The sequence below is a fragment of the Sinosporangium siamense genome (genome assembly GCF_016863435.1).
GTDB lineage: Bacteria > Actinomycetota > Actinomycetes > Streptosporangiales > Streptosporangiaceae > Sinosporangium > Sinosporangium siamense.
This window is the reverse complement of sequence record NZ_BOOW01000035.1, coordinates 115344-173014: the sequence shown is the minus strand read 5'-3', so window position 1 is coordinate 173014 and position 57671 is coordinate 115344. Positions and strand designations below refer to the sequence as shown.

21 protein-coding genes (1 of these 21 only partly in view) are annotated in these 57671 nt (G+C 72.4%); 14 read left to right on the top strand and 7 right to left on the bottom strand.

Features of this window, described 5'->3' with window-relative positions; translation table 11 throughout:
* The 7 genes from Ssi02_RS38915 to Ssi02_RS27380 all read left to right on the top strand — a co-directional run.
* Positions 1-7144: part of a type I polyketide synthase coding region (locus Ssi02_RS38915; protein WP_275410747.1), annotated on the top strand (this coding region is incomplete at its 5' end). 4916 nt of the annotated region lie to the left of the window's left edge; the window shows 7144 of its 12060 annotated nt.
* 11 nt (positions 7145-7155) lie between these two features.
* On the top strand, positions 7156-17493 hold the full coding sequence (locus Ssi02_RS27410; protein ID WP_204030452.1) for a type I polyketide synthase: 10338 nt from the start codon (positions 7156-7158) through the stop codon (positions 17491-17493).
* Between the two features lie 6 nt (positions 17494-17499).
* Positions 17500-33018, top strand: a complete 15519-nt coding sequence (locus Ssi02_RS27405; RefSeq protein ID WP_204030451.1) for a type I polyketide synthase — start codon at positions 17500-17502, stop codon at positions 33016-33018.
* The gene (locus Ssi02_RS27400) at positions 33015-36230 is read left to right on the top strand and encodes a type I polyketide synthase (RefSeq protein ID WP_204030450.1); all 3216 of its coding nucleotides are present in this window, start codon (positions 33015-33017) and stop codon (positions 36228-36230) included. Before Ssi02_RS27405 ends, Ssi02_RS27400 begins: the two co-directional genes overlap by 4 nt.
* A complete protein-coding gene (locus Ssi02_RS27395; protein ID WP_204030449.1) occupies positions 36227-37696 on the top strand; it encodes an FAD-dependent oxidoreductase in 1470 nt (489 codons plus the stop codon). Before Ssi02_RS27400 ends, Ssi02_RS27395 begins: the two co-directional genes overlap by 4 nt.
* Before the next feature lie 3 nt (positions 37697-37699).
* Complete coding sequence (locus Ssi02_RS38910; protein WP_239129813.1) at positions 37700-40225, top strand: cytochrome P450; 2526 nt, start codon at positions 37700-37702, stop codon at positions 40223-40225.
* Positions 40226-40287: 62 nt separating this feature from the next.
* Entirely contained in the window at positions 40288-41028 is a 741-nt protein-coding gene (locus tag Ssi02_RS27380) for a thioesterase II family protein (protein WP_204030448.1), read from the top strand.
* Here Ssi02_RS27380 and Ssi02_RS27375 read toward each other — a convergent pair.
* The 3 genes from Ssi02_RS27375 to Ssi02_RS27365 all read right to left on the bottom strand — a co-directional run bounded on the left by Ssi02_RS27375 (position 41015) and on the right by Ssi02_RS27365 (position 46034).
* Positions 41015-41905 carry a DUF4429 domain-containing protein gene (locus tag Ssi02_RS27375; RefSeq protein ID WP_239129804.1) on the bottom strand — a complete coding sequence of 297 codons (891 nt, stop codon included), beginning with the start codon at positions 41903-41905 and terminating at the stop codon, positions 41015-41017. The genes Ssi02_RS27380 and Ssi02_RS27375 overlap by 14 nt on opposite strands.
* A 51-nt stretch (positions 41906-41956) precedes the next feature.
* Entirely contained in the window at positions 41957-45013 is a 3057-nt protein-coding gene (locus Ssi02_RS27370; protein WP_204030447.1) for an AfsR/SARP family transcriptional regulator, read from the bottom strand.
* A 208-nt stretch (positions 45014-45221) separates the two neighbouring features.
* Positions 45222-46034, bottom strand: coding sequence for an SAM-dependent methyltransferase (locus tag Ssi02_RS27365; RefSeq protein ID WP_204030446.1), 813 nt, complete (start codon positions 46032-46034; stop codon positions 45222-45224).
* 422 nt (positions 46035-46456) lie between these two features.
* Between Ssi02_RS27365 and Ssi02_RS27360 the strand changes: the two genes are divergently transcribed.
* The 4 genes from Ssi02_RS27360 (at position 46457) to Ssi02_RS27345 (ending at position 51182) form a co-directional block, all read left to right on the top strand.
* On the top strand, positions 46457-47362 hold the full coding sequence (locus Ssi02_RS27360; RefSeq protein WP_204030445.1) for a Sco1979 family transcriptional regulator: 906 nt from the start codon (positions 46457-46459) through the stop codon (positions 47360-47362).
* A gap of 295 nt (positions 47363-47657) precedes the next feature.
* Entirely contained in the window at positions 47658-48299 is a 642-nt protein-coding gene (locus Ssi02_RS27355; RefSeq protein ID WP_204030444.1) for a glycoside hydrolase family 25 protein, read from the top strand.
* A 314-nt stretch (positions 48300-48613) separates the two neighbouring features.
* Positions 48614-50578 carry a threonine--tRNA ligase gene (thrS, locus tag Ssi02_RS27350; RefSeq protein WP_204030443.1) on the top strand — a complete coding sequence of 655 codons (1965 nt, stop codon included), beginning with the start codon at positions 48614-48616 and terminating at the stop codon, positions 50576-50578.
* Positions 50579-50678: 100 nt separating this feature from the next.
* Positions 50679-51182: a DUF3841 domain-containing protein gene (locus tag Ssi02_RS27345; protein ID WP_204030442.1), complete on the top strand. Its 504-nt coding sequence runs from the start codon at positions 50679-50681 to the stop codon at positions 51180-51182.
* Positions 51183-51187: 5 nt separating this feature from the next.
* Here Ssi02_RS27345 and Ssi02_RS27340 read toward each other — a convergent pair whose 3' ends face one another.
* From Ssi02_RS27340 to Ssi02_RS27325, 4 genes are all read right to left on the bottom strand, one after another.
* Complete coding sequence (locus Ssi02_RS27340; protein ID WP_239129800.1) at positions 51188-51739, bottom strand: HIT family protein; 552 nt, start codon at positions 51737-51739, stop codon at positions 51188-51190.
* 139 nt (positions 51740-51878) lie between these two features.
* Positions 51879-53135, bottom strand: a complete 1257-nt coding sequence (locus tag Ssi02_RS27335; RefSeq protein ID WP_204030440.1) for a dihydrolipoamide acetyltransferase family protein — start codon at positions 53133-53135, stop codon at positions 51879-51881.
* A gap of 15 nt (positions 53136-53150) precedes the next feature.
* Positions 53151-54122 carry an alpha-ketoacid dehydrogenase subunit beta gene (locus tag Ssi02_RS27330; RefSeq protein ID WP_204030439.1) on the bottom strand — a complete coding sequence of 324 codons (972 nt, stop codon included), beginning with the start codon at positions 54120-54122 and terminating at the stop codon, positions 53151-53153.
* Positions 54119-55234 (bottom strand): thiamine pyrophosphate-dependent dehydrogenase E1 component subunit alpha, encoded by a 1116-nt coding sequence (locus Ssi02_RS27325; protein WP_204030438.1) that lies wholly within the window; start codon positions 55232-55234, stop codon positions 54119-54121. Before Ssi02_RS27325 ends, Ssi02_RS27330 begins: the two co-directional genes overlap by 4 nt.
* Positions 55235-55373: 139 nt before the next feature.
* Between Ssi02_RS27325 and Ssi02_RS27320 the strand changes: the two genes are divergently transcribed.
* From Ssi02_RS27320 to Ssi02_RS27310, 3 genes are all read left to right on the top strand, one after another.
* Positions 55374-55874, top strand: coding sequence for an Lrp/AsnC family transcriptional regulator (locus tag Ssi02_RS27320; RefSeq protein ID WP_204030468.1), 501 nt, complete (start codon positions 55374-55376; stop codon positions 55872-55874).
* A 141-nt stretch (positions 55875-56015) separates the two neighbouring features.
* The gene (locus Ssi02_RS27315) at positions 56016-56567 is read left to right on the top strand and encodes a hypothetical protein (RefSeq protein WP_204030437.1); all 552 of its coding nucleotides are present in this window, start codon (positions 56016-56018) and stop codon (positions 56565-56567) included.
* 458 nt (positions 56568-57025) lie between these two features.
* Entirely contained in the window at positions 57026-57604 is a 579-nt protein-coding gene (locus Ssi02_RS27310) for a sigma-70 family RNA polymerase sigma factor (protein WP_204030436.1), read from the top strand.
* The last annotated feature ends 67 nt before the right edge of the window (positions 57605-57671 follow it).

Below are 57671 nucleotides of genomic sequence, written 5' to 3'. Positions count from 1 at the left end.
GCTTGAAGCCGCCGGAGTCGAGGGCGTGGCCGTGGGGTCGCTCCGCCGTGACGAGGGTGGCCTGGACAGGTTCCTGCTGTCCCTCGGCGAGGCCCACGTGCACGGGGTTGACGTCGACTGGACACCGGCCTTCGGCCGGGCTGTGCCGTACCTCGACTTGCCGACCTATCCCTTCGAACGGGAACGTTACTGGCTGGACGCCCCGCCCTCGGCCGCGAACGCCTCAGGCCTCGGGCTGCTGCCCGCTGAGCACCCCCTGCTGGGGGCGGTGCTCGACGGCGCCGACGACGAGACCCTGGTGTGGACGGGCAGGGTTTCCCAGGAGACCCACCCGTGGCTGGCCGGCCATGCTGTACGCGACACCGTGCTCCTGCCGGGTGCCGCCTTCGCCGAGCTCGTGCTGCACGCCTGCGCGCACGTCGGCTACCGGCAGGTGGAGGAGCTCACCCTGGAGGCCCCGCTTGTGCTCCCGGAGCAGGGCGGCGTGCGTGTGCAGGTCGTCGTCGGCGCAGGTGACGCCTCGGGCGCGCGGCAGGTGGATGTCTACTCGCGTCAGGACGGCGCGGACACCTGGACCCGCCACGCGAGCGGCACCATCGGGCCGGACGCCGGCGGGCCCGCGGCCGATCTGAGCCACTGGCCCCCGGCGGGGGCCGAGCCGATGGACGTGCGGGACCGATACGACCGGCTCGCCGAGTGGGGATACGTGTACGGCTCCGCCTTCCAGGGGTTGCGCGCCGCGTGGCGGCGTGGTGACGAGATCTACGCCGAGGTCGTGTTGCCGCCCGGCCATGAGGATGCCGGGTTCGGCGTCCACCCGGCGCTGCTCGACGCGGCGCTGCACGCCCGCGAGATGCGCGCCGGGGACGGGCGGGTGCTGCTGCCGTTCGCCTGGCGCGGCGTCAGGCTGCACGCGCGGGGTGCGACCGCGCTTCGAGTACGGCTGACGCCCGCCGGGCCGGACGCCTTCCGGGTGGAGGCGGCGGACGAGCTGGGGCGGCCCGTCGTGGAGGCCGGCTCCCTCAGCGTGCGATCCGTGGCGGAGCGGCAGCTCACCGGGCGTCCTTCGGCGTCGTTGTTCACCGTCGAGTGGACCCCCGTGCGAGATACCCGGCCGGTCTCCCTCGTCGCCGATCTTCCCGGGTCGGACGAGAGCGTGCCCGGCACCGTGGCCGTGGCGGCACCCGACGGCGTCGGGCCCGGTGAGGCCGCCGCCTGGGCGCTGACGCTTGTGCGGCGATGGCTCGCCGGCGACCGGTTCGCCGACTCCCGCCTGGTGGTGGTCACCCGGAACGCCGTCGGCACCGGAACACCCGGTGAGACCGTGGACCCGGCCCACGCGCCCGTCTGGGGACTGCTTCGTTCCGCCCAGTCCGAACACCCCGGCCGCTTTGCTCTCGTGGACCTCGGCGGGGAAGCCGGCGAGCCTCTCCTCGCACCGGATGAACCCCAGGTGGCCGTGCGCGACGGACACGCATACGCGCCCCGCCTCACCAAGACGACCGGCGCCGGATCCCGCGCTCTCCAAGGCGAGGCGGCCTCGCCGGGCGCTCTCCCACCTGAGGCGACGTCACCCGCCGGCGACCTCTTGCCGGTCGCCGGCCCTCGCAACGAACCCGCCGGCACGTCACCTCTCGGCGGCACCGTGCTGATCACCGGTGGCACCGGGACTCTCGGCGGCCAGATCGCCCGGCACCTCGCCCGCACCCATGGCACCCGCACGCTGCTCCTGCTCAGCAGGCTCGGCCCCGATGCCCCGGGGGCCGCCGGCCTCGTCGCCGATCTGCGTGGGCTGGGGGCCGAGGCGACAGTCGTCGCCTGTGACGCGGCGGATCGGGCGGCTCTCGCCGAGGTGATCGCCGGCGTGCCCGGTCTGACCGCCGTCGTCCACGCCGCGGCGGCCCTGGACGACGGCGTCGTCGAGACGCTGGACGCCGGCCGTCTCGACACGGTTATGCGGCCCAAGGCGTACGCGGCGTGGAATCTCCACGAACTCACCCTCGACCGCGACCTGAGCGCTTTTGTGCTCTTCTCCTCGCTCTCCGGCATCCTGGGTGCGCCCGGCCAGGCGGGTTACGCCGCCGCCAACACCTTCGTCGACGCGCTCGCCCAGCATCGGCGGGCGCTCGGGCTGCCCGCGACCGCTCTGGCGTGGGGCGCGTGGGAGCAGCGCAGCGCCCTGACCGGCGGGCTCCACGACACCGAGGTGACCTGGTGGGCCGAGAACGGCGTCGGCCGCATGCCGACCGACGAGGGTCTCGAACTCTTCGACGCCGCGCTCGCCGCCGACGCGCCGCTGCTTGTGCCCGCTCTGCTGAACCCGGCGCGCGGTCCCGTCGGCGCTTCCCTGCCGGCGCCGCTGCGCGGCCTCGTCCGCACCCCGGCGCGGCGCGCGGCGGCTCCGGCGGGCATCGCCGATCTCACCGAGTCCGAGGTGCTCGACCTGGTGCGTGCCCAGGTGGCCGAGGTGCTCGGCCACGCCGATGGCACGCGGGTCGAGACGAGCGCCGCGTTCAAGGATCTGGGCTTCGACTCCCTGCTCGCGGTACGGCTGCGCAACCGGCTGAACCAGGTCACCGGGCTTCGCCTGCCCGCCACCGTCGTGTTCGACCACCCCACCCCGGAGGCTCTCGCCGTACACCTCAAGGCCGGCAGGCCCGCTCCCCGCGTCACCACCCGCCCCGCGGCGACAGGTGAGCCGATCGCGATCGTGGGCATGGCCTGCCGCTTCCCGGGTGGGGTGCGGTCGCCGGAGGATCTGTGGCGGCTGGTTGCCGAGGGCGGGGACGCGATCGGCGGCTTCCCCACCGACCGCGGCTGGGGCGCGGTCTACCACCCCGACCCCGATCACCGGGGCACCAGCTACGCCAGGTCCGGGGGTTTCCTCTACGACGCAGGTGACTTCGACGCCGGATTTTTCGGGATCTCGCCGCGTGAGGCGCTGGCGATGGACCCGCAGCAGCGGCTGCTGCTGGAGACCTCGTGGGAGGCGTTCGAACGCGCCGGGATCGCCCCGGCCACTCTGCGCGGCAGCGACACCGGGGTGTTCGCCGGGGTGATGTACCACGACTACGCCGGCGACCCGCGTGTCCTCCCCGAGGAACTCGAAGGCCACCTGCTGTCCGGCAACGTCGGCAGCATCGCCACCGGCCGCGTCGCCTACACCTTCGGCTTCGAAGGCCCGGCGATCACCGTGGACACCGCCTGTTCCACCTCGCTCGTCGCGCTGCACCTCGCCGCCGCGGCCCTGCGCCAGGGTGAGTGTTCGCTCGCGCTGGCCGGGGGCGTCACCGTCATGCCCACCCCGACGCCGTTCATCGAGTTCAGCCGCCAGCGCGGCCTGGCCCCCGACGGCAGGTGCAAGCCCTTCTCCGCCGCCGCCGACGGCACCGGCTGGTCCGAGGGCGCCGGGGTGCTGGTCCTCGAACGCCTCTCTGACGCCCTGCGCAACGGGCACCGCGTGCTGGCGGTGGTGCGCGGCAGCGCCGTCAACCAGGACGGCGCCTCCAACGGACTCACCGCGCCCAACGGCCTGGCTCAGGAGCGGGTGGTACGGCAGGCCCTCGCCAACGCCGGGCTCACGGCATCGGACGTCGACGCCGTGGAGGCCCACGGGACCGGGACCACTCTCGGCGATCCGATCGAGGCGCAGGCGCTCATGGCGAGCTATGGGCGGGAGCGGGATCGGCCGCTGTGGCTGGGGTCGGTGAAGTCGAACATCGGTCATACGCAGGCCGCCGCGGGTGTGGCGGGTGTGATCAAGATGGTGATGGCCATGCGGGAGGGTGTCCTGCCGCGGACCCTGCACGCGGACGAGCCGACGCCGCACGTGGACTGGTCGGCGGGCGCCCTGTCCCTGCTCACCGAGGCTCGCGACTGGCCCGCCGCCGACCGGCCTCGCCGCGCCGGCGTCTCCTCGTTCGGAGCCAGTGGGACTAACGCTCACGTCATCGTGGAGCAGGGGCCTGAGGTGCCGGCTCCGGCCTGTTCGGATGGGCCGGTGCCGTTGGTGGTGTCCGGCAGGTCCGTGGCCGCGGTGCGTGAGCAGGTGGAGTGGTTGCGGGGGCGGGATCTGCCCGCGGGGGCCGGTCTGGTGCTGGCGTCGGGGCGGGCTCGTTTCGAGCACCGTGCTGTGGTCGTGGGGGACGAGTCGGTGGAGGGCCGGGTGCTGCCGGGTACGGCGGGGCCGGTGTTTGTGTTCCCCGGTCAGGGGGCGCAGTGGGCGGGGATGGGGTCCGGTCTGCTGGACTCCTCGCCGGTGTTCGCCCGGCGCTTCGCCGAGTGTGCTCAAGCGCTGGGGCCGTTCGTGGACTTCTCGGTGGAGGAGGCCGTTCGCACCGGTGAGGGGCTGGAGCAGGTCGAGGTGGTGCAGCCGGCTTTGTGGGCGGTGATGGTGTCCCTGGCCGAGCTGTGGCGTTCATACGGGGTCGAGCCCTCAGCCGTGGTCGGCCACTCCCAGGGGGAGATCGCGGCGGCCTGTGTCGCGGGGGCGTTGTCGCTGGAGGACGGCGCACGCGTGGTGGCGCTGCGCAGCCGGGCGCTGAGGCGACTGGCCGGCCAGGGCGGCATGGCCTCGGTGGCGCTGGGGGCCGAGCAGGTTGAAGAGCACCTGGCACGGTGGGACGGCGCCTTGTCGGTGGCGGCGGTCAACGGCCCCGGCATGACCGTGGTCGCGGGCGAGGCCGAGGCCCTCGACGCACTCCTGGCGGGTTACGAGGCAGACGGGGTGCGGGTGCGGCGGGTGCCGGTGGACTACGCGTCTCACTCGGTGCACGTGGAGCGGGTGCGGGAGGAGTTGGCCGAGCTTCTGGCGCCGGTGACGGCGAACTCGCCACGGATCCCGCTGTTCTCCACGGTGAGCGGCGGTCGGCTGGACGAGCCGATGGACGCAGGTTATTGGTACGCCAACCTGCGTGGCCGGGTGCGGTTCGCCGACGCGGTGCAAGGGCTGGCCGAGGCCGGTCACCGGGTGTTCGTGGAGATGAGCCCGCACCCGGTGCTGACCGTCGGCGTGGAGCAGACACTCGAAGCCGCCGGAGTCGAGGGCGTGGCCGTGGGGTCGCTCCGCCGTGACGAGGGCGGCCTGGACAGGTTCCTGCTGTCCCTCGGCGAGGCCCACGTGCACGGAGTAGACGTCGACTGGACACCGGCCTTCGGCCGGGCTTTGCCGTACCTCGACCTGCCGACCTACCCCTTCCAGCGGGAACGCTACTGGCTGCGGCCCGTCGAGCCCGCCGCTGCCCAGGACAGCTGGGGATACGACATCGCCTGGCAGCCGGCCGCCACCCCCGCCTTCGGCGGCCTGTCCGGCGCCTGGCTCATCGTCACGTCCGCCGCGCAAACGGACCTCGGTCTCGCCCAGGAAGCGGCCAAGGCGCTGGAACGCCACGGCGCGTCGCCGGTGTTCCTGACGGTTCCCCCGCAGGCGGACCGCGCCGCTCTGGCCGCCTGGCTGGCCTCCGGGCCGCGGCCCACCGGCGTCCTGTCCTTCCTGGCCCTCGACGAGAGCCCCGACGCCGGGCACCCCGCGGTGCCCGCCGGGGTCGCCGGCCTGCTGACCCTAGTCCAGGCTCTCGTCGACACCGGCTGGGACACGCCCCTCTGGTCGGTCACCTCGGGTGCCGTGCAGCCGGCTCAGGACGACCCGCCGAGGAGGCCGGTCCAGGCCGAGACCTGGGGTCTCGGCAGGGTGATCGCCCTGGAGCACCCCCCGATCTGGGGCGGCCTCGCCGACCTCCCGGAGACACCCCGCGACACCGATTGGGACCTGCTGTGCGGGGTGCTCGCCGGGCTCGGCGACGAGGACCAGGTCGCGATCAGGGATCCCGGAGTGCTGGTTCGCCGCCTGGTCAGGGCGCCGCTCACCGGGGCCACGCCGTACCGGACGTCGGGCGCCGCGCTCGTCACAGGCGGCAGCGGCGCCCTCGCGCCGCACATCGTGCGGTGGCTCTCCGGCGCCGGCGCGGAGCATGTCGTGCTCGTCTCCCGGAACGCGACCTCCGCCGCAGCGGTGGCGGCTCCCCCCGGTGTCACGGTCACGGCGCTCGACTGCGACATCGCCGACCGGGACGCGGTCGCGGCGCTGCTGGAGCGGCTTCGCGAGCAGGGTTTGAGCCCCCGCACGGTGGTGCACGCCGCCAGCGCGGCCCGGCTGGCCTCGCTCGCGGACAGCACGGTGGCGGAGTTCGCCGACGCCCTCGCCGCCAAGGTGCACGGCGCGGTGCACCTGGACGAGCTTCTCGATCACGAGCGTCTCGACGCCTTCGTCTTCTTCTCCTCGATCGCCGGAGTGTGGGGCAGCGGCGACCACGGCGCCTACGCCGCCGCGAATGCCTTCCTCGACGCCTACGCCGCGTACGGCAGAAGCCTTCCAGGCCGCCGCCCGACCTCGGTGGCGTGGGGCGTCTGGCACAGCGAACGCCTGTCCGAACAGGTCGACGTGGACCGGCTCCGCCGCCAGGGCCTGCCGTTCCTCGACCCGGACACCGCCCTGTCCCGGCTCGACCGGGTCCTCACCCGCGGCACCCCGTTCGCCGCGGTCGCCGACGTGGACTGGGCGGCGTTCGCCGCGACCTTCGCCTCCGCCCGGCCCCGCCCCCTGCTCGCGGGCCTCGCGCCCGCCTCGGAGGAGGCCGAGTCCGAGGCCGGCGATTATGCCCACCGGCTGGCCGCCCTGCCGCCCTCCGAGCGGGAACGGGAGTTGCTGCGGCTGGTCACCGGTCACGTCGCAGAAGCCCTCGGCCACACCTCGCCCGAGGCGGTCGGCGCGCAACGGGCCTTCAGGGACCTCGGCTTCGAGTCCCTCACCGCCGTTGACCTGCGCAACCGCCTCAACAAGGCGACCGGCCTGCGCCTCCCCGTGACGGTGGTGTTCGAGCACGCGAACCCGGCGGCGCTGGCCGCCCACATGCGGTCGCTGCTGACCGGCGGCGAGCCGTCCCCGCTCGCCGAACTCGACCGGCTGGAAGCCGCCGTCATGGGCCTCGGCGACACCGAACGGGTGACGGTCGCCGAACGCCTGACCGCCCTGCTGGCGAAGCTCGGCGCGGACACAGGCACCCCCGCCGGCGGTGACGACGACGACCTGCTGTCGGCCACCGACGACGAGATCTTCGACCTCATCGACCGTGAACTCGGCGCGTAGAAAGGACCGCGGTGGCGGACGACGACAAGCTGCGTGACTACCTCAAGCGCGTCACAGGCGAACTGCGCAAGGCCAACCGGCGGCTGAAGGAGACCGAGGACAGGCACCGCGAACCGATCGCGATCGTCGCGATGGCATGCCGCTACCCCGGCGGCGTGAGGTCTCCTGAGGACCTGTGGGACTTCGTGCTCTCCGGCGGCGACGCCGCCGGCGGCTTCCCCACGGGCCGCGGCTGGGACCTCGCCTCGCTCTACCACCCGGATCCAGGAAACTCCGGCACCACCTACACCCGCTCAGGCGGCTTCCTCGACGACGCCGACCGCTTCGACGCGGGCTTCTTCGGGATCTCGCCGCGTGAGGCGCTGGCCATGGACCCGCAGCAGCGGCTCCTGCTGGAAACCGCGTGGGAGGTGATCGAACGCGCCGGGCTCGACCCCTCCTCCCTGCACGGAAGCCAGACCGGTGTCTTCGTCGGCATCAACCACCACCAGTACGGCCCGCAGTTCGAACACGCCCCGGCCAATTTGGAAGGCCACTTCGCGACCGGCGTCGTGCCGAGCGTCGCCTCCGGCCGCATCGCCTACACCCTGGGCCTCGCCGGCCCGGCCGTCACCGTCGACACCGCCTGCTCGACCTCGCTCGTCACCCTGCACCTCGCCTGCCAGGCCCTCCGCCAGTCCGACTGCACCCTCGCGCTCAGCGGCGGGGCCACCGTACTCTCCACCCCCGGGGCCTTCGTCGAACTCGGCCGCCAGCGGGTCCTGTCACCCGACGGCCGCTGCAAACCCTTCTCGGCGGCTGCCGACGGCATGGGCATGGCCGAAGGCGCCGGGGTGCTTCTCCTCGAACGGCTGTCCGACGCCCGGCGCAACGGCCACCCCGTGCTCGCCGTCATCCGCGGCTCCGCGCTCAACCAGGACGGCGCCTCCAACGGCCTGACCGCCCCCAACGGCACCGCCCAGCACCACGTCGTACGGCTGGCGCTCGCCAACGCCGGCCTTTCGCCGGCCGACGTCGACATGGTCGAGACCCACGGCACCGGCACCGCCCTCGGCGACCCCGTGGAGGCCCGCGCCCTCATGGCCGCCTACGGCGGCGAACGGCCCCCGGGCCGCCCGCTCCTGCTCGGCGCGCTGAAGTCGAACATCGGGCACACGCTCGCGGCCTCGGGGGTGGGCGGGGTCATCAAGACCGTCATGTCGCTCCGGCACGGCCTGCTTCCCCGGGTGCTGCACGCCGATTCGCCCACCCCGCACGTCGACTGGGCCGGCAGCGGGCTCGCCGTGGTGACCGAGACGACGCCCTGGCCCGAGACCGGCGCACCTCGCCGGGCCGGGGTCTCCTCGTTCGGGTTCAGCGGGACGAACGCGCACGTCATCGTGGAGGAGGCGCCCGCCGAGCAGTCCGGTCCCGAAGGCGGTGCCGGTGGGGGCGGCTTGGTGGTGTGGCCGCTGTCGGCACGCACCGGGACCGCTCTGCGTGCCCAGGCCGAGCGGCTGGGGGAGTGGCTGGCGGCCAATCCTGGGGCGGCGGCCGAGGATGTGGCCTACTCGCTCGCGTGGGGCCGTGCCGTACTCGACCATCGGGCCGCGGTGGTAGGGCGTGACCGGCTTGAGCTGGTCGAACGGCTGGCCGAGGTCGAGGCGGGGGCGGCGGCGGGTGGCGGGACGGCGTTCCTGTTCACCGGGCAGGGGGCGCAGCGGGCCGGGATGGGGCGTGGGCTGCATGCGGCGTTCCCGGTGTTCGCGGCGGCCTTTGACGAGGTGGCGGCCTGCTTCGAAGCGGCGCGGCCTGGCCTTTCGCTGCGGGATGTGGTGTTCGGGGACGACGGGGACCTGCTGGATCGTACGGAGTTCGCGCAGGCGGGGTTGTTCGCGGTCGAGGTGGCGCTGTTCCGCTTGCTTTCCTCGTGGGGTGTGCGGGCGGATGTGCTGCTGGGCCACTCGGTGGGCGAACTGGCAGCCGCTCACGTGGCTGGGGTGCTCGGCCTTGAGGACGCGGTGGCTCTGGTGGAGGCAAGGGGCCGGTTGATGCAGGCGTTGCCCGCCGGAGGCGCGATGGCAGCCGTGCGGGCGAGCGAAGCCGAGGTCGAGCCGCTGCTGGCCGAGGGAGTCTCGATCGCCGCGGTGAACGGACCCCAGGCGGTGGTCCTGTCGGGCGCCCCGGCCGCCGTCGCCGAGGTGGTGGCCCGGCTGGAGGCGCTGGGGCGTAAGGCGCGGCGCCTGCGGGTGAGCCACGCGTTCCATTCGGGACTGATGGAGCCGATGCTGGCGGAGTTCCGGAGCGTGGCCGAGCGGATGACCCACCACGCCCCGTCGATCCCGGTCGTGTCGAACCTGACCGGCGAGCCGGTGACGGAATTCTCCGCCGGCTACTGGGTGCGGCATGTGCGGGAGGCCGTCCGGTTCGCCGACGGCCTTGCGCATCTGCGCGCCCGGGGAGTGCGGACGTACCTAGAACTCGGCCCCGACGGCGTGTTGTCCGCCATGGGACCGGACGTGGCCGAGGACGGCGTGTTCATCCCGCTCCTGCGCAAGGGCAGGCCGGAGCCGGACAACGCCGTGGAGGCCGCCGCGCGGGCGTTCGCCTCCGGCACGGCGGTGGACTGGAAGGCGTACGGCGCGGGCCACGGCAAGCGGGTGAACCTGCCGACCTACGCCTTCGAGCGTGAACGCTACTGGTTGCCGCCCACGCAGGGGTCGGCCGACCTGGCGGGTGCGGGCCTGGGCTCGGCCGACCATCCGCTCCTGGGGGCGGCGGTGTCGCTCGCCGGGGGCGACGGGTTCCTGCTGACCGGCCGCCTGTCGGTCGCGTCTCAGCCGTGGCTGGCCGACCACGCCGTGCTGGGCACGGTCCTGCTCCCCGGCACCGCGTTCGTCGAGCTCGTGCTGCGGGCGGGTGAACAGGCCGGGTGCCGCAGAATCGACGAACTGACGCTGGAAGCGCCGCTGCCACTGCCGGAGCAGGGCGCGGTCCACGTGCAGGTGTCGATGGGCGCCGCCGACGAGGCGGGCCTGCGGCGGGTGACGGTCTTCTCCCGCCCCGAGGGCGCGGAGGACGACGACGCCTGGGTGCGCCACGCCACGGGCCTGATCGGCCCCGGATCCCTGGAACCCCGCGCCGATCTGACAGGCGCCGACCTGGTCCCCGCTGATCTAAAGCATGCCGGTCTAACCCACACCGATTTAACCCGCGTCGATCCAGCAACCTGGCCTCCGCCGGACGCCACCCCCGTCGCCGTCGACGGTTTCTACGACCGCCTGGCCGGCCAGGGCTACGCCTATGGCCCCGCCTTCCAGGGGCTCCGCGCCGTCTGGCGCCGAGGAGACGAGGTGTTCGCCGAGGTAGCGCTCAACGAGCGGGATCACCTTGACGCCACCCGGTTCGCCATCCACCCGGCCCTGCTCGACGCCGCCCTGCACGCCGGAGGAGCGGCGGCCCCGGACGTCACCGAAGAGGTGCGGCTGCCGTTCTCCTGGTCGTCCGCCGTGTTCCGCCCCTCGGGCACGACCCGCCTCCGGGTACGGCTCGCGCCTGCCGGGCCCGACTCCATGACCCTGGACCTGGCCGACGAGAACGGCGTGCCGGTGGCGTCGATCGGCGCTCTCACGCTGCGCCCCGTCTCCGCTGGGCAGCTCCGCCCGTCCGGCTCCCTCTACCGCGTGAACTGGACACCGGCAGAAGGTGACCGCGAACCCGTCGCCGACGTGCTGCGCATCCCCGCACAGGCGGGCGAAGCGCCGGCCACGATCCGCGCGGCGCTCGGCGCCGCCCTGGCCGCGGTGCGGGGCAGGCCCTCAGGATCTCCGCCCCTGGTCGTCCTCACGAGCGGCGCGACGGCGGTGCACCCGGACGAGACGGTGGACGCCCCGGCCGCCGCCGTGTGGGGCTTGCTACGTTCGGTGCAGCGGGAACAGCCCGGCATGTTCGTCCTGCTCGACCTCCCGGAGGGGGCCGAACCGCCCGCCGCCATCCCGGCCGGCGAGCCCGAGCTCTCCCTCCGGGACGACATCTTCCACGCTCCCCGGCTCGCGAGGCTCGCGCAGGCCACCCCCGCCCTGTCGCCGCGGCCGGACGGCACCGTGCCGTGGCCGCCGGACCGTGCCGTGTTGATCACCGGTGGCACGGGCACGCTCGGTGGCCTCGTGGCCCGGCACTTGGTGCGGGCTCATGCCGCACGCGACCTGCTGCTGGTGAGCAGAGGCGGCCACTACGCGCCGGGGGCCGCATCGCTGGTCGCGGAACTGACGGCGCTCGGCGCGACCGTCACCGTCGCGGCCTGTGACGTGGCGGACCGGGCGGCTCTCCAGAAGCTTCTCGACGGGATCGAGCGCCCGCTCGGCGCGGTCGTCCACGCTGCGGGTGTCACCGACGACGGACTCGTCGGGCAGGTGACGCCGGAGCGACTCGACCACGTGCTCCGCCCGAAGGTGGACGCCGCCTGGCACCTGCACGAGCTGACGAAGGATTCGCCGCTGTCCGCCTTCGTCCTGTTCTCCTCGGCGTCGGCGACCTTTGGCAACGCGGGCCAGGCCGGCTACTCGGCGGCCAACGCCGCGCTGGACGCGCTCGCCCGGCTCCGCCACGCCGAGGGGCTGCCTGCGGTCTCCCTCGGCTGGGGCCTGTGGGAGGAACGCAGCGGCATTACGGGCACGCTGGGCGAAGGTGATCTGGCCCGCATGAGGCAGGCCGGGTTCGGGGTGCTGCGGTCCGACGACGCGCTACACCTGTTCGACCTGGCGGTCGCCGGCGGCGAACCGGTCGTGCTCCCGCTGCCCCTCGACCTCGCCACCCTCCGCGCCCGTCCCGACGGCGACGTCCCGGTCTTGCTGCACGCCCTGACCGCCCGGGCCCGTCGTACGGCGAAGGCCACCGAAGGCGGTCCGGTCAGTCGTACGGCGAAGGCCGGCGATGCCTTCACCCGCACCTTGGCCCGGCTCTCCGAGGCGGAGCGGGCCGGCAAATTGCTCGATCTCGTGGTGAAGCAGGTCGGCGACGTGCTCGGCTATCACGGCGCCGTCGACGCCCACCGGGCCTTCGGCGAACTCGGCTTCGACTCCCTCACCGCCGTCGAACTGCGCAACCGGCTCGGCAAGGCCACCGGCAGGAGACTGCCCGCCACCCTCGTCTTCGACTATCCGACTCCGACCGCTCTCGCGGCCTACCTCGCCGGAGAACTGAACGACGTGGTCTCGCGCACGCCCGTCCCGAGGGCCGTGACGGGTGCCGCGGACGGCGACCAGATCGCGATCGTGGGGATGGCCTGCCGGTTCCCCGGCGGGGTGTCCTCGCCTGAGGAGTTGTGGGAGCTGGTGGCGTCGGGGCGGGACGGGGTGTCGGGGTTCCCTGTGGACCGGGGGTGGGATCTGGAGCGGCTGTTCGACGAGGATCCCGATCGGGCGGGCACGTCGTATGCGCGGTCGGGTGGGTTCCTGTACGACGCGGCTGATTTCGATGCCGGATTTTTCGGGATCTCGCCGCGTGAGGCGCTGGCGATGGATCCGCAGCAACGGTTGTTGCTGGAGACCTCGTGGGAGGCCGTCGAGCGGGCCGGGATCGATCCGGCCTCACTACGGGGCAGCGACGCCGGGGTCTTCGTCGGCTTGATGTACCACGACTACTCCGCCCGCCTGCACACCACACCCCCCGACCTGGAAGGCCACATCGGCATCGGCAACTCCGGCAGCGTCGCCTCCGGCCGCCTGGCCTACACGTTCGGCCTGGAGGGGCCCGCGGTGACGGTGGACACGGCGTGTTCGTCGTCGCTGGTGGCCCTGCACTGGGCGGTCAGGGCGCTGCGCCAGGGCGAGTGCTCGACGGCGCTGGTCGGCGGGGTCACGGTGATGGCCAAACCCGATGCGTTCATCCAGTTCAGCCGCCAGCGCGGACAGGCACCCGACGGGCGGTGCAAGTCCTTCGCGGGGGCGGCGGACGGCACTGGCTGGGGTGAGGGCGTCGGCGTCCTTGTGGTGCAGCGGTTGTCCGACGCCGTGCGCGCCGGCCGGCGGGTGCTGGCGGTGGTGCGGGGCAGCGCGGTCAACCAGGACGGCGCGAGCAACGGCCTGACGGCGCCGAACGGGCCTTCGCAGCAGCGGGTGATCCGGCGGGCGCTTGCGGACGCGCGGCTGGCGGCGTCGGACGTGGACGCGGTGGAAGGGCATGGCACCGGGACGGTCCTGGGGGACCCGATCGAGGCGCAGGCGCTCCTGGCGGCCTACGGGCGGAGGGATCGTCCGCTGTGGCTGGGGTCGGTGAAGTCGAACATCGGTCACACGCAGGCCGCCGCGGGTATGGCCGGTGTGATCAAGATGGTGATGGCGCTGCGTGCGGGCGTGCTGCCGCCGACGCTGCATGTTGACGAGCCGACCCCGCACGTGGACTGGTCGGCGGGCTCAGTGCGGCTGCTCACCGAGGCGCGCGACTGGGAGGCCCGGGGTACGGCGAGGCGGGCCGGAGTGTCGTCCTTCGGGATCAGCGGGACGAACGCCCATGTGATCTTGGAGGAGGCCACCCCCGGGGAGCCGGTCGCCCCGGCAGCCGGCGGGGGGACTGCGGCGGGCACAGCGGGGGGCACAGCGGGGGGCTTGGTGGTCTGGCCGCTGTCGGCCCGCACCGGGACCGCTCTGCGTGCCCAGGCCGAGCGGCTGGGAGAGTGGCTGGAGGCCAACCCCGGGGCGGCGGCCGAGGACGTGGCGTACTCGCTGACATCGGGCCGTGCCGTACTCGAGCATCGGGGTGCGGTGGCAGGCCGCGATCGGGCCGAGCTTGCCGGGCGGCTGGCGGTGCTGGCGTCGGGAGGAGCCGGGGCCGGTGTGGTCACAGGCACGGCGCCACGTGGCGGCGTGGGTTTCCTGTTCACCGGGCAGGGCGCCCAGCGGGCCGGGATGGGGCGTGGGCTGCACGCCGCGTTCCCCGTGTTCGCCGAGGCGTTCGACGAGGTCATGGCTGGGTTCGAGGCGGCGGGCCGGTCGCTGCGGGATGTGGTGTTCGGGGACGACGGGGACCGGCTGGACCGGACGGAGTTCGCGCAGGCCGGTCTCTTCGCGGTCGAGGTGGCGCTGTTCCGGCTGCTGACCTCGTGGGGGGTTCGGCCGAATGTGCTGCTGGGCCATTCGGTCGGGGAACTGGCGGCGGCGCATGTGGCCGGGGTGCTCTCGCTTCCGGACGCGGTCATCCTGGTCGGCGCGCGTGGACGGTTGATGCAGGCTTTGCCCGCCGGAGGTGTGATGGCGGCCGTCCGGGCGGGCGAGGCCGAGGTGGTGCCGCTGCTGGTCGAGGGCGTCTCGATCGCGGCGGTGAACGGCCCCCAGGCAGTCGTCCTGTCGGGCGGCGAGGAGGCCGTGTCGGTGGTCATCGCCCGTTTGGAGGCGTCCGGCCACAAGGTGCGGCGGCTCCGGGTGAGCCACGCGTTCCACTCCCCGCTGATGGAGCCCATGCTGGCGGAGTTCCGGAGCGTGGCGGAGGGGCTGACCTACCAAGCCCCCTCGATTCCGGTCGTGTCGAACGTCACCGGTGAGCCGGTGGCCGGGTTCTCCGCCGATTACTGGGTGCGCCACGTCCGGGAGGCGGTGCGCTTCGCCGACGGACTGGCCCATGTCCACGCCACGGGGGTGCGGACGTTCCTCGAACTCGGCCCCGACGGCGTGTTGTCGGCCATGGGGCCGGAGGTCGTCGAGGACGGGGTGTTCATCCCGCTGCTGCGCAAGGGCAGGCCCGAGCCGGACAGCGCCGTGGAGGCCGCCGCGCGGGCGTTCGTGGCCGGTGTGGACGTCGGCTGGGGGACCCTGAGTCCAGGCAGGTGGGTCGACCTGCCCACCTACCCCTTCGAACGCCGCCGCTACTGGCTGGAGGCCACACCGGTCGCCGGGCACGACGGTCACCCCCTCCTCAACGTGTCCGTGCCGCTGGCGGACGGCGACGGCGTCGTGCTGACCGGCGAGCTGTCCACGACCGGCAGCCACGGCTGGCTCGCCGGGCATCGGGTCGCCGGCCGCCCCGTGCTGCCCGCGACGGCCCTGGTCGAACTCGCGGTACACGCCGGTGACCAGGTCGGATGCGAGACGGTCGAGGAGTTGACCCTCGAATCGCCACTGCCCGTCCCGGAGCGTGGCACCCGCCGGGTGCAGATGTCGGTGGGCGCCCCGGACGACGCCGGCCGCCGCCCCCTGACGGTGTTCAGCCGCCTCGACGGCGACCCCTGGGAACGGCACGCGACCGGCACCCTCGCCCCGGCGCCCCCCTTGGCGGGGCCGGCCTCGATCGATTGGCCCCCGGCGGCGGAACCGGTCGGCGTCGACGCCCTCTACGACGACCTCGCCGCCGCCGGCCTGGAGTACGGCACCGCCTTCCAAGGTGTGAAGGCGGCCTGGCGGCAGGACCGCACCCTGTACGCCGAGGTGGAGTTGCCTCCCGAGCAGGACACCACCGGCTTCCGCGTGCACCCGGCCCTGCTTGACGCCTGCCTCCACGTGCTCGCCGTCGGGCGGGAACAGGCCGAACTGCCGTTCTCCTGGCGCGGGGTCCGGCTGCACGCCACGGACACGACCACGCTCCGCCTCCGGATCTCGGAGAACGACGACGGAAGCGCCTCGCTGAGGGTTCTCGACACCGGCGGCAGGACCGTGCTGACCGTGGACAGCCTGCTGCTGTTGACGCCCGCCGCGGACACGGTTCCCCGCGATTCCCTCTTCCGGCTCACCTGGGTCCCGTTGCCGGCCGTCGGCGCCACCACCCCGGCGTCCGTGTTCCGAGTGAGCCGGACCCAGCAAGGTGACGTGCCGTCGGCGGTCCGCGCCGCACTCGCCGACGCGCTGACCGCGGTGCGGGAGTGGGCGGCAGGTGAGGGAGTGTCCGGCTCCCGGCTGGCGATCGTCACCTCCGGCGGCACGACGGCGGGAGGGCGTGATCCGGACCCGGTGGCCGCCGCGGTGTGGGGGCTGGTGCGCTCGGCGCAGTCGGAGTATCCCGGGATGTTCGTGCTGGTGGATATGGATAGGGGGGACCTGCCCGAGTCACTCCCCGAGGACGAGCCGCAGCTGGCACTACGTGACGGGGTGTTCCACGCGCCGAGGCTGGCCCGTGCCGTACCGCCCCCGGCGGAGCAGGGCGTGGACTGGGGCGGCGGAACGGTCCTCGTCACAGGCGGCACCGGTGCGCTCGGCGCCCTGATCGCTCGCCATCTCGTCACCGCGCACGGCGTGCGCGACCTGCTGCTGGTGGGCAGAAGCGGCGGACACGCCCCCGGAGCCGGCGAGCTCGCCGCGAGCCTGACCGCGCTCGGTGCCCGGGTGCAGGTCGAGGCGTGCGACGCGGCAGACCGGGACTCGCTCGCCGCCCTCCTCGCCGGCCACCCGGTGACGGGGGTGGTGCACGCGGCGGGTGTGCTCGACGACCATGCCGTGTCGTCCCTCTCGGAGGAGAGCCTGGACCGGGTGCTGCGCCCCAAGGTGGACGCCGCCTGGCACCTGCACGAACTGACCAGGGACCGGCGGTTGTCCGCCTTCGTGCTGTTCTCCTCGGCCACCGCGACCTTCGGCACCCCCGGCCAGGCGAGCTACGCCGCCGCCAACGCCTTCCTCGACGCGCTGGCCGCCCATCGCCGCTCCGAGGGGCTGCCCGCGACCTCCCTCGCCTGGGGCATGTGGGAGCACGGCATGGCCGGTGCACTCGGTGACGCCGACCGGGCCCGGCTCGCGCGGGCGGGAGCCGTACCGCTCGCCGAGGCCGAGGCCCTCGCCCTGTTCGACACCGCGCCGGCCGTGGAGGACCCGGCTCCGCTGCCGGTCAGGCTGGACCTGGCGGCACTGCGCGGGCATCCGGGCGACGTGCCGCCGCTTCTCCGCGACCTGATCCGCCGGAAAGTACGGCAGAGGCCACACCAGGCGCCGCCCCTTGCGGACCGCCTCGCCGCCCTCCCTGGGGACGAGCGGCGAGACGCGCTGCTGGCGGTCGTGCTGCGGCACGTGGCCACGGTTCTCGGCCACACCGAGAGCGACGAGGTCGGGGCGGAACGGCAGTTCAAGGACCTCGGTTTCGACTCCCTCATGGGCGTCGAACTGCGCAACAGACTCGCGGCGGAGAGCGGTCTGCCGCTGCCCGCAACGCTGGTCTTCGACCACCCCACCCCCGCGGCGATCGCCGGTCTGCTCCACGACCGCCTGTCCGTCCGCGACACCGAGCGGGTCGACCGGGCGCTCGGCGTGCTGACCGAACTCGGGGCCGACGACCGCGCGGCGGTCGCCAAGCGGCTGCGTGAGCTGCTCGCCGAATGGAGTGACGGGGAGTCCGCCGATCTGGCGGACGCGAGCGACGAAGACCTTTTCGACCTGGTTGAGAACCTGGGGGGCTAGCACCACATGTCGAACGAGCAGCAACTGCGCACCTACCTCAAGCGGGCGATCAACGAGGCGCAGGAAGCGCAGCGGCGGTTGCGTGAAGTCGAGGAGCGGCATCGCGAGCCCGTCGCGATCGTGGGGATGGCGTGCCGGTTCCCCGGCGGGGTGTCCTCGCCTGAGGAGTTGTGGGAGCTGGTGGCGTCGGGGCGGGACGGGGTGTCGGGGTTCCCTGTGGACCGGGGGTGGGATCTGGAGCGGCTGTTCGACGAGGATCCCGATCGGGCGGGCACGTCGTATGCGCGGTCGGGTGGGTTCCTGTACGACGCAGCTGATTTCGATGCCGGATTTTTCGGGATCTCGCCGCGTGAGGCGCTGGCGATGGATCCGCAGCAGCGCCTCTTGCTGGAGACCTCGTGGGAGGCGATGGAACACGCCGGCATCGTGCCGTCCACCCTCAAAGGCAGCAAGACCGGCGTCTTCACCGGCCTCATGTACCACGACTACCACTCCCGCCTGAAAACCATCCCGGAGGAACTCGAGGGATTCATCGGCAACGGCAACGCCGCCAGCATCGCCACCGGCCGCGTCGCCTACACCTTCGGCTTCGAGGGGCCCGCCGTCACCATCGACACGGCCTGCTCGTCGTCGCTGGTCGCCCTGCACCTCGCCGTGCAGTCGCTGCGGCGCGGCGAGTGTTCGCTCGCCCTGGCGGGCGGCGTGACCGTGATGGCCTCCCCGGACACGTTCACGGAGTTCAGCCGGCAGCGGGGGCTGGCGGCCGACGGCCGGTGCAAGTCGTTCGCGGGCGCCGCCGACGGCACCGGCTGGGGCGAAGGCGTCGGCGTGCTCGTGGTGGAACGGCTGTCCGACGCCCTGCGGGCCGGTCGGCGCGTGCTGGCGGTGGTGCGCGGCAGCGCCGTCAACCAGGACGGCGCCAGCAACGGCCTGACCGCCCCCAACGGTCCCTCCCAGGAACGGGTGGTACGGCAGGCACTAGCGGATGCCGGTCTCGCGACGTCGGACGTGGACGCGGTCGAGGCCCACGGCACCGGCACCACTCTCGGCGACCCGATCGAGGCCCAGGCCCTGATGGCGACCTACGGCTCGGATCGGGACCGGCCGCTGTGGCTGGGGTCGGTGAAGTCGAACATCGGCCACACGCAGGCCGCCGCCGGTGTGGCGGGTGTGATCAAGATGGTGATGGCGCTGCGTGCGGGTGTTCTGCCGCCGACGCTGCATGTCGATGAGCCGACTCCGCATGTGGACTGGTCGGCGGGGACGGTCGAACTGCTCACCGAGGCGCGCGAGTGGCCGGCCCGGGGTACGGCGAGGCGGGCCGGAGTGTCGTCCTTCGGGATCAGCGGGACCAACGCCCACGTGATCCTGGAGGAGGCCGCCCCTGAGGAGCAGACCGCCCCGGCAACCGGTGGGGGCATGGTGGTGTGGCCGCTGTCGGCCCGCAGCGGGGCCGCTCTTCGTGCTCAGGCGGAACGCCTCTGGGAGTGGCTGAAGGCCAACCCCGAGGTGGCGGCCGAGGACGTGGCGTTCACGCTCACCTCGGCCCGTGCCGTACACGATCACCGTGCCGCGGTGGCAGGCCGCGACCGGGCCGAGCTGGCCGGGCGGCTGGCGGCGCTGGCGTCGGGAGAGACCGGGGCCGGTGTGGTCACGGGCACGGCGGCGCGTGGCGGTGTGGGGTTCCTGTTCACCGGGCAGGGCGCCCAGCGGGCCGGGATGGGGCGTGAGCTGCACGCCTCGTTTCCCGTGTTCGCGGCGGCGTTCGACGAGGTGGTGGCCTGCTTCGACAGGCTGACGGGCGGGTCGCTGCGGGATGTGGTGTTCGGGGACGACGGAGAGCTGCTGGAGCGGACGGAGTTCGCGCAGGCCGGTCTGTTCGCGGTCGAGGTGGCGCTGTTCCGGCTCTTGACCTCGTGGGGAGTGCGGCCCGCCGTGCTGGTGGGCCACTCGGTGGGCGAGCTGGCAGCCGCTCACGTGTCCGGAGTGCTCGGCCTTGAGGACGCGGTCGCCCTGGTCAGCGCACGTGGACGGCTGATGCAGGCGTTGCCGGCCGGAGGCGCGATGGCGGCCGTCCGGGCGGGCGAGGCCGAGGTGAGGCCGCTGCTGACCGAGGGGGTCTCGATCGCCGCGGTGAACGGCCCCGAGGCCGTCGTCCTGTCCGGCGTCGAGCAGGCCGTCACCGCCGTCACCGAGCGTCTCGCGGCCCAGGGGCGGAAGGCGCGGCGGCTGCGCGTGAGCCATGCGTTCCACTCGGCGCTGATGGAGCCGATGCTGGCGGAGTTCCGGAGAGTGGCCGGCGGGCTGACCTACCACCGCCCGTCTATCCCGGTCGTGTCGAACCTGACCGGCGAGCCGGTGACGGAGTTCTCCGCCGACTACTGGGTGCGTCACGTGCGTGAGGCGGTGCGTTTCGCCGACGGCCTGGCCAGGGCCCGGGCCACGGGGGTGAGGACCTTCCTGGAGCTCGGCCCCGGCGGCGTGTTGTCGGCGATGGGCCCGGACGTCGTGGAGGACGGCAGGTTCGTCCCGGTGCTGCGCAAGGGCAGGCCCGAGGCGGACAGCGCCGCAGAGGCCGCCGCAAACGTGTTCGTCTCCGGTGGCCCCGTCGAGTGGGGAACACAGGGCAGGCGGGTGGACCTGCCGACCTACGCCTTCGAGCGCGAACGCTACTGGTTGCCGCCCACGCAGGGGGCGGCCGACCTGGCGGGCGCGGGCCTGGGCTCGGCCGACCACCCGCTGCTCGGAGCGGCGGTGTCCCTGGCCGGGGGCGACGGTTTCCTGCTGACCGGCCGGCTCTCGATCGCGTCGCAGCCCTGGCTGGCCGACCACGCCGTGCTGGGCACGGTCGTCCTCCCCGGCACCGCGTTCGTCGAGCTCGCCGTCCGCGCGGGAGACCACGTCGGATGCGACCACCTCGACGAGCTGACCCTGCACGCCCCTGTCGTGCTCACCGGCTCCGAGGGCGTCCAGGTCCAGATCCTCGTCGGCGACGCGGACGAGGGCGGCAGCCGTACGGTCGACGTGTACGGTTCCCCCGTCGGCGCCGACGAGTGGACCCACCACGCCGGTGGCACCTTGTCGCCCGCAGGACACCGGGCCCCGGCCGCCGGCCTCGCCGTCTGGCCCCCGCCCGGAGCACAGCCGGTGGACCTGACAGGCGTCTACACGTCCCTGGCCGACCGCGGCCTGACCTACGGCCCGGCCTTCCGGGCACTGCGGCGGGCCTGGCGCGACGGCGAGGTCGTCTACGCCGAGGTGGCACCGCCCGCTCCCTTGGAGACCGGCCGCTACGGCTTGCACCCCGTGCTGCTCGACGCCGCCCTCCACGCGCTCGCCGCCGTGCACGAGGGTGAGGGCAGGCGCCTGCCGTTCTCCTTTGAGGGTGTGCGGCTGCACGCCTCAGCCGCCGCCGAGCTGCGTGTACGGCTGACGCCCGCCGGGCCGGGCGCGTTGTCGCTGGAGGCGGCGGACGGCACCGGCGCACCGGTTGCCTCCGTCGAGACCCTGGTCATGCGGCAGGCCGGCGCGGTGGCGGCCCGGCCCTCCACCCCCGACTCGCTCTACAGGCTCACCTGGGTCCCGATCCCGGCCGGCGACCCGGCCCCGTGGCACGGTCGCTCCGTACGCATCTCGTGTGACCTCGCGGACGACGTCCTCACGGCCACCCGCGCCACCGTCGCCCAAGCCCTGACCGCCGTCCGGAGCTGGCTGGACGATGACGCCGATGAGCCCCTCGCCGTCATCACCGCCGGCGCCGTCATGCCGGGCGAACCCGCCGCCGCGGCGGCGTGGGGCCTGATCCGCAGCGCGCAGGCCGAACACCCCGGCCGTATCACCCTGATCGACATCGACCCCGGCACCGACGACACCACCCTGGCCGGAGCCCTCGCCACGGGCGAGCCGCAACTGGCCGTCCGCGACGGCGCAATCTACGCGGCCCGGCTCGGCACCTCCCTCACCGGGCTCGTGCCACCCGTCGGACGGGACGACTGGCGGCTGGAGGCCGCGGCGAAGGGCACCATCGACGCCCTCACCCTCGCCGCGCACGACAGGGAACCGCTCGCGCCGGGCCAGGTGCGCGTCCGGGTGCGCGCCGCCGGGCTCAACTTCCGCGACGTACTCCTCACCCTCGGCATGTATCCCGACGACGTGCCGCTCGGCGGCGAAGGCGCGGGCGTGGTCACCGAGGTCGGCCCTGGCGTCACCGGGATGGCACCGGGCGACCGGGTGTTCGGCCTCTTCGGCGGCGCCTTCGCGCCCACCGCCGTCGCCGACCACCGGGTCCTCGCCCCCATGCCGGAAGGCTGGACGTTCGAGCAGGCCGCCGCCGTACCGATCGCCTACCTCACCGCCTATTACGGGCTGGTGGAACTCGCGGGACTCCGGCGCGGCGAGGCCGTGCTCATCCACGCCGCCACCGGCGGCGTGGGCACGGCCGCCGTGCAGATCGCCCGCCACCTCGGCGCGGAGGTGTTCGCCACCGCGAGCCCCGCCAAACACGGCGTGCTCCGCGACCTGGGCCTCGACGACCGGCACATCGCCTCCTCCCGGACCCTCGACTTCGAAGCGCACTTCCGCACGGCGACCGCGGGCCGGGGGGTGGACGTCGTCCTGAACTCCCTCGCGGGTGACTTCGTGGACGCCTCGCTGCGGCTGCTGCCGCGAGGCGGGCGCTTCATGGAGATGGGCAAGACCGACCTGCGCGACCCCGCCGGCCTCCCCGTGGCCTACCAGCCCTTCGACCTCATGCGCGCGCGGCCCGAACTCGTCCGCCGCATGCTCGGCGAGCTGCTCACCCTCTTCGCGGACGGCACGCTGCGGCTCCCACCCCTGCGCACCTGGGATGTACGGCGGGCCGCCGACGCCTTCCGCTTCGTCAGCCAGGCGCAGCACGTCGGCAAAGTGGTCCTCACCCTGCCCGCGCCGGCCGGCCCCGGCGGCACCGTGCTGATCACCGGCGGCACGGGAACACTCGGCGGTCTCGTCGCCAGGCATCTCGTGTCGGCTCACGGCATAGGCCGCCTGGTGCTCCTCAGCCGCACCGGCGAGCACGCCCCCGGCGCCGCCGTACTCGCCCGCGAGCTGCGGGAACTCGGCGCCGACGTCACCGTCGCCGCCTGCGACGCGGGTGACCGCGAGGCCCTGCGGCAGGTCGTGGAGGGCATCGGCGCCGACCTGACCGGCGTGATCCACGCGGCCGGGCTGGTCGAGGGCGGCATCGTCGGCTCCCTGACCGGCGAGCAGATCGACCGCGTCCTGCGCGCCAAGGCCGACGCCGCGTGGTTCCTGCACGAGCTGACCCGGGACCTGGACCTGTCGTTCTTCATCCTGTTCTCCTCCGCCTCGGGCACCCTGGGCAACGCCGGGCAGGGCGACTACACCGCGGCCAACGCCTTCCTCGACGCCCTGGCCGTTCACCGGCGTGCTCAAGGACTCCCCGCGATCTCCCTCGGCTGGGGCCTGTGGGAACAACGCAGCACCATCAGCGCGACCGCCGGCGACGGCGACCGCGCACGCATGAACCGCTCGGGCTTCGGCGCTCTGTCGTCCGCCGAGGCGCTGACCCTGCTCGACCACGCCATGACCGTGGACGAGCCCGCCCTGCTGCCGATCCGGCTCGACCTGGCCGCCCTGCGCGACGCGGCCGAAGAGCCGCCCCCGATGCTGCGCGGCCTGATTCGCACCCGCACACGACGCACGGCAGGGCGGGTGTACGGCACCGCCCCCCTGTCCTCCACCCTCGCGGCCCTGCCCGAGCCCGAACGCCGCCGCGCCCTCACCGACCTCGTGCGCGCGCACGTCGCCACGGTGCTCGGCCACAGCTCCCCCGAGGCGGTCGGCCTCGGCAGCGGCTTCAAGGACCTCGGCTTCGACTCGCTGACCGCGGTCGAACTCCGCAACCGCCTGACCACCGCCCTCGGCCGCCGCCTCCCGGCGACCCTCGTCTTCGACTATCCGACCCCGAACGCTCTGGCCGGCTTCCTGCACGAGGAGCTGTCCGGAACCACCGCCGCCGCCCCGCCCGTGCGGGCCCCGGCCGCGAGCCACGGCGAGCCGATCGCCATCGTGGGCATGGCCTGCCGCCTCCCCGGCGGCGTCACCTCCCCCGAGGACCTCTGGAACCTGGTGGCAGGCGGCGGGGACGCGACCTCGCCCTTCCCCGCCGGCAGGGGATGGCCCCTCGCCACCCTCTTCGACGACGACCCCCACCACCCCGGCACCTCCTACACCCGCTCGGGGGCCTTCCTGCACCACGCCGGCGACTTCGACGCCGGATTTTTCGGGATCTCGCCGCGTGAGGCGCTGGCGATGGACCCGCAGCAGCGGCTCTTGCTGGAGACCTCGTGGGAGGCGTTCGAACGCGCCGGAGTAGACCCGGCCGGCCTGCGCGGCAGCGACACCGGCGTCTTCGTCGGAGGCATGTACCAGGAGTACGGCCCCCGCTACGACCAGGCGGACAAAGGCTCGGACGGCTACCTGCTGACCGGCGGCGCGGCGAGCGTGATGTCGGGCCGCCTCGCCTACACGTTCGGTCTGGAAGGGCCTGCGGTGACGGTGGACACGGCGTGTTCGTCGTCGCTGGTGGCCCTGCACTGGGCGATCCGGGCGCTGCGCCAGGGCGAGTGCTCCATGGCTCTCGTGGGCGGGGTCACGGTGATGGCCACCCCCGGCCTGTTCGTGGAGTTCAGCCGCCAGCGCGGTCTGGCGGCTGACGGGCGGTGCAAGTCGTTCGCCGGGGCGGCGGACGGCACCGGGTGGGGCGAGGGCGTCGGTGTCCTGGTGGTGCAGCGGTTGTCGGACGCTGTGCGGGCGGGCCGGCGGGTGCTGGCGGTGGTGCGGGGCAGCGCGGTCAACCAGGACGGGGCGAGCAACGGCCTGACCGCGCCGAACGGGCCTTCGCAGCAGCGGGTGATCCGGCGTGCGCTTGCGGACGCGGGCTTGACGGCGGCGGACGTGGACGCCGTGGAGGGGCACGGCACGGGGACGGTGCTGGGGGACCCGATCGAGGCGCAGGCCCTCATGGCGACCTACGGCTCGGATCGGGACCGGCCGCTCTGGCTCGGGTCGCTGAAGTCGAACATCGGCCATACGCAGGCCGCCGCCGGTGTGGCGGGTGTGATCAAGATGGTGATGGCGCTGCGTGCGGGTGTCCTGCCGCCGACGCTGCACGTGGACGAGCCGACCCCGCATGTGGACTGGTCGGCGGGGCCGGTGGAACTGCTGACCGAGGCGCGTGAGTGGCATGGACGCGGTACGGCGAGGCGTGCCGGAGTGTCGTCCTTCGGAATCAGCGGGACCAACGCCCACGTCATCGTCGAGGAGGCACCCGCCGAGCAGTCCGGTCCGGAAGACGGCGGCGGTGGGACCGGCCTGGTGGTGTGGCCGTTGTCGGCACGCACCGGGACCGCTCTGCGTGCCCAGGCCGAGCGACTGGGGGAGTGGCTGAAGGCCAACCCCGATGTGGCGGCCGAGGACGTGGCTTACTCGCTGGCGTCGGGCCGTGCCGTACTCGAACATCGGGCAGCGCTGGTCGGGCGGGACCGGGGTGAGCTGGCCGAGAGGCTAGCGGAGCTGGGCACGGCCGGGGCTGTGGTGCCCGGGGGTGTGGGGTTCCTGTTCACCGGTCAGGGTGCTCAGCGGGCCGGGATGGGGCGTGGGCTGCACGCCGCGTTCCCGGTGTTCGCCGAAGCGTTCGACGAGGTCATGGCTGGGTTCGAGGCGGCGGGCCGGTCGCTGCGGGATGTGGTGTTCGGGGACGACGGAGAGCTGCTGGAGCGTACGGAGTTCGCCCAGGCAGGTCTCTTCGCGGTCGAGGTGGCGCTGTTCCGGCTGCTGACCTCCTGGGGGGTTCGGCCGGACGTCCTGCTGGGCCACTCGGTGGGTGAGCTGGCGGCGGCTCATGTGGCCGGGGTGCTCTCGCTTGAGGACGCGGTCACCCTGGTGGAGGCCCGCGGCCGGTTGATGCAGGCATTGCCCGCCGGAGGCGCGATGGCCGCCGTCCGGGCGGGCGAGGCCGAGGTGAGGCCGCTGCTCGTCGAGGGTGTGGCGATCGCCTCGGTCAACGGTCCGGGGGCGGTCGTGCTGTCGGGCGGCGCGGCCGAGGTGTCCGCCGTCGTGGCCCGCCTGGAGGAGACAGGCCACTCGGCGCGGCGTCTGCGCGTGAGCCACGCGTTCCATTCGCCCCTCGTGGAGCCGATGCTGGCGGAGTTCCGAAGCGTGGCGGAGGGGCTCACCTATCACGTCCCGTCGATCCCGGTGGTGTCGAACCTGACCGGCGAGCCGGTGACGGAGTTCTCCGCCGACTACTGGGTGCGCCACGTGCGTGAGGCGGTGCGTTTCGCCGACGGTCTAAGCCGGGTCCGGGCCACGGGGGTGAGGACGTTCCTCGAACTCGGCCCCGACGGCGTGTTGTCGGCCATGGGACCGGACGTTGTCGAGGACGGCGTGTTCATCCCGCTGCTGCGCAAGGGCAGGCTGGAGGCGGACAGCGCGATGGAGGCCGCCGCGCGGGCGTTCGTGTCCGGCGTGGAGGTCGACTGGCGGATGCTGGGTTCGGGCAGGTGGGTGGACCTGCCGACCTACCCCTTCGAACACCGCCACTACTGGCTGACATCGAAGTCCGCACCCTCAGCCGGGCACGCGCTGCTGGACGTGACCGTCCCCCTGGCCGAGGGCGACGGCGTGGTCATGACCGGGTCCCTCTCCACGAACACCCACCCCTGGCTCGCCGACCACGTCGTCGCCGGGATCCCGACCCTCCCCGCCACCGCATTCGCCGAACTCGCCCTCCACGCGGGTGACGAGATCGGCTGCGACACCCTCGGCGAACTGGTCGTCGAACTCCCGCTGACGTTGCCGGAAGGGCGGGAACGCCGAATCCAGGTCTCAGTGGCCGGCGAGGACGAGGGGGGCCGCCGCACCTTCGGCGTCTTCTCCCGCGAGTGGGACGCCCCGGACGACCTGCCCTGGACCAGGCAAGCGAGAGGTGTGCTGACGCCGGACACCGCCGGCATCCCGGCTCACACGCCGGAGTGGCCCCCGCCGGGAGCCGAGGAACTCGACGTCACCGGCCTCTACGACGACATGGCAGCCGCAGGCCTCCACTACGGCCCGGCCTTCCGGGGGCTTCGCGCCGCGTGGCGGCACGGCGACCGCTTCTACGGCGAGGTGGCCCTGCCCGGAGAACTGGCCGCGGATGGGTTCGGCCTGCACCCCGCTCTCCTCGACGCCGCCCTGCACGTGGCGGGCCTCGGGGTGCTGCCTGACACCGGCAGCGGCAGGTTGCCGTTCGCGTTCGACCGAGTACGGCGCAGCCGTACCGGAACGCGGGTGCTTCGGGTCGAGATGGCGGCGGTCGGCCGGGACGCGGTGTCGGTGGCCCTCACCGACGACACCGGCGACCCCGTGGCCACGATCGAGAGCCTCGCGCTGCGCCCCTACACCGCGGAACGCCTGCGGGACACCCCCGGTGCCCTCTTCCGCGTCACGTGGGCGCCGGTGCCGGAGAACGGCGGCTCGGCCCCGGCCTCCATTCTGCGGGTGGCGCGGCCGTCCACCTCCGACGTCCCGTCGGCGGTGCGTGCCACGCTCACGGAGGTGCTCACGGCGCTGCGCGCCTGGGCGGAGGGAGACGGCGCCGCGGGTGCCCGGCTGGCGGTGGTGACCGAAGAAACCTCGGACCCGGTGGCCTCGGCGGTGTGGGGACTGGTGCGGTCGGCGCAGTCGGAGCACCCCGGGATGTTCGTGCTGGTGGACGCGGGGGCCGAGGAGCTACCGGAGCTGCTTCCCGAGGACGAGCCGCAACTGGCACTGCGCGGCGGGGTGTTCCACGCGGCGAGGCTGGCCCGTGCCGTACCGCCCTCGCCGGAGCAGGGCGTGGACTGGGGCGGCGGAACGGTCCTCGTCACGGGTGGCACCGGCGCGCTCGGCGGCCTGATCGCCCGTCACCTCGTCACCGGGCACGGCGTACGGGACCTGCTGCTGGCCAGCCGCCGAGGGGGCGCTGAAGCCGGTGAACTGGTGGCGGAACTGACCGCCCTCGGCGCCCGGGTGGAGGTCGAGGCGTGCGACGTGGCCGATCGGGACTCGCTCGCCGCGCTCCTCGCCGGTCGCCCGCTGACGGGGGTGGTGCACGCGGCGGGTGTGCTCGACGACGGCGTGCTCACCTCGCTGACGGACGAGAGCCTCGACCGGGTGCTGCGCCCCAAGGCGGACGCCGCCTGGCACCTGCACGAGCTCACCGCGCATCTCCCTCTGACGGCCTTCGTGCTGTTCTCCTCGGCCGCCGCCACCTTCGGCAACGCGGGCCAGGGCGGATACGCCGCCGCCAATGCCTTCCTCGACGGGCTGGCCGCCCATCGCCGCTCCGAGGGGCTGCCCGCGACCTCCCTCGCGTGGGGCATGTGGGAGCACGGCATGGCCGGAGCACTCGGCGACGCCGACCGGGCCCGGCTGGCGCGGGCGGGAGCCGTACCGCTCACAGAAAGCGAAGGCCTCGCGCTGTTCGACGCGGCGCTCCCGCTGGGGGAGCCGGTGCTGCTGCCGGTCCACCTGGACCTCGCGGCGCTGCGCGGCGGGCAGGACGAGGCACCGGTGCCGCCGCTGCTACGCGGCCTGATCCGGTCCCGGCCTCGGCGCAAGGCGGGCGGGGCCACGCTGGCCCGGCGGCTGGCGGCTGCCGATGAGGCGGAACGGCAGCGGATCGCCCTGGACGCGGTGCGTTCCCTCGTCGCCTCCGTGCTCGGCCACCCCTCTGCCGACGCCGTACCGCCCGGCAACAAGTTCACCGACCTCGGGGTGGACTCGCTCACCGCCGTCGAGCTGCGCAACCGGCTGAACGCCGCCACCGGGACGCGGCTGCCCGCCACCCTGGTCTTCGACCACCCGACTCCGGCGGCGCTGGCCGCCTACGTGGCGGCCGAGACCGCGGGCGCGCCGGAGGCCGCGGCTCCCGTCGCGCGGGTGGCCTCCGCCGAGGGTGAGCCGATCGCGATCGTCGCGATGAGCTGCCGTTATCCCGGCGGGGTGCGGTCGCCGGAGGACCTGTGGGAGCTGGTGTCCACGGGTGGCGACGCCATCTCGTCGTTCCCCGCGGACCGCGGCTGGGACCTCGACGCGCTCTACGACCCTGACCCCGACAAACCCGGCACCAGCTATGTGCGGGAAGGCGGGTTCGTCTACGACGCCGACCGGTTCGACGCCGAGTTGTTCGGCATCGGCCCCCGTGAGGCCCTCGCCATGGACCCGCAGCAGCGGCTGCTGCTGGAGACCACCTGGGAGCTCTTCGAACGCGCCGGCATCGACCCGACGTCCCTCCAGGGCAGCGACACCGGGGTTTTCGCCGGCGTCATGTACCACGACTACGGCACCCTGCTGCCCGCCGTGCCCGGTGAGCTCGAAGGTTATCTCGGCACCGGCACCGCCGGGAGCGTCGTCTCCGGGCGGCTCGCCTACACCTTCGGCCTTGAGGGCCCCGCCGTCACCGTCGACACGGCATGCTCGTCGTCACTGGTGGCCCTGCACCTCGCTTGCCGCGCCCTCCGCCACGGCGAGTGCTCGCTCGCACTCGCGGGCGGCGTCACTGTGTTGTCCACCCCCGGCACCTTCGTCGAGTTCAGCCGGCAGCGGGGCCTCTCCCCCGACGGCCGCTGCAAGTCGTTCGCGGCGGGCGCCGACGGCACCGGCTGGAGTGAGGGCGCCGGCGTCCTGCTGCTGGAACGGCTGTCGGACGCGCGCAGAAACGGCCACCAGGTCCTGGCCGTCATACGGGGCAGCGCCGTCAACCAGGACGGCGCCTCCAACGGGCTCACCGCGCCCAGCGGCCCCTCCCAGCAGCGGGTGATCCGGCGGGCTCTCGCCGACGCCGGTCTCGCGGCGTCGGACGTGGACGCGGTCGAGGCCCACGGCACCGGGACCGCGCTGGGCGACCCGATCGAGGCCCAGTCGCTCCTCGCGGTCTACGGCGAGGAGCGCGACCGGCCGCTGTGGCTCGGGTCGATCAAGTCGAACATCGGGCACACGCAGGCGGCGTCCGGCGTCGCCGGTGTGATCAAGTCCGTGATGGCGCTGCGGGAGGGCGCCCTGCCGCGCACGCTGCACGTGGACGAGCCCACTCCGCATGTGGACTGGTCGGCGGGGGCGGTGCGGTTGCTCACCGAGCCCCGCGAGTGGCCGCGGCGGCGGGGTACGGCGAGGCGGGCCGGGGTGTCGTCCTTCGGGATCAGCGGGACCAACGCCCACGTGATCGTGGAGGAGGCCCCCTTCGAGGAGCCGGTCAGCCCGGCAGCCGGCGGGGGCAAAGCGGGGGGCTTGGTGGTGTGGCCGCTGTCGGCTCGCACCGGGGCCGCTCTCCGTGCTCAGGCGGGACGGCTGGGGGAGTGGCTGAGGGCCGATCCGGGGGCGGCGGCCGAGGATGTGGCGTTCACGCTGTCGTCGGCCCGTGCCGTACTTGAGCAGCGGGGTGCGGTGGTGGGCCGTGACCGGGCCGAGCTGGCCGGGCGGCTGGCGGCGCTGGCGTCGGGACAGACCGGGGCCGGTGTGGTCGAGGGCACGGCTGCGGGTGGCGGGGTCGGGTTCCTGTTCACCGGGCAGGGGGCTCAGCGCGCGGGGATGGGGCGTGGACTGCACGCCGCGTTCCCGGTGTTCGCGGCGGGTTTCGACGAGGTCGTGGCCTGTTTCGACGCGGCGCGGCCCGGTCTTTCGCTGCGGGATGTGGTGTTCGGGGACCACGGCGATCTGCTCGACCGGACGGAGTTCGCGCAGGCGGGTCTGTTCGGGGTGGAGGTGGCGCTGTTCCGGCTGCTGGCCTCGTGGGGGGTTCGGCCGGATGTGCTGGTGGGGCACTCGGTGGGTGAGCTGGCCGCCGCTCATGTGGCCGGGGCGCTCTCGCTGGAGGACGCGGTGGCCCTGGTGGGCGCTCGCGGCCGGTTGATGCAGGCCCTGCCCGCCGGCGGCGCGATGGCGGCAGTCCGGGCGAGCGAGGCCGAGGTCGAGCCGCTGCTGGTCGAGGGTGTCTCGATCGCCGCCGTCAACGGCCCGCAGGCGGTGGTCCTCTCCGGGGGCGACGCCGAGGTCACCGAGGTGTGCGACCGGCTGTCGGCGCTGGGCCGCCGGGTGCGGCGGCTGCGGGTGAGCCACGCGTTTCATTCGGAGTTGATGGAGCCGATGCTGGCGGAGTTCAGGACCGTGGCCGAGGGGCTGACCTACCACTCCCCGTCGATCCCGGTGGTGTCGAACCTGACCGGTGAGCCGGTGACGGAGTTCTCCGCGGACTACTGGGTGCGCCATGTGCGTGAGGCGGTGCGTTTCGCCGACGGTCTGGCCAGGGCCCGTGCCACGGGGGTGCGGACGTTCCTGGAGCTCGGTCCCGACGGCGTGTTGTCGGCGATGGGCCCGGAGATCGTCGACGACGGTGTCTTCATCCCGGTCCTGCGCAAGGACAGTCCCGAGGACGAGGCCGCGGTCACCGCCCTCGCCGCGGCCCACGTGCACGGCGCCCGTCCCGAGTGGGGCTCCGTACTCGGCGGGGGCGGGCGGCGGGTGCAGTTGCCCACCTATGCGTTCCAGCGGCGCCGCTATTGGCTGGAACCGCCTCCGAAGCCGCCTGGCGAACGCGCCGAGGCCTGGCGCTACCGCGTCGAATGGCACCCGATGCCCGAGGCGGCGGAGGCGCCGAGGCTGCACGGCACCTGGCTCGTGATCGCCCCTGATGCGGCCGACGAGACGGCCGGGATCTGCGCCGAGGCATTGCGCCGCCACGGAGCCGAGGTCATACGGCAGGCCAAGCTCGACCCGGCCCCTGATCGTGGGCGGATCAGCGGCGTCCTGTCTCTTCTCGCCCTCGACCGGGGCCCCTCCGCCGCCCAGACGTTGGAGCTGGTCAAGGCGCTCGACGCAGCCGGGGTGGAGGCCCCGCTCTGGCTGGCCACCCAGGGCGCCGTCGACGTCGGCGGGGTACGGTCACCCCACCAGGCGGAGACCTGGGGGCTCGGGCTGGCGGTGGCGCTGGAGCACCCACGGTTGTGGGGTGGCCTGCTCGACCTGCCAGAAAGCCTCGGTCCCCGTGAGGCCGGCCACCTGGTCCGCGCGCTGTCGGGTCCGCCGCAGGAGACCGAGGATCAGGTGGCCGTCCGGTCGTCCGGGCTGCTGGTGCGCCGCCTGACCCGCGCGGCGGCCCCCGTCAAGCGACGGGCCTTCACGCCGCGGGGCACCGTACTCGTCACCGGCGGCACCTCCGCCCTGGGCGCCGCCGTGGCCCGCCGGCTGGCGGCCGAGGGGGCGGAACACCTGGCCCTCACCCAGACGCCTGGCGGAGCCTTCGAGGGCGGTGCCGTACCGGACCTGGTGGCCGAGTTGAAGGCGCTGGGGGCGAGCCAGGTCACGGTCGCCGAGTGCGACCTGGCCGATCGGCGAGCCGTGGCCGGCCTGCTCGACGGGTTCCCGGACCTCACCGCCGTGTTCCACACGGCGGGGGAGCCGGGGGTGGCGGCGCTCGCCGATCTCGACGCCACCTCGCTCGCCGCGGCGCTGGGGGAGAAGGCGGCAGGTGCCGCCCACCTGCACGATCTGCTGCTCGACCGGGACCTCGACGCCTTCGTGCTGTTCTCCTCCATCGCGGGGGTCTGGGGCAGCGCGGGCCAGGGAGCGTATGCCGCGGCGAACGCCTACCTGGACGCCCTGGCCGCACACCGCAGGACCCTCGGCCTGACCGCCACCTCCGTCGCGTGGGGACTGTGGGAGGAGGTGGCGAAGGCGGATCCCGAACGGCGTGACCAGCTACGCCGCCGAGGGGTCGCCGCGATGGAGACCGACGCGGCGCTGACCGCCCTGTGGCAGGCCGTCGAGGAGGACCGCGCGACGGTCACCGTGGCGGATGTGGACTGGGCGAGGTTCGCGCCGCTGTTCACCGCGCTCCGGGAGCGGCCGCTCATCACCGGTGTGCCCGAGGTGCGGCAACTGCTGAACGCCGCCCCGGACGCGCAGGGGCCGGGTGACACCTCCGGCCTCATGGCCGAACTGGCCCGCCTGCCCGAAGGCGAGCGGCGGCGGCGCCTGCTCCACCTGGTCAGAGCGGAGGCCGCCGCGGCGCTCGGCCACGAGTCGGCCGACGCCGTCCCGCCCGCGCGGCCGTTCCTCGACGCCGGGTTCGACTCACTGGCCGCGGTAGGCCTGCGCAACCGGCTGGTCGCCGCGACAGGTCTGCCGCTGCCCGCCACGGTGGTCTTCGACCACCCGAACCCGGAGGCCCTGTCCGCCTACCTCGACACCAAGGCGGGCCCCGGCGGCGGGCCGTCGATCGACGCCGGCCTGGACTCCCTGGCCACCGCGCTCGGCACGCTCGACCGGGGCGATCCCGAGCGGCTGCGGCTGACCGCGAGGCTCCAGACGCTGCTGTCGGAGCTGACCGGGGACCAGGGGGAGAGCGGCGTGCCGGACATGGCCGAGCGGGTCGGCGACGCGTCGGACGAGGAGCTGTTCGGGCTGCTGGACGCCGAATTCAGTGAGGGAGGACTCGGACTGTGACGGTGACGAACGAGGACAGGCTGCGCGAGTACCTCAAACGGGCCACGGTCGAGCTGCACGAGGCCCGCAGGCGGTTGCGCGAACTGGAGCAGCGGCGCCACGAGCCCATCGCGATCGTCGCCGCGAGCTGCCGCTATCCCGGCGGGGTGCGCTCGCCCGAGGACCTGTGGGAGCTGGTCGCGGGCGAGGTGGACGCGGTCGGGCCGTTTCCCGCCGATCGAGGGTGGGATATGGACGCGCTCTACAATCCCGACCCCGACCACCCCGGCACGTCCTACGTGCGGGAAGGCGGTTTCCTGCACGAGGTGGCGGACTTCGACGCCGCGTTCTTCGGGATCTCCCCGCGCGAGGCGCTCGCGATGGACCCGCAGCAGAGGCTGCTGCTGGAGACCTCCTGGGAGGTGCTCGAACGCGCCGGCATCGACCCCGGCACGCTGCGCGGCGGCCACACCGGTGTCTTCATCGGCTCCAGCGGCCAGGACTACGGCGCGCTGCTGCACTCGGCGACCGAGGACGTCGTGGGCTACCAGATGACCGGTGTGGCGGCGAGCGTGTTGTCGGGGCGGCTGTCCTACTTCTACGGCTGGGAGGGCCCGGCGGTCACCGTCGACACGGCGTGTTCGGCTTCCCTGGTGGCCCTTCACCTGGCCTGCCAGTCGCTCCGGCTCGGGGAGTGTTCCCTCGCCGTCACCGGCGGTGTGGCCGTGATGTCCATCCCGACGGGTTTCGTGGAGTTCAGCCGGCAGCGTGGCCTGGCTCCCGACGGGCGCTGCAAGTCGTTCGCGGCGTCGGCCGACGGGACGGGCTGGAGTGAAGGCATCGCCGTACTCCTGCTGGAACGCCTCTCCGACGCCGTCCGCCACGGCCACCCCGTGCTCGCCGTGGTGCGGGGCAGCGCGGTCAACCAGGACGGCGCCTCCAACGGCCTGACCGCCCCCAACGGCCCCTCCCAGGAACGCGTGATCCGCTCCGCCCTCGCCGCCGCCGGTCTGTCCGCCGGCCAGATCGACATGGTCGAGGCCCACGGCACCGGCACACCCCTGGGCGACCCGATCGAGGCCCAGGCGCTGCTCGCGACGTACGGCGAGAGCCGTACGGAGGACCGGCCCCTCCGGCTTGGCTCGATCAAGTCCAACATCGGCCACACGGCGGGCGCGGCGGGCGTGGCCGGGGTCGTCAAGGCGTTGATGGCGATGCGCCACGGGGTGATGCCCCGCACGCTGCACGTCGACGAACCCACACCCCAGGTGGACTGGACCTCGGGCGCGGTGTCGCTCCTCACCGAGTCCCGCCCCTGGCCGCGAGGCGGCGAACCACGCCGCGCCGCCGTGTCCTCCTTCGGCGTCAGCGGCACCAACGCCCACGTCATCCTCGAAGAGCCCCCTCCCGAGACGGCCCCGGCCGCCGCGAGTCCGCCGGCTGCGGTCTCGTCCGGTGAGGGTTCCCAGGCTGCGGGCTCGCCCGGCGCACACGCCGATCCGGTGCTGGGGCCGCTCCCGCCCGCCTGGGTGTTGTCCGCCCGCACCGCCACCGCTCTTCAGGCGCAAGCCGTAGGGCTGCGCGCCCGGTCCGCCCTCGATCCGGCCGATGTGGCGTGGTCGCTGGCCACCACGCGGGCGGCCTTCGAGCACCGGGCGGTCCTCGTCGGCGAGACCCCTGACGAACTGCGGGACGCGCTGGACGCGCTGGCCGAGGGGAGGCCGTCGGCCGGTGTCGTCGAGGGGGCGGTGCCGCCGGAGGGGGCGCGGGTGGCGTTCCTGTTCTCCGGGCAGGGGACGCAGTGGCCGGGGATGGCGGCCGAGCTGTTGCGGACGTGCCCGGTGTTCGCCGAAGAGGCCGGCCGATGTGCCTCGGCGCTGGCCCCCTATGTGGACTGGTCCCTGATCGATTTGCTCGGCGGCGGCCCGTCCGCGCCCGGCTGGGACAGGGACGACGTCGTGCAGCCGGCTCTGTGGGCCACGATGGTGGCGCTGGCGGCCGTGTGGCGATCACTCGGGGTTCGCCCGGCGGCGGTGGCAGGGCATTCGCAGGGGGAGATCGCCGCCGCGACGGTAGCGGGGGCGTTGTCGCTCGACGACGCGGCCCGGGTGGTGGCGTTGCGCGCCAAGGCTGTCGCGGGGCTGACGGGGCGGGCTGGCATGTTGTCGGTTGCCCTGTCCGCGGACGAGGTGACGGCGCGGCTGGCGGCCTCCTCCACCGCGAAGCCGGGAGCAGGACCAACACCGGCTGCGGGGAGTAAGCCCGACACAGGGCCGATACCGGACGCCCTCTCGGTCGCCGTGGTGAACGGGCCGCGTTCGGTCGTCCTGGCGGGTGCCGCAGACCTCCTGAACGACTTCCTGGCCAAGTGTGAGGCGGACGGGGTGCGGGCCAGGATGGTGCCGGTCGCCTACGCGTCGCACTCGCCCCAGGTGGAGGCCGTACGCGTGCGGCTGCTCACCGACCTGGCGCCGATCGTGCCGAAGGCGGCGGAGGTCCCGTTCTACTCCACCGTCACCGGAGGGCACCTCGACACCACCGGCCTGGACGCCGCCTACTGGTATCGCAACCTCCGCGAGCAGGTCCGCTTCTCAGAAGCCGTGGAGGCGCTGCTGGCCGACGGCCACACCGTGTTCGTGGAATGTGCCCCGCATCCGGTGCTGTCGGCAGGCGTCCAGGAGACCGCCGTCGCGGCGGGCGGCGACGCGGCGGTGGTGGCCACGCTGCGACGTGACCAAGGAGGACCGGCGGACTTCCTGCGGGCCGCCGCGCACGCCTACGTCCACGGCGCCCCGGTGGACTGGCGGGCGCTGCTCACGCCTGCCGTCCGGATCGACCTGCCGACCTACCCCTTCGAGTCCCGCCGCTTCTGGTTGTCCGCCGGCCACACCCCGGCCACGCGGGCGGCAGCCGTACATCCCGGGGACGAGAGGTTGCCGGACCTCTTCGCCGGTCTCGACCGGGAGGGCCGGGAGCGGGCGCTGCTTGAGCTGGCGCGCGCCCACGCCGCCGCCGTGCTCCGCCTCCCCGGTCCGGAGCTCATCGGCGCGGACCACCCCCTGCCCGACTTCGGGTTCGACTCGCTGACGGCCCTGGAGTTCCGGAGCCGGCTGAGCCGGGCGACCGGTCTGCCGCTGCCGCCGGCCCTGGTCTTCGATCATCCGACCCTCCGAGAGCTCGCCCGGCACCTGCTGGCGAGCCTCCCGACGGAGCCTGAGGTGCAATCAAGATGAACACGAGCAAGGTGCTGATCGTCGGGGCCGGGCCCTGCGGTCTCATGACGGCGGTCGAGCTGGCACGACGCGGAATCCCGGTGACGGTGGTGGACGCCGCCGAGGAGGCGGCCACGGGGTCGCGGGCGGTGCTGCTGTGGCCGTATTCCCTGGAGTTGTTCGACGGGCTCGGACTGCGCGCCGAAGCCGACAAGCGCGGCCTGCCCGTGCAGGCGCTCTGCTACCACACGGCGCCGGGCACGGTGCTGCGCCTGCCGCTCGACGCGCACCACGCGCCGCTGGTCCTGCCGCAGGAGGAGACGGTCGACCTCCTGGAGCAGGAGCTGCGCCGCCTCGGCGGCACGGTGGAACGCGGTCTGCGTGTCACCGCGGTGTCGGCCGGCGGCAACACCGTCACGGCCACGGCGCGGCGGGCCGACGGCGAGGAGGTGACCTTCAGGGCCGACTGGCTGATCGGCGCGGACGGCAGCCGCAGCACCGTACGCCAGTGCCTCGGCATCGCGTTCGCCGGGGCGCAGGTGCCCACGTCGTTCCTGGTCGCCGAGGGGCCGCTCGCGGGGGAGTTCGAGCCGGACGCGGTCAACTACTACCTGGGCCGGGCCGGCGTGATGCTCATCGCGCCGCTGCCGGGCGGCAGGGCCCGCATCTCCGGCGCGCTCGACGACCCCGCGGCGCCCGTCACGCCGGAGTCGGCGCAGCGCATGCTGGACGAGCGCGGGCCGGGCGGCCTGCGTTTCACCGAGGTGGGCCTGGCCGCGTCCTACGCCAGCAGTGAGCGCATCGCTACGAGGTTCCGCTCGGGCCGCTGCTTCCTGGTCGGCGACGCCGCCCACGTGCACACCCCGACCGGCGGCCAAGGGCTGAACCTCGGCTTCGCCGACGTGCGCAACCTGGTGTGGAAGCTCGCGGGGGTGATCGACGGGAGATACGACGCGGCGATCCTCGACAGCTACGACACCGAGCGGCGCGCGGCGGCGGAGCAGACGGTGGCGGCCACCGGCAAGATGACCCGCAGGGCGGTGCTCGGGCCGGTGGCGCTCCTCGTGCGCAACGCGCTCATGAGCCTGGCGCACCGCACCGGCGCGCTGGCCAAGCAGCTCGTGCCCATGCTGGCCGGGTGGCAGGTGCGCTATCCCGACGCGCTCGGGCTCGCGGGCCCCGGGACGCCGAAGGGGCTGCCGCAGCCGGGCACCCGCAGCCCGGCCTGGCCGCTCGACCCCGACCCAGCGGGGCGTTTCCAGCTCGTCGGCATGGGCCCGGACGGCGGCACGATGAGCCGGCGCGGCGCCGAACTCGCCGAGCGGTTGCCCACCGTGCTCAAACACCGCCACCGCGTCACGGCGGGCAGCGGATTCGTGCTGCTGCGACCCGACGGCTATGTCGCGGCGGCGGGCCCGGAGGCCGACCTCGGCCACCTCACCGCCGCCTTGAAGAAGATTCTCACCACGTCTCACCTGGAGCGATAACCCATGTCATCCGAAGAGCTGCCTCCCGTCCTCGGCGGCTACGACCTGTCGGACCGCAGCAGGTATGCCGCGGGTTTCCCGCACGACGTCTTCACCAGGCTGCGCGCGCAAGAGGGCATCCTGTTCCACCCGCCGGGCAAGACCGCCGACGGCGAGGGCTTCTGGGTGCTGAGCCGCTACGCCGACATGGTGGAGGCCGCCCACGATCCCACCTTCTCCTCCCAGGGCGGCGGCGGACGCGCCGGCGGCGGCACCCACATCGACGACCTGGCCCCCGGCGTACACGCCGGAACGCTCCTCAACATGATGGACGACCCCCGCCACGGGCTGATCAAGGAGCAGGTGCAGCCGGGCGCGAGCGGGCAGACGCTCGCCGCGGTCGAGCCCGACCTGCGCGACCTGGCGAACTCGCTGGTCGCCGAGGCGGTGGCGAAGGGCGAGGGCGACCTGGTGGGCGACATCGCCGGGCCGTTCGCGATCAAGGCGGCGCTGCGGCTGCTGGGCGTGCCCCGGGAGGACTGGGACGCGCTCGCGGCCTGGGGCGACGTCAGCACCGGCTTCGACGACCGCGAGGCGGGCGAGGACACCGAGCGTTCCCAGGTGGCGCGGCTGGCGATCTACCAGTACGGCGCGAGCCTGCTCAAGCGGAAGCGGGCATCGCCCGAGGCCGACCTCCTCTCGGCCGTGGGCCTGGCAGAGATCCCCGCGGACTCCGGCCAGCCGCCGCTCGGCACCTACGAGCGGGAGGTGTTCTTCAACCTCACCCTCGGCGCCGGCACCGAGCCGCCGCGCAACGCCATCGCGATCGGCCTGCTGGCCCTCGCCGAGCACCCCGACCAGTGGCGGGCGCTCCGCGAGGACCGCTCCCTGCTGCCCGGCGCCATCGAGGAGATCCTCAGGTGGGCGTCGCCCACGCCGTACAACCGGCGGACCGCCACCAGGGACATCGAGTTCCGCGGGGCGAAGATCAAGGCCGGGGACAAGGTGACCTTCTGGTGGGCGTCGGCCAACCGGGACGAGACCGTGTTCGAGGACCCGTTCACCTTCGACATCCGCCGCGCGCACAACCCGCACCTCGCCTTCGGCTTCAGCAGCCACACGTGCATGGGCGAGCAGATGGGACGCCTCGACGTGCGGCTGATCCTGGAAGCCCTGCTGGACCGGGTGGAGCTGATCCGGCCCGCCGGGCCGGTCGAGTGGGCGAAGGACAACAAGCACACCGTGATGTTGCGGAAGCCGGTCGCCTTCGACGGCGTCACCGAGGTGCCCGTGCCCGCCGCGCCGCAGGTGCCGCCGACCACGCTGCCGCAGCACCCGGGGCAGTACATCATCACGCAGATGTTGCCCTTCAACCCGTTCGACCCGGCCTTCCGCGACGATCCGTACACGATCTACCGCCGGATCGCCGAAGGCGGGCCCGTGGTGCGCACCCCCGCGGGCACGGTGGTCGTGACCGGCCACGCCGAGATCGTCGAGGCGCTCGCCGACGCGCGGGGCGGGTGGGGCGACGGCAGGCTGGTGGCCGACCACTTCGCCAGGGACGCCGACGGCAACCCGGTGCGCCAGTTCGCCTTCATGGACCCGCCGGACCACACGCGGCTGCGCGGCCTGGTCGGCAGGGCGTTCACCGCCAAGGTCGTGGAGGGGCTGCGCCCCCGGGCGGAGCGGCTGGTGGCCGAGCTCGTCGCCGGCGCCCGCGAGGCCGCGGCGGAGGGACCGGTCGACCTCATGGAGGCGGTGGCCCACCCGCTGCCCAGCATTCTGCTGGCCGAGCTGATGGGGGTGCCGAAGGACAACCTCGCGGAGTTCCGCGCCTGGTCGGCCGCGATCGGCCGCGGCCTCGACCCCGACTTCATGCTCACCCGCGACCAGGTGGGGCAGCGGCAGGGCGGGCGCGAGCGGTTCAACCGCTTCTTCGCCGAGCTCGCGGCGAAGCGGCGCGCCGAGCCCGAGGACGACCTGATCAGCGCGCTGGTGGCGGCCGAGCAGGAGGGCGACAAGCTCACCGAGAGCGAGCTGGTCACCACCTGCACCCTGCTCATCAGCGCGGGCTACGCGCTCACCGTGCACCTCATCGGCAACGGCATGCTCGCTCTGCTGAAGAACCCCGGCCAGCTCGCCTGGCTCCGCGCCCACCCTGGCGAGATCGCGGGGGCCGTGGAGGAGCTGCTCCGCTTCGACGGCCCCACGCAGATGATCTCCCGGCTCGTGCTGGAGGACACCAAGGTCGGCGACAGCCCGGTCAAGGCGGGGGAGAGCCTCCTGCTGGTGCTCGGCGCCGCCGCCCGCGATCCCCGCGTCTATGAGAACCCGGACCGCCTGGACCTGACCCGCCGCCCCGGTGTGCGCAACCTCGGCTTCGGCCACGGCATCCACTACTGCATCGGCGCCCCTCTCGCGCGGGTGACCGCCCAGGTGGCGGTGGGGGCCCTGGCCGCGCTCGACATGGAGCTCGCCGTGGACGACCCCGCACGCGGCGACGGCATGGTGGTGCGCGGCCTGGCCGAGCTCCCCGTCCACCTCAAGTGATCCACCCGCCCCGCCCCCGCACCGGCGGGGGCGGGGCACGCTCTAGTGAGGAGAGACCACCTGTGACGACTGCCGACCTCTGGTTCCGGAGTTTTCACACGTCCACCGCCGGCGACGACCTGCGGATCGTCTGCTTTCCGCACGCCGGGGGCTCGGCCACCTATTACCGGCCGCTGTCAGCCGTGCTTTCGCCGTACGCCGAGGTCGTGGCCGTGCAATACCCCGGCAGGCAGGACCGTTTCCACGAGCCGATCCCCGGCATCGGGGAGCTGGCCGATCGCATCGCCGGCGCGATGCGCGCGGAGGGGCCGCGGCGGCGGGTCTTCTTCGGGCACAGCATGGGGGCGGTCGTCGCCTACGAGGTGGCGAGGCGGCTCGGGCCCGCGGCGGTCTTCGCCTCGGGGCGGCGCGGGCCCTCGGTGGGGCGGCCGGAGACCGTGCACCTGCTGGACGACGCCGGGGTGATCGCCCACCTGCGGTCGCTCGGCGGCACGGAAGCCGTGCTCCTCGACGACCCCGACCTGCGTGAACTGGTGTTCCCCGCCGTGCGCGGGGACTATCGCGCCGTCGCCGAACACAGGCCGGGGGAGCGGGGCCGGCTGGACTGCCCGCTCATCGTGATGACCGGCGACGCCGACCCGCTGACCGGCGTCGCCGACGCCGAGGCGTGGCGCGAGGTCGCGGGCGGCGGCTTTGAGGTCAGGGTCTTCCCCGGCGGCCACTTCTACCTCGCCGAGGCGTGGCGCGAGGTGGCGGGCGCCATGGTGGAGATCCTGGAGAAACTCCAGATCAGAACTCGGTGAGCCGGCGCAGCAGCGGCTGCTTGGCCGCGGTGAACTCCTCCTCGGTGAGCAGGCCGTTGCGGTGAAGCTCGCCGAGGGCGGTCAGGCGGCGCATGACGGCCTCCTGGTCGGCCGCCTCGGCCGTGGGACCCGCCGTGAGCTCCGCGGGGGGCTCGGGGGTGCGCATGGCCATGTGCGTGAGTACGGCGGCGCCGACGAGGAGCGTGGTGCCGCCGTAGCGCTGCACTCCCCAGGACAGGCAGCGAGGGTCGATCTCGGAGGCCACGACGGGCGTCGAATAGGTGAGGTGGAAGCGCAAACAGCCGTAGCTGAGGCCGGACTGCGGGGCCCATTCGACACCGGTGACGTCGGTCAGGTGATAGCTCTGGGGGCCGAGCACGCTCTTGGCCTCTCTGGCGAACCCCGTCCACTCCAGGCGCACCTGCTCGCCGTCGAAGGTGACGGTGCCGTCGCCGGCACTGGCCGAGACCGGGACGGCGGTGCGGGGCATCAGGTAGGTGTCGCACGGGCCGCTCGGCACCTCGTGGATCAGCAGGGCGTTGCGCACCTCGTCCACGAAATATTCGGCGAGATCCGTGCGCTCCTTGGGCACCGAGAGCCGGTAGGGGTCGGCGGGGCTCGTGAGCTGCCCCATGGCGAGGTCGGACAGCGGGTCGGCCCCCGGGCGCATGCGCAGGCGCAACCATCCGCCTTTGCGGGCCGGCTCGAACGACACCGCGGCGACGGCGGCCAGCGGGACCACGATCTCGCCCAGCGCGCGGCGAATCTCATGGGCGTTTTTCTCGCTTGTCGGAACGATCCTGATGATCTCCCCGTCGAAGGTCCAGTTTCCATCAGGAACGTAGATCTCGGCCATGGTCATCAGGATAGGGCGCAAGGGGCCGCTCCGGGCATCGCCCGATTGGTCATGTGGAGGGCCCTCGTGCCGTTATGCGGAGGGCTCGGAAAGCCCCTCGATCGCCTCGGTCGCCGCCCGTGCGCCGGTCGCGTCCCCCGCCTCCTCGGACAACGCCACCGCCTCCCGCCACGCTGTACGCGCCGCCTCCGGATCGCCGGCCGCGGCGTGCGCCTCTCCCAGGGTGATGAGCGCCCCCGCCAGGTAGGACTTCCACCCGCGGGCCCGCCAGATGGCCACCGACTCGGTCATCCGCTTCAGCGCGTCATCGGGCCGCCCCTCGGCGAGGTCGAGGCGGCCGATGAGCCACAACGCGTCGGCGAGGTGGTGGCCCAGGTTGTATTGCCGCCCGAGCGCCGCCGCCGAGTCGGCCACCGGCCGCGCCCGTGGATCGCCCTGCAGGGCGTAGACCTTGGCCAGCACCGCCATGACCATCGTCTCCGACGACGGGTCGTGCAGGTCGCCCTTCAGTTCGAGTGAACGGCTGAGGTGGTGGTGCGCCTCGCTGTAGTCGCCGATGACGCAGTGGGCGAGGCCGAAGAACTGGTGCACGGTTGACTGGAAGCGCCTGTTGCCGAGCTCGTGCGCCAGCTCCAGGGCGCGGGCCAGGTGGGGGATGGTGTCGTGGGCCCGGCGCTCGCCGTACGCGACCGCGATCGCCAGGTGCGCGCGGGCCTGCCCGCCGATGTGGCCGGTCTCCCCGGCCAGGGTCAGCGCCGTGCGGGCCGCGTCGAGGGCCGCCTCCACCTCGCCCGTCGCGGCCAGCCCCCAAGCGCCCATCGCGTAGGCGTCCGACAGGCCGCGCTTGTCGCCGATCCGGGTGAACATCTCGGCCAGCCGCTCCCCGCCGGAGCGCATCGTGCCCATGCCGCCGCCCTCGTAGCCGCTGCCCATCCAGGTGGTCACGTCGAGCAGCCCGCGCAGCATGACGGCCTCCCCGAGCAGGTTGCCCGTGGCCCGGCACACCTCCATGACCTGCACGTTGGTGCGGCGGCACTCCTCGAACAGGCCGCGCGTGTCCAGATAGCGCTCCAGGCATCCGGCGAGATCCCACGCCAGGTCCGGCCACATCAGCTCGCACGACTGCGCGATGGCCGCCCGCAGCGCGGCCCGCTCGGAGTCGAACCACGCCACCGGGTCTTCCAGCAGCACCGAGGCCGGCCGCTCCGGCACGCTCTCGGGCATCGCGGGCCCATGGATGATCGCGTAGCAGGCCGCGGGGATGCCCTCCATCGCCCGTCCCGAAAGCGCCAGCCACATGCCGAACGCCCTGGCCAGGGCCTCCTCCCGCTCCTGTCGATCGTCGGCCAGCCCGGCCTGCTCCCTGGCGTAGAGCCGCAGCAGGTCGTGGAAGCGATAACGCACCTGCCCCGTCGCGTCGACGCCCGCCACCGTGACGAGCTGGGCGTCGACGAGGGCTTCGAGCTCCTCCGTGCCTTCGGCGTAGTCGCAGTCGAGGAGCGCCCCCGCCACCCACGAGGCGAAATCCGGCGCGTTCAGCAGGCCGAGCCGCCGGAAGAGCCGCTGCCCGCGCTCGGGCAGCCCGAGGTAGCTCAGCGCGAAACTCGCCCGCACCTCCAGGTCACCCGCCGCGAGCTGGTCGAGGCGGCCGTGCTCGTCGCTCAACTGGGCGGCGAACGACGCGAGGCTCCAATGCGGGCGCGCGGCCAGCCGGGCACCCGCGATGCGCACCGCCAGCGGGATGTGACCGCACAGCTTCGTGATCTTGGCGGCGGCCCGCGGCTCTGCCTTGACCCGCGCGGCGCCCACGATGCGCTTGAGCAGCTCGGACGCCTGCCAGGGGTCCAGCACGCCGAGGTCGATCGTGCGCGCACCCTCCAGGCCGGTGAGGCGGGCCCGGCTCGTCAGCAGCACCGCGCAACTCGGCGCCCCCGGAAGCAGCGGACGCACCTGCTGCTCGGAGGCGGCGTTGTCCAGCACGACGAGGATCTTCCGGTGCGCCAGATGGCTCCGGTAGAGCGCGGCCCGCTCCTCCAGCGACTCCGGGATCGTCGGCCCCGGCACACCGAGCGCGGTCAGGAAACGTGTCAGCACCGTGCCCGGATCGGCCGGCCGCGCCTCGGCGCCCCGCAGGTTCACATAGAGCTGCCCGTCGGAGTAGGCGCCGGTCAGCCGATGCGCGGTGTGTACGGCGAGAGCCGTCTTGCCGATGCCCCCCATCCCGGCGATCACCGACACGACCAGCGGCTCACCCGTCCGCAGCGGCTTGTGCGCCGCCGACGAGCGATCGAGCAGCGCCGTCAGGTCGCCGATGTGCCCGCCGCGGCCGGTGAAGTCGGCGATGTCGGGCGGAAGCTGCGCGGGGACCCCCCGCTTCGCCGCCGCGGGCGTCTCACGTGCGGGTCGCCCGGTCAGGATGGTCTGGTGCAGCTCGCGCAGCTCGGGACCGGGCGGCAGGCCCAGCTCCTGGGAGGAGATCCGGCGGCCCTCGGAGTAGACCGCGAGCGCCTCGGCCTGCCTGCCCGACCTGTCCAGTGCGACCATGAGCTGCGCGCGCAGCCGCTCACGGAACGGCTGCTCCCGCACGGTGACGCCGAGCTCGGCCACCAGCTCCGCGTCGCGCCCGAGCGCCAGCTCGGCCTCGAACCGGCTCTCCAGCAGCGCCAGGCGCTCCTCGGAGAGCCGCAGCGCCTCGTCTCGGAGCTCGGGCCGGTCGTCCAGATCGGAGTACGGCCGGCCCCGCCACAGGGCCAGCGCCTGCCGGAGCAACTCGGCGGCCCGCTCGTGCTCTCCGGCGGCCAGGGCGTCACGCCCCTCCCGCCCGAGGCTGCCGAAGCGGTGCACGTCGAGCTCGCCCGGCTCGACGGTGAGCACATAGCCGCTGCCGCGGCGCTCGATGCGCTTCGGGCCCAGGGCACGCCTGAGTTGATAGATGTAGAGGCGGAGGTTGTCGGCCGCGGTGCGCGGCGGCGAGTCACCCCACAGCGCCTCGACGAGGGTGTGCTGCGGCACGGGGCGGCCCGCGTGGTGGAGCAGCGTGGCGAGCACCAGGCGTTGCTTGCGCCCGCCCAGCGTGACCTGTCCCCTGCCTGAGATCACCTCGATCGACCCCAGGACTGCGAACTCCATCCTCGGCCCCTGTCAGATGCAACCAGGACGGGCACAATCTTGTCGATCGAGCCGGGTTGGGGTCAACTCCGCAGTTCACATGGCGTGAACCCATGGCGGTGGGGGTACGGCGAAGCCGGGCAGTGAGCGGTTTGACGTGCCTGGCCCCGTTTTGTCAAGCAGCATACGGCTTTATCCGGGTGTGCTGGCTTGTTTCCGCTTAGATCGTTCAGGTGCGTCGTCCCACACCGCAGACCGCCCAGACGGACTCCGGTCTGGAACGCTGGATCCCCGGGGCGGGGCGCCACTCCGGCAGGTAGACCAGGCCCGGCCGCACCATGTCCATCCCCTCGAAGTAGCGCTCGACCTCGGCCCTCGTGCGCAACTGGCCGTTGTCGCGTTCCTGGTCGGGGCCGCCCAGCAGGGCCATGAGCCGCGCGGTCACGTTCGGGCGAACGTCGGACACCGCATGGGTGATCGCGATGAAACTCCCTGGGACGACCGCCTTGCGGAAGTGCGCGGGGATGCGGGCGGCGATGTCGTCATCTTGCACGGAGGTCAGCAGCGACATCATGAGCACCGCGACCGGCCGGTCCAAGTCGATCGTCTGCCGCAGGCGCGGGTCGTCCAGCACGAGGTCGGGTTCACGCGCGTCGGCCTTGACCATCGCCGTGGGGCCGCCGTCCTCCAGCAGGGCCCGCCCGTGCACGATCACCATCGGATCGATGTCGACGTAGGCCACCCGGGCATCGGGAACGATCTTGCGCGCGAAGTCGTGGACGTTCCTGCGGGGGGTGGGAAGCCCGCAGCCGAGGTCAATGAATTGCGTGATGCCGGTCATCGCCAAAAAAGTCACGACCCGCTCCACGCAGCGTCGCCCTTCCCTGCACATCAGCGGGAGTTCCGGCGCGATATCCAACACCGCTCGTGCCAACTCCCGGTCGGCGGCAAAGTTGTCCTTCCCGCCGAGGAGGTAGTCATAGATCCGAGCTTCGCTCGGAGTTGCCGGGTCGAAGCGAGCGAGCCGTGAAAAGTCCGCCATAGCCGTCCGTTCAGCAGATTGCTGATATTAGCCCTGGTTCAACGATGAGTGCCCATTTCAGCGGAACTATATTATGGCGCGGTGCTGATGTGGTACCGGAGAAAGAAAAGTATGCGGGGACGGCTGCACCCCCCTGCTTCACCCCTGTCTACCGGCGGCGATGACGTGCACTCCACGTCGGCGGGAGGGGGTGGGCGCGTGCATATGCAAGGTCAAAATGCACGTGCATCCGCATGGGAATGCTAACTGAATGGTGACTTCTTAGGCGACCCTTCTCAAGTGCCGTGCGGGGTGTTGATTTCCGCGATTGGATCTGCTGAAAGTGCCCTGTAGCCGTTTGTGGGCTGCGGGCGTAACGTAAAGGATTCTCACAGTAACTATAAGTGGAGCTCTGGCTCGCTAGGCCGCGAAGGAACCCCAAGATGATCACCACACATGCCGACAATGACCCGCATCCGCACTCACTTGCCCCCGAACCCCAGCAGAGCTCGACAGTTCTTCGCATTCTGCTTGGTGCGCAACTGCGCAAGCTCCGGGAGGCCCGGCAGATCACCCTTGAAGACGCGGGGCACCACATCCGCGCCTCCCACTCCAAGGTCAGCCGCATGGAGCTCGGCAGGGTCGGCTTCCGTCCCAGGGATGTCGCCGACCTGCTGTCGCTCTACGGCGTGACCGAGGAGGCCGACCGGGACGGTCTGCTCACCCTCGTCACCCAGGCCAACGCGCCCGGCTGGTGGCACAACTACAGCGACGTCCTGCCGAGTTGGTTCGAGACCTATGTCGGACTTGAGGAGGCCGCCTCCGCCATCCGCAACTACGAGGTGCAGTTCGTCCCCGGCCTGCTCCAGACCGAGGCCTACAGCCGCGCCGTCGTCGCCCTCGGCTTCCCCGAGGGGCCCGACTCCGAGATCGAACGACGTGTCCGCCTGCGCATGGCCCGCCAGCAACTCGTCGACCGCCCCGGCGCCCCCCACCTGTGGGCCCTGATCGACGAGGCGGCACTCCGCCGCCCCATCGGCGGAAGCGAGGTGATGCGCGAGCAGATCCGCCATCTGATCCGCGCGGCCGACCGGTCCAACGTCACCATCCAGGTGATCCCCTTCGAGGTCGGCGGCCACGCCGCGGCCGGCGGCCCCTTCAGCGTCCTGCGCTTCGCCGAACCCGACCTCCCCGACGTGATCTACCTGGAGCAGCTCACCAGCGCGGTCTACCTCGACAAGCCCGAGGAGGCCGACAGCTACCTCGCGGTCATGGAACGCCTGTCCATCGAGGCATCCTCGGCCGAGGAGACCCGCGACTTCCTCTCCACCCTCCTCGCCGAGGTCTGAGCGACCCCGGCCCCATGACCGGGGGCCGCACGGGCGGGTCCGCTCACGCCTTCCAAGCCAGGCGGACCCGCGCCCGCGGCCGACAGCGGAGTGTGAGCGGGCGATCGCGGTGCGTCGGCGGGGTCTCTTTCTTCCGCGTGGACCGGCTCTGTAGTCCCCGCCGGGGGTGACGGTGCGCGAAACTTCACGTCTTCGGACACGGAGAGTAGTGGAGCAATTGCGGCGCGTCGCCCGGTTCCGCGTGCTGATCTTGCTTACTATCCGGCATGTGAAGCGATTGCTGCATGGTGTGGATGTGTCCAATTGGCAGGGGGCGGTCGACTGGTCCGCCCATGCGGCCTCGGGGGTCACCTTCGGCTTCGCCAAAGCCAGCGAGGGGGCGGACTACGTCGACAAGTGGTTCGCCCGCAACTGGTTGGGCATGCGGCGCAACAGGATCGTGTGCGGCGCCTACCATTTCGGCCGGCCCAAGGGGGACCCCTTCGAGCAGGCGCGCCACTTCCTGCGGGTCGTCCGCGCGGCGGGTGGGTTGCGCCGCGGTGACCTGCTCGCCCTCGACCTGGAGACCACCGACGACCTGTCTCCCGAGAGAGTCAGCAGATTCGCCCGATATTGGTGTTACTACATCGAGCGCCGCTGCCGCATGCGCCCGATCGTCTACACCTTCCAGAACTTCGCCGGCAAGGGCTACTGCGAGGGCCTCGGACGCTATCCCCTGTGGATCGCCAGCCCGAGCCGCCCCAAAGGCCGCCCTCTCGTGCCGAGCCCGTGGCGGGACTGGACGATCCACCAATACTCACACACACCGATCGACCGCAACATCTTCCTCGGCACCCGCCGCGAACTCATCGCCCTCGGCTTCGACCCCCGCGACCGCCGCGAGCAACGAGACCGCAGGGACCGGCGGGACCGCCGAGATCGCCGCGACCGCCGCTGACCCGGCCCGGCCGGGCATCCCGCGAAGAACGCCGCTGGGATGTTCCGTACCGGCACTACCGAAGGGATCTCACCTGGCCGGCCGGGACCTCGGGATGTTTCATACCGGCGCCGGGCCTGATGGAGATCGCCCCAAGCCGGCCGGGACCTTGGGATGTTCCGTACCGGCGCCGCGCCCGAGGGAGATCGCCCCAAGCCGGCCGCCGCCCCCGGCCGACTCTGCGGCGTCGACACGCGAGGTACCGGTAGCATCGGTCTTCAGGCGGGTCCGTAACGTCGACCATGCCGTCTTCACCGATACCACTAGGAGTTCCCGTGTCTGCCGTGGCCGAACTGCGCATCACCCTCGCCGGAGCCGAGCGTGTGGTGGCGGCCGGCACGACGGCGGGGCAGGCGTTGGACGGCGGGGGCACTACAGTCGCCGCCCGTGTCAACGGGCGGCTCGCCGACCTCGACAGCGTTCTAGCCGACGGCGACATGGTCGAGCCCGTGGCCATCGACAGTGAGGACGGCAGGGCCATCCTGCGCCACTCCACCGCTCATGTCATGGCGCAAGCCGTGCAGGAGCTGTTCCCCGAGGCCAAGCTCGGCATCGGCCCCCCGGTGCAGAACGGCTTCTACTACGACTTCGACGTCAAGCAGCCCTTCCACCCCGACGACCTCAAGCGCATCGAGAAGCGCATGCGTGAGATCGTCAAGCAGGGCCAGCGGTTCCGCCGCCGCCCCGTCTCCGACGACGAGGCGCGCGAGGAGCTCGCCGCCGAGCCCTACAAGCTGGAGCTCATCGGCCTCAAGGGCGGCGCCGCCGCCGAGGAGAGCGTCGAGGTGGGCGCGGGCGAGCTGACGATCTACGACAACGTCGACGCCAAGACCGGCGACCTGCGCTGGAAGGACCTCTGCCGGGGGCCGCACCTGCCCACCACTCGCAACATCCCGGCCTTCAAGCTGATGCGCTCCGGCGGGGCCTACTGGCGGGGCAGCGAGAAGAACCCCCAGCTTCAGCGCATCTACGGCACCGCCTGGGAAAGCCGCGAGAAGCAGGATGAATACCTCCACTTCCTGGAGGAGGCGGAGAAGCGCGACCACCGCAAGCTCGGCGCCGAGCTCGACCTGTTCTCTTTCCCCGACGAGCTCGGCTCCGGCCTGCCCGTCTTCCATCCGAAGGGCGGCACCGTCCGCCGCGTCCTGGAGGACTACTCGCGGCGCAGGCACGAGGACGCGGGCTACGAGTTCGTCAACACCCCGCACATCACCAAAGAGAACCTCTTCCAGATCTCGCGCCACCTCGACTGGTATGCCGATGGAATGTTCCCCCCCATGGAGCTCGAAGGCGCGCGTTACTACCTGAAGCCCATGAACTGCCCCATGCACAACCTGATCTTCAGGTCGCGTGGGCGCTCCTACCGTGAGCTTCCGCTGCGTCTGTTCGAGTTCGGCAGCGTCTACCGCTATGAGAAGTCCGGCGTGGTGCACGGCCTCACCCGTGTGCGCGGCATGACGCAGGACGACGCGCACATCTACTGCACCCGCGAGCAGATGCGCGACGAGCTCAAGTCGCTGCTGCGCTTCGTGCTCGACCTGCTGCGCGACTACGGCCTCAACGACTTCTACCTCGAGCTCTCCACCCGCGACGAGGAGAAGTCCGTCGGCACCCTTGAGGCGTGGGAGGAGGCCACCGAGACGCTGCGCGAGGTCGCCCTGTCCGAGGGCCTCAACCTCGTGCTCGACCCGGGCGGCGCGGCCTTCTACGGCCCCAAGATCTCCGTGCAGGCCCGCGACGCCATCGGCCGCACCTGGCAGATGTCGACCATTCAGCTCGACTTCAACTTGCCCGAGCTCTTCGAGCTCGAATACCAGGCGAGCGACGGCACCCGCCAGCAGCCCGTCATGATCCACCGGGCCCTGTTCGGCTCCATCGAGCGTTTCTTCGGCGTCCTCACCGAGCACTACGCCGGCGCCTTCCCTCCGTGGCTGGCCCCCGTGCAGGTCGTCGGCATCCCGATCGCCGAGGCCCACGTGTCCTACCTGCGCGACGTCGCCAAGAAGCTGCGCGAGCGTGGCATCCGGGTCGAGGTCGACACGGCGGACGACCGCATGCAGAAGAAGATCCGCAACGCCCAGCGCGCCAAGATCCCCTTCATGCTCCTGGCGGGTGACGACGACATCGCAGGCGGCGCGGTCTCCTTCCGCTATCGCAGCGGCGAGCAGAAGAACGGCGTGCCGGTCGACGAGGCCATCGCCGAGATCGTCAACGCCGTGGAGCACCGCCTCCAGGTCTGACACCCTTACTAAGGCGGCGGGCCCTCAGGGGGCCGCCGCTTTACGGTGGAGCGCGGGAAATAAGTGGATCACCGTGTCCACCCCCGGATACGGTTGCCCGATGCGTCTGTGGACCGTGCAACACCACACAGTGCCGGCGATCCTGGAGACCACAGGCGAGCTGGCCGGCGACTGGGCCAAGATCATGGTCTCGTCCTATGCCCCCGCCTACCGGGAGATGGTGGCGGAGATGGCGCGCCGCGGCGTCGACTGCGCGGGCCGACCCCCCATATGGGCATGGACCGGGCCCGACACCCGCGACGCCGACGTAGTGCTGACGGCCGAGCTGCTGCTTGGCCCCACAACCGCCGAGGAATACGCCACCTACGTGATTCTCGACCTGATCGTGCCCGACGAGATCGTCGTACTCAGCTCATATGGGCGCTGGAACACCTACCTGGACGCGATCCTCTTCGGCGAAGGCCCGCCGTACATGGACTGGACGATCGACCCGCACGAGCAGGATGAGCCGGGCCGTGTCCAGGCATGCCTTCCCGTCCTGAAGAGGTCGTGGGTGCTGAACGCCCGCCCGTTCGAGGAGTGGCGCGAGCCGAGCGTGTCCTGACGCCGTCAGGCGGTGGGCCAGGCTTCCGCCAGCAGGTCGCGGGTCTCGCGCAGGAGTTGCGGCAGCACCCGGGTGTGCCCGACGACCGGCATGAAGTTGGTGTCGCCACCCCACCGCGGCACGACATGCTGATGCAGGTGAGCGGCGATGCCCGCACCGGCCACCCCGCCCAGGTTGAGCCCCACGTTGAACCCCTGCGCACCCCCCGCCTTGCGGAGTGCCAGCAGCGAACTCTTTGTGAACTCCGCCAACTCGGTCGTCTCCGCGGAGTCCAGCTCGGTGTAGTCCGCCACATGGCGATACGGGCACACCATCAAGTGGCCAGAGTTATAGGGGTAAAGGTTGAGCACCGCGAACACCGCCGAACCCCTCGCGATGATCAGCCCGTCCTCATCGCTCAACTTCGGGATCTCACAGAACGGGCAACCGTCCCCAGGACCCGATCCCGTAGGTTTGTTCTCCCCCTTGATGTAGGCCATGCGATGGGGGGTCCACAGCCGCTGAAACGCATCGGGCACACCCGCGCCGGCCTGCTCGATCGGATCGCTCTCCTGCATGCTTTGCAGCATAGGGGGCAGGCCCCCCTTCGTCAGGGCCGGGTGGCGCACCGCACCATACGGCGAGGCCCCCCATGACCGGCGCCCCCCGCCCGGCAGCCGTGACCGCCGCTCCTGGAACGGGGGCGTCCGGACTCGATCACAGCATGGCGAGACCCGGCGTGGTCAGGATCGCCGCGATGTCGGACAGCAACTGCGACCCCTGCTGCCCGTCCATCAGCCGGTGATCGAACGACAACGCCAACTGCACCGTCGAACGTGGTTCGATCCGTTCGTCCGCTCCGCTCCCGACCACCCATGGAGTGCGGCGAATGGTGCCGACCGCCAGGATCGCGGCCTCTCCGGGGTTGAGCAGGGGAGTGCCGGTGTCGACGCCGAAGGTGCCGATGTTGGTGATCGTGATGGTGCCGTCGGACATGTCGTGAGGTATCGACTTGCCGCTGCGTGCAGTCTCGGCCAGCGTGGTGAGCGCCTCGGCGAGTTCGAGGAGCGACATCCGGTCGGCGTCCTTGATGTTCGGCACGATCAGCCCGCGGTCGGTGGCCGCCGCGATGCCGAGGTTCACATAGTGCTTGAACACGATCTCCCGGGCCGCCTCGTCCCACGCCGTGTTCGCCTCAGGCGTGCGGCGCACGGCCAGGAGCAGCGCCCGCGCCACGAAGAGCAGCGGCGAAAGGCGCAGATGCCGGAACTCCCGCCGCGCCGAGACGACCTCCCGGAGCCGCATCGTCTCCGTGATGTCGACGGTCACGAACTCCGTCACATGCGGCGCGGTGAACGCCGACGCCGTCATCGCCCGTGCGGTCTGCCTGCGCACACCCTTGATCGGGACCCGCGTCTCCCGTCGCCCCGATCCGCCGGCGGGTGCCGGTGACACAGCGAGCGGCTCAGGGCCGGGCTGTACGGCTGCCGCCGCCCGGTGGACGTCCTCCCGGGTGATGACGCCTCCGGGCCCGCTCGGCGCCACCGAGTGCAAGGAGACTCCCAGGTCCTTGGCCAGTTTGCGGACGGGGGGCTTGGCGGAGGGGCGGGCGTGCCCCGGTGACGACTCCGGCCTTCCGGGCGCTCGGCCACCGCGCCGCCTCTGCCGTACGGAATGACCCTCGCGGGGACCGTAACCCACCAGCATCGCGGGGGCGGCATCGCCTGGGCCCGCCGTGTCGACGGTGATGATCGGTGTGCCCACCGAGACCGTCTCACCCTCCTTGACGTGCAGTTCCTTGACCACGCCGGCGTAAGGGGAGGGCAGCTCCACGGCGGCCTTCGCCGTCTCGATCTCGACGATGATCTGGTTGACCTCGACGGTGTCGCCGGGACGGACGGACCAGGTGAGGATTTCGGCTTCGACCAGACCCTCCCCGACGTCGGGGAGGTTGAAGCGCTGCAAGGACGACATGCTTCGCAAACCCTTCTAGTACGCGAGACTGCGGTCGACGGCGTCGAGAATGCGCTCCACACCGGGCAGCCAGTGCTCCTCCAGCCGGCTCGGCGGATAAGGCGTGTCATAACCGGCCACCCTGATCACCGGCGCCTCCAGGGAGTAAAAGGCATGGTCCTGTACACGTGCCGCGATCTCCGCGCCCAGGCCGTGGCTCAGCGACGCCTCGTGGGCCACCACGAGCCGCCCGGTCCTCCGCACCGACGCGAACACCGCCGTCAGGTCCAGCGGCGCGAGCGACCGCAGGTCGATGACCTCCAGGCTGTGCCCCTCCTCGGCCGCCACCTCCGCACACTCCAGGGCGGTCTTCACCAAAGGCCCGTAGGCCACCAAGGTCAGGTCGTCGCCGGTACGGAGCACCCGGGCAGCGTGGAGCGGAGCGGGATCGGGGCTGCGCTCGACGTCACCCTTCTCCCAGTAGCGGCGTTTGGGCTCAAGGAAGATCACCGGGTCGTCGGAGGCGATGGCCTGGCCGATCATCTGGTAGGCGTCCTGCGGGGAGGCGCAGGTCACGACCTTCAGCCCGGGGGTGTGCGCGAAATAGCTCTCGGGCGACTCCGAGTGGTGTTCGATGGCACCGATGCCTCCGCCGTACGGCACGCGGATCACGACCGGCAGACTGATCTCCCCGCCGGACCGGTGGCGATATTTCGCGAGCTGAGTGATCATCTGGTTGACGCCGGGGAACACGAACCCGTCGAACTGGATCTCGCACACCGGACGATAACCACGCATGGCCAGCCCGATCGCCGTCCCCACGATGCCGGCCTCGCCCAGCGGCGCGTCCATGACCCGTAACTCGCCGAACTCCTTGCGCAACCCGTCGGTGACCCGGAACACGCCCCCGAGCTGCCCGATGTCCTGACCGAGCAGCATGACCTTGTCGTCGCGGCGCATGGCGTCGCGCAGCCCCTCGTTGATCGCCTTGGCGAGCGTCGTGATCATGCGGGCACCTCCTGGGCGTCGAGCGAGGCGATGAAGTCACGGTGCTCGGCGAGCTGGGCGCGCAGCGTGTCGGGCATCTCCGCATAGGTGTGGAGGAACGGTGAATCGGGGTCGGGGTCCGGCAAGGCCCGGCAACCGGCACGCATCCGTTCGGCGAGACGCTGGGCGTCGTCGTCGAGATCGGTGAAGAAGGTCTCGGAGACGGCGCCGGTGCTCTCCAGGTGGAGGCGCAACCGGGTGATCGGATCGCGTTCGCGCCACACCTCGTCCTCGGCCGGCGAACGGTATCGCCCGGCGTCGTCGGACGTCGTGTGCGGGTTGAGCCGATAGGTATACGCCTCGATCAGCGTCGGCCCGTCCCCGCGCCGCGCCGCGTCCAGCGCCTGGCGCGTGGCGGCCAGGCAGGCCAGCACGTCGTTGCCGTCGACCCGCACCCCGGGAAAACCGAAACCGTCCGCCCGCCGGGCCGCGGGCACGCGGCTCTGGGTGGAGTAGGGCGCCGAGATCGCCCACTGGTTGTTCTGGCAGAAGAACACGATCGGCAGGTTCTGCGTGGCGGCCCACACATATGCCTCGTTCGTCTCACCCTCGCTGAGCGCCCCGTCGCCGTGAAAACACAACACCGCCGTGTCACGCGCGTTGTCGCCGTTGCCGACCAGGTTGTCGCGCACAATGCCCATCGCGTAGCCCGTCGCGTGCAGCGTCTGCGCGCCGATCACCAGCGTGTAGAGGTTGAAGTTGTTGTCCTCGGCCCGCCAGCCGCCGAGCGTCGTGCCCCGGAACAACCCGAGCAGACTCGTCGGCTCCACGCCCCGGCACCACGCGACCGCGTGCTCCCGATAGCTCGGGAAGGTCATGTCCTGCTCCCGCAGCGCACGGCCCGCCCCCACTTGAGCCCCCTCCTGCCCGGACATCGACGGCCACAGGCCGAGCTCACCCTGACGCTGCAAGGCGATGGCCTCGGTGTCGATCCGCCGGCTGAGCACCATGTCGCGGTAGAGCCCGGGGAGGTCGACGGTCGAGAGATCGAGCGGCAATCGGTCGTCGGCACGCAGCGCACCGGACGGATCGAGCAGCTGCAACGGCAGCTCCTCGCCAGGCATGTCGGGCATAGGGGAGTCTCACTTCAAGGTGGGGGAGGACATCCGTCGTGGAGCATTTCACTCCAAACCCCCTAGCCGCGCAATCAAATAGCTCAGAGATTGCCCACGGCGCAAACTATGAGACGTTGGAGGGGGCAATGTTGATGAAATCAAGCGCGGGACATACCCTGCCTGGGTGAACGATTCGGTGGAACTCGACAGCGTGGACCGCAAGATCCTCGACCTCCTGGTCCAGGACGGACGGCGAAGCATCCTCAACATCGCCGAAGAGGTGAACCTGTCGCCCGCACCCGTGAAACGCCGCATCGACCGGCTCGAACGAGCCGGCGTGATCGCCGGCTACACCGCCATCCTCGACCACAGCCGCCTCGGCGACAGCATCGAAGCCTTCACCGAACTCCGCTTCGCCGGCGACACCAACGTCGAATCCATCACCGGCACCGTGATCGACCTCCCCGAGGTCGTCGAGGTCTTCACCGTCGCCGGCGACCCCGATGCCCTCGTCCGCGTCCGCGTCGCCGGCGTCCAGCACCTCAAGGAAGTCATCGACAAGATGCGCCGCAGCGGCCACATCATCGGCACCAAAACCCTCATGATCCTCGACTCCCACCGCCGCGGCACCCGACGCCACTCGCCGGGGACGGACTGAAGCTGTCAAAGAGGGGGGCGATGACGGGATCGAACGGGGGACCTCTTCGGTGTGAACGAAGCGCTCCTCCGCTGAGCTATTCGGAATCAGCGGCTTCAGACCTTCTTCCCAAGAGACCGGGCGGCTGAGACGATACCGATCGTGACCCCCGGCGGCCGGCCCCTGCGTCTGACGCGAGCCGGCGTGTTCGCGGTGGTGTGCGCAACGGTGTCGGCCGCGGGTCATGCTTTGGCGGGTGGCGGCGCGGTGGTGCCGGCCGCGCTCGGACTGGGGTTCCTCGGTGCGCTGATCTTTGCTTACGCGCTCACGGGACGTGAACGTGGGCCGAGGACCGTGCTGGCGGCTTCGGTCGGCGTGCAAACTCTGCTGCACCAGATGTTCGGCTGGGCCTCGCCGCTGCCGGAGTTCCACGGCGCACATCGGGGATCGGGCCTAGGCATGGCGGCCGTCCACCTCGTCGTGGCCGTGCTGACCGGATGGTGGCTCTACCGCGGGGAGAGCGCCCTCGGGCTCATGCTCCGGCTGTGGGGCGGACCCACGCTCGCCCTATGGCTTTGGCCGCTCGCCGTACCCCCCGGCGTCGCAGCGCCGCGATATGCCGCGCCTCCGGAAGTGCTGGAGTCGCCCATTCTGCGCGTGATCGTATCGGCCATTCACCGGCGCGGTCCTCCGGTGGTGACGCACACCGGCTGACGGCCGGTCCTGTCGCGCGGCACCGGCTTCCGACGCCACACCTTCGGCCCGCGACTCGCTCGTCAAGCAGTCCTGCCCGGCGTGCCCGGAGACCTCGTGGCTTCGTCGGCCGCCGGCCGTGTTTGACGCGTGCCCGCGGCCGGGGGCCCGTTCGCGCCGCGCTTGGACCTGCTCGTCTCAAGAGCACATCACCTGCCCCGTACGGCGGGGCGTGCCATGTCGATCCGATCGAGCCATAGCCCAGCCCATCCCCTGCCCGTCCGGCCGGTGGCCGGCACTCGGAGCCGTCGCCGGATGCCCACCACGCACGGCGCTCGGCGAAGTGTCACGCGGACCTGGCGGTTGTCCCGCTCGCGGCGCCGCTTGTCCATGCGCTGATATGCGGCTGTCCCGGTCCATGGCCAGGTGGCTCTGACCTGTCCCAGCACTGTCTTTCCGCCGACCAAGAGGTGATCAGCATGACTGCCGCCCATGGTGGCTGGCGAGCCGTCGACGACGAACGGCTTACGGCGCTGGCGCTCCACGCCCGTGATGGCGCGGATGCGCACACGACAGCCTTCGTCCAGGCCGCTTATGTAGATGTACGACGCTTCGTAGCCCATCTGACTGATGACCAATCCGCCGACGACCTCACCCAGGAGACGTTCCTGCGAGTTCTGGGAAGTCTGCCCAGGTTCAATGGGACGTCCTCAGCCCGCACATGGTTGATCTCCATCGCGCGCCGCGTGGTCGTGGACCGCTTCCGCGCGGCTGCCACGCGGCCTGTCGTCGCCGGCCTTTCCGATTGGCAGGCCGCCGCCGAAGGGCGTCGCCCGCGCGGATTACCCGGAATGGAGGACGGAATCGCGCTGACCGAGTTGCTGGCCGATGTCCCGCGCGAGCGGCGTGAGGCGTTCCTGCTCACCCAGGTGGCAGGAGTGTCCTATGCCGAGGCCGCTGTGCTGCTCGGCTGCCCGATCGGCACGGTGCGCTCCCGGGTGGCGCGGGCCCGCAGCCAACTCATCTCCTCCCTGCTGGCGGCCGACCGTGCCGCCTAAACGACCGTGCCGCCTAAACGACCGTGCCGCCTAAACGACCGTGCCGCCTAAACGACCGTGCCGCCTA

Excerpts from the sequence above, each read along its gene's own strand:
- Ssi02_RS27405 (WP_204030451.1), top strand. The coding sequence starts at position 17,500 with ATGTCGAACGAGCAGCAACTGCGCACCTACCTCAAGCGGGCGATCAAC.
- Ssi02_RS27360 (WP_204030445.1), top strand. The coding sequence starts at position 46,457 with ATGATCACCACACATGCCGACAATGACCCGCATCCGCACTCACTTGCC.
- Ssi02_RS27340 (WP_239129800.1), bottom strand. The coding sequence starts at position 51,739 with ATGCAGGAGAGCGATCCGATCGAGCAGGCCGGCGCGGGTGTGCCCGAT.
- Ssi02_RS27310 (WP_204030436.1), top strand. The coding sequence starts at position 57,026 with ATGACTGCCGCCCATGGTGGCTGGCGAGCCGTCGACGACGAACGGCTT.
- Ssi02_RS27395 (WP_204030449.1), top strand. The coding sequence starts at position 36,227 with ATGAACACGAGCAAGGTGCTGATCGTCGGGGCCGGGCCCTGCGGTCTC.
- Ssi02_RS27325 (WP_204030438.1), bottom strand. The coding sequence starts at position 55,234 with ATGCCCGACATGCCTGGCGAGGAGCTGCCGTTGCAGCTGCTCGATCCG.
- Ssi02_RS27335 (WP_204030440.1), bottom strand. The coding sequence starts at position 53,135 with ATGTCGTCCTTGCAGCGCTTCAACCTCCCCGACGTCGGGGAGGGTCTG.
- Ssi02_RS27365 (WP_204030446.1), bottom strand. The coding sequence starts at position 46,034 with ATGGCGGACTTTTCACGGCTCGCTCGCTTCGACCCGGCAACTCCGAGC.
- Ssi02_RS38910 (WP_239129813.1), top strand. The coding sequence starts at position 37,700 with ATGTCATCCGAAGAGCTGCCTCCCGTCCTCGGCGGCTACGACCTGTCG.
- Ssi02_RS27370 (WP_204030447.1), bottom strand. The coding sequence starts at position 45,013 with ATGGAGTTCGCAGTCCTGGGGTCGATCGAGGTGATCTCAGGCAGGGGA.
- Ssi02_RS27330 (WP_204030439.1), bottom strand. The coding sequence starts at position 54,122 with ATGATCACGACGCTCGCCAAGGCGATCAACGAGGGGCTGCGCGACGCC.
- Ssi02_RS27345 (WP_204030442.1), top strand. The coding sequence starts at position 50,679 with ATGCGTCTGTGGACCGTGCAACACCACACAGTGCCGGCGATCCTGGAG.